Origin of the sequence: Burkholderia stagnalis (assembly GCF_902830275.1) — a bacterium.
Taxonomy (GTDB): Bacteria; Pseudomonadota; Gammaproteobacteria; order Burkholderiales; family Burkholderiaceae; genus Burkholderia; species Burkholderia stagnalis.
Genome location: NZ_CADESW010000005.1, coordinates 170,831 through 226,868, shown reverse-complemented (window position 1 = coordinate 226,868; position 56,038 = coordinate 170,831). Strand labels below are relative to the sequence as shown.

Sequence of the window (56,038 nt, the reverse complement as noted above, 5' to 3'; positions counted from 1 at the left end):
TTCCTTGTCGCCGATCGGCTCGCCGCCCGTCGTCACGACGAGCGCGTCGAGCCCGACGCTGCCCGCGCTCCGCTTGATGAGCACGCACGTGTGCTGGCCGTACGCGTTCGTCGAGCGGAGTGCGGCGGGCAGATCGTTCGTCGTCTGCAAATCGGTCAGCTTCATCACGATGGGCGTCAACTTGTTCGCGCGCTGCCACCAAGCATCGTAATCGCGCTTCAACGCACGCGTGGCCGCCGCCGTCACCTGCGACTGGTATTGCGCGGCCTGCTGCGCGCGCACGTCGTCGAGCGACGTGTCGACCAACATCGCGATGCCGGCGAGCATCACTGCGGCGATCGCCAGCGCGCCGAGCACCTCGATCAGCGAGAAGCCGCGCGCGCGGCGGCGGGAAGACATGAAACGCATCAGTATGCTTGCCCCATCCAGACCGGCAGGCCGTTCGCGATCGTCAGCCCGGCGGGCAGCGGCACGCCGTCCGCCGGCGCGTTCGGATTCGCGTTGCCGGGGCGCACGACCGCGTTTCGGTATGCGACGCCCGCGAACAGCGAACCGTCGGCAAGCGTCGCGATCTCGCCCGTGACATTGACGGACGGTGCCGCCGACGCATACGCGACAACGGTGCCGTCCCTGACGAAGTTGCGCCATAGCGGGTTCGGTCCCGGGTACCACGCGGGAAGCGGAAGCTTCGTGTCAGGCACCGCGCCACGCGTGCCGGGATGCGTGCGCGCGTAGTCGAGCGTCGCCTGCCGGTAGATCGCGAGGTTTTCGGCAAGCGCTTGCGCGGTGCGCTCCGGCTGCAGCGCGGGCACGGCGGACGAGCCTTGCAGCGTCGCGTAGATGGCGGCGATCGATGCAATGGCCAGTGCTGCGGCGAGGGCGTACATGGGCTAGGCGGAAATGGCGAAAGAGTCGGTGGCGTCAGTTCGACGTCCAGGTGATCGTGGTGTTGTCCGCGCAGGCCGCCGTCGCGTCGGTCGGAGAAACCGGATATGGGATTGCTCGGCCGTTCTGGCCAATCGCCACCGTCCGCCAGTTGCCGCCCGCCGTCAGCGTGTTAATGCAGATGTCGCGCGGGACGTTCGTGTACGCCACGGTGAAAGTCTGCCCTTGCCCCGTCACCGCCACATTCCCGCCCCATGCGTTCGATACGACTGCACCGTTAACAGGCAGCGTGCTCGGAAAGACTCGCGCCGCAACCAGGTTCGCATTGAGGTCAGCACCATTCCCATAGTTATTCACCTGCCCCATATAAAGCTTCTTCGTCCCCGTCTGAATCGCATTCAGCTCCTCCGCGAGCCGATTCGTATTCGCGCTGGAAAACGCCGACCCGAGCAGCGCGATCGCGCCGACGATCACGATCGCGGCAACGCCGAGATACGCGATGCTCTCGAGCAGCGATGCACCGCGCTCCTTGCGATGCCGCCGGCAAAACGCCGGTTCATGTCGATAAGCGGGATGATTAGCGAGTGGTTTCATCTGGTCTTCTCCTGAATTGAAAGTGCGCGACGTCAATGCATCGCGCGCGTCATCGCGGCGATTTCCTGCTGGATACCGAAGAAGCCCGTCACGAGCCAGCCGATCAGCATCGCGAGCACGACGATCGCAATGCCGTTCAGCACGCGCATCTGCGCGGCGATCCGCGTGACGCCCTCTTCGAGCCATTCGTCGGCGAGCATCTTGAGCGCCGCGTCGAAGCCGCCGTACTCGGCGTAGATGCACAGATCCTCGACGATCTCGCGCGACGGAAAGTGATAGCCGGCGTTGAGCAGCGCCTCGCCGGCGTTGAGGCCCGACTTCACGCCGACCAGCGTGTCGTCGATCCGCTCGCGCAGCCACGGCCCCGCGACCGCGCCGATCTTGAGCAGCGCCTTCTCGACCGTGACGCCCGACGCCTGCAGCGCCGAGAACGCGATCAGGAAGCCGCTGCCCGTGACGAGCCGGTAGATCGAATAAGGCGGCACGCGGTCCGCCACGATGCGCAGCGGGCCGCGCCAGCGCGGCAGCGACCACGCGAGCGCGGCGAACACCGCGACGAGCAGCACGACCACCACAGGCATCCACCCCTGCACGAACTCCGACATCACGTACAGCGAGCGCGCGGCGCCATGCCAGTGCGTCGGATCGGCGATCATCGCGAACTTGGGGATCACGTGCGTGCCGAACAGGTACAGGTAGCCGATCACCATCACGACCAGCCCGACCGGATACGCGACGCCGCCCGTCACCGCGCGGCGGATCTTGCGGCCCGACTGCACGATGTCGGCCACCGACGCGAGCGCGTCCTCGATGCGTCCCGCCTGCTCGCCGGCCGCGATGATCATCTGCTCGGTCGCGGGCACCCACGTTTCCATCGCCTCGGACAGCATCCGGCCGTTCTGCACCGCAAGCCGCCAGTCGGACAGCACGATCGCGAGCGGCTCGCGCGGCTTGCGGCCCTCGCGCGACGCGCGCCATTCGAGCTCCTCGAGCACCTTGAGCAGCGGCAGCCCGTTGCCGAGCATCTTCGCGACCTTGCGGTACACGCGCAGCCGCTCGTCGGCGTTCAGGCTGAGCTTCGCCCAGCGGCGATTCAACTCAAGTGCCATAACTCAGCCCGACGAGCGACAGCTGCTGCCGCGCCTCGCCCGCCACCGGCGCGAGCGTGCCGACGATGCGCTCGACGCCGCGCGGATCGACGAGCCCCGCCGCGACCTTGCGCAGCGCGTGCTCGGCAAGCGTCATCCCGCCTAGCGTGCGAGTCCAGTATTCGAGCGCGCCGACCTTGTCGCCGTCGCGCAGGTATTCGAACAGCCGCGCATCGGGCAGGATCACTTCGGCCACCACCGTGCGGCCGATCGTGCCGACCGAACGGCAATGCTCGCAGCCGTCGCCCGCGATGCACACGTCGTGCAGCCTTCCATCGAGCGCGAGCCGCAGCCGCGCGAACAGGCCCGGCTCGATCCGCTCCGGATGATCGACGAGCCGCAGCTTGCAATCCGGGCACAACAGCTTCACGAGACGCTGGCTGATGAGCCCGGAGACCACCGTGTGATCGGTAACCATCCGCGCGTGCAGGCCGAGATCGATCAGGCGGTCGGCGATCGCGAGCGCGCTGTTCGCATGCACCGTCGTCCACACCTGGTGGCCCGTCATCGATGCGCGCAGCGCCGTCTGCCCGGACGCGCGGTCGCGGATCTCGCCGATCATGATCGTGTCGGGATCGAGCCGCATCGCGTTCGTGATCGCCGCCGCGAACGCGAGCGCGCGCGCGTCCTCCGTCTGCGCATTCGCCACCGGCGTCTGCACCGCGCCGTCGATCGGATACTCGATCGGATCCTCGACCGTGATCACGTGCAGGCTGCCGCGCGACTCGTCGATCTGCGCGGCGAGCATGCGCTGCAGCGTCGTCGATTTGCCGGAGCCGGTCGGGCCGCTGATGATGTTCATCCCGTGCGGCTGCGCGCGCAGCGCGCGGAACGCAGCCACGTGCTCGGGCGCGAAGCCGAGCGCCGCGAGATCGGTCGAGTCGCCCGCATCGTTGTACAGCAGCCGCAGCACCATCAGGCTGCCGTCGCTCGTCGGCGTCGTCGCGATCCGCACGCCGTACAGGTCGTCCGGCAGCTTGTCGCGATCGCCGATGCTCGCGTCCTGCCGCTCGCTCGGCCGGTAGCTGTTGTCGGACACGGTCGTCATCGCGCCGTACAGCGTCGCGAGCAGCCGCTCGCCGTGCTCGCGCGTGTGCTCGTTCACGCGCGCGAGCTCGTTGTGAATCCGGAAGTAGACCTCGGTGCTGAAGCGGCGCACGCGGATATGGATGTCCGACGCGCGCTCGCGGCACGCGCGGCCGATCAGCTCCTTCGCGAGCACCTGCATCACCGTGTGATCGAGCCGCTCGCCGCCGCCCGCGACATGCTGCCGGTACGCCTCGCGCACCTGCGTCAGCGTCGCGGCCGTCGGCCGGTACGGCCGGCCCATCCGGTCGAGCCGCGCGCGATACGACAGCACGAACGGGTTCATCTCGTGGCCGTCGGCGATCAGCAGGCGCCCGTCGTCGAACAGGCAGACGAACTTGCGCTCCTCGACGCTCGCGGCGAAGTCGCCCGCTTCGCTGACCGCACGCGGCTGCGCGGCGGGGGCGGCGGGCGGCGTCGCATGCGCGAACGCCGGCTCGGGTCGATGCGCGCCCCGGCTCATGAACCGCTCGCCGGCAGGGTGGGCTGCGTCGGCAGCGGCGGCGCCGCGTCGGCCGGCAGCGGCGGATTGCCCGCATAGGAAGACGACGGCGACGCCGTCGACAGCCGCACCGTGCGCCCGCGATTCGACACGACGACCGCGCGCGGCTCGATCGCGACGACGCGCCCGCCGTCCGGCAGCGCGTCGCCGCGCTGCACCTCGAATTCCGCGCCGCCGTTCATCCGCAGCGTCGCGAACGCGCGCTTGCCGACGCCTTCGATCGCCGTCACCGTGAACTGCCCGGCAGGCGGCGCGCCGCCGCCGAGCACACGCGCGAGCTGCGCGGTACGCTCGATCACTTGCTGCTGTGTCTCGAGCTTCTTCAGCTGCGCCTGCAGCAGCACCGTCTCGCTTTGCAGCTGCGTGAGCCGTGCGGCGGTCGCGCCGCTGTCGTCGAGCGACGCGGGCCCCGCCGCGCGCGCGGCGCCGGCGAGCAACGCCAGGCCCAGCACGCACGTCGTTCGGACACGACTATTTCGCATAGAGCACTCCTTCGAGAGTCCACTGGTTGTTCTGGTAAGCGATGCGCTGCACGCGCAGCCCCGGCACGTCGATCGCGCGCACGAACTCGGGCGGCGCCACGCCGCCGAGGTTCGCGGTGAGCCGGTACGTGCGCCACGCGGTCGCGGCGGCCGCCTGCTGCGCGAGATTCGCGAGCTGCGCCTGCGACGCCTGGCCGGGAAGCAGCTCGTCGAGTTTAGCGGCGGCATCGAGCCATTGGAGCCGCGACAGAAGTTGCGTCCTGACAGCCGAATCGTCGACGAGCGGCGTGTCTCCCGCGGCCGGCGCGACGAGCGGCACGTCGAGCGACGCGCGTTCGCCGTCGGTGTCGACAATTGCGTCGGGCTCCACGGCGAGCAGGTAGCGCACGTTCGAGCCGTTGCGCGCCCATCCATAGTGCGCGGTGCCCGGCGTGCATTCGTAGCGGTCGAGCTGCCAGCCGCCCGGCGCGAGCCGGCCGAAGCTTGCGGCGCACGCACGCGCGAAGCCGACCGCGTCGGGCAGCGTCGCCCACGGGTGTGCGATCGGGCCGCCCTTCGCCTGCCGCGCGGCGAGCTCCGCGCGCACGCGTTCGAGCGCCGCCTCGCGTTCCTCGGCCTCGACCTTCGTGCGATGGTGCCAATACGCGAACCCCGCGCCGGCCGCGACGCACACGACCGTCGCCGCGATCAGCGCGGCGCGCGGCGACAGGCGCCGCTCGACCGGCCGCAGCGCCCACCAGCGCTCGGTGCGCGGCCGGCCGCCGCGGCGCGGCAGCAGTTCGTCGAGGCGTTTGGGCTGGAAATTCTGGAACCCCTGCTTCTCGAGCTCCGGCTCGCCGATCACGACGTTCCAGCCGCCCCACGCATAGTCGGTATGCAGCCGTTCCAGCGCTTCGTCGCGCGTGCCGACCCAGTCGCCGTTCGGCATGAACGCGTGGTCGCGCACCGCGAAGTAGGCCCAGCGCCCGTCGGGCAGCGCGAACGCGCCGAGCCAGTTCGGCGCGGGCTGGCGGCGGCCGTTGTAGAACGCGCCTTCGAGCGCGATCGCGCGCGACACCATCGCGCCGAGCGACAGATGCCCGGGCGCAAAGCCGTCGCGCGTGTTCGCATAACCGGCCGCCGCGACGCCGCGATCGATCCGCAGCACCATCAGGTCGAACTTCAGCTTCTTCGCGAGCTCGACCGCTTCGGCGCGCAGCTCGTTGCGCCTCGACAGCGACTGCCAGAACAGGCCGCCGACAAAGCGCTGGCGGCCGATTTGAATCACCTGCGCGCTCATCGCCGGCTCCGTCAGGCGCCGCCGCGCTGCGTGACGGGCGTGATCAGGATCACGATCACCTCGCGCTGGCGCTGCGCCTCGTAGCCGCCGCCGAGCGCGATCATCTTCGGCGTGCCGACGCCGCGCTCGTCGAGCGAATCGTTCGCGCCTTCGTAGCCGCTGATGACGAGCGTCTCGCCCGATTTCATCGCGACCCGCTGCAGGAAGTTGCGCATGTCGACGTTGGGCGTCTGGATGCGCGTCGCGCCGCTGCCCGTGCTGCTCGACACGTCCTTCAGCTCGAGCAGCGACGAGATGTTGGTCGAGAACTGCAGCATCACGGTGCCGTCGTCGAGCACGTGCGGCAGCAGCGTCATGTTGAAGCCGGTCGTCACGGTGCCCGGCGTGAGCGCCGTCGACGAGCCGACGTTCGCGGTGTTGGTGGTCGACACCGACGCGAGGTAGCCCGTCTGCGTCGCGACCTGCACAGGCACCGGCTGGTTGTTGAGCGTCGTGACCGACGCCGACGTCTTGCGCCGCACCGTGCCCTGCTGCGACAGCGCGCGGATCAGCAGCTTCGTGCCGTTGAAGCGGCTCGTCGGGCTGAGCACGGTCGCGGCGAGATCGGCGGGCGACGTCAGCGCCGCCGGCTTGAACGGATTGGTGATGCCGAAACTCGCCGACATCGTCTTGTAGACGAGGCTCCAGTCGATCCCGTACGCGTCGCCCGCCTTCAGCGACACGCTGAGCACGGTCACGTTCAGCATCACCTGCCGCGACAGCGAGCGGTTCTGCTGCGTCATGAACGTGGCGACGCGCTCGAGCACGTCGGGCGTATCCGTCACCGAGATCGAGCCGGTGGCCGGCGACGACACCGAGCTGCCGTAGCGCGACAGCATCGACTGGATCGCGCTCTGCAGGCCGTTGAACACCGACAGCTGCGAATTCACCGCGGTGTTCGCCGTGTTGTTCGCGGTGAGGCCCGACGTATTGCCATTCCCGCCGTTCGTGCCGCCGCCCGAGCCGCCGGACTGCGAACCGCCCGACGTGCCGTCGCTCGTCGCGCCGCTCACGACCGACGCGTTCAGCGACGAATCGCCGGGAATCGCGTTGACCTGGAACGTGCGGGTATCGGTGAAGAAGAAGCGGATCGCGCCCTGCTCGTATTTCCAGAACACGCCGAAGCGCGCGCACGCCGCGTCGAGCAGGCCGCGCAGCGTGCCGCCCGTGTACAGGATCCGCGCCGGCGCGAACGACGTGCCGCCGCCTGCGCCGCCGCCGCCCGCGTTGCCGCCGCCGGACGATGCGCCGCCCGGCATGCCGGGCGGCAGCGGCGGCACCGAGCGCCCGCCCGCCGCGTCGAGGAACGCGGGCGCGCTGCGCGCGGCGCCGTCCGCGCCGCCGCCCTGCTGCGAACGCGCGGCCGCCTGCTGGGCGCTGGCGGCGACCTGGGTCGGCACCTGCGTGAGCCGCGTGATCTGCTCGGCGAATTCGGACAACGAAGAGACCGAGCGATCAAACGACGCCGGCTCGTCGAACAGCGACGGCAGCTGTTCGCCGTGCTGCAGCTTGACGGTGCCCGCCGATACCCACAGCCCGTCGTTCACGACGACGGGCGACAGCGCATGCACGCTGTTGTCGCCGTCGAGTGCGCGCTTCACGAGCGCGCCGGATTCATTCGAATCGCGCTGCGTATCCCGTTCGATGCCGCTGCGCAGCCCGGTGCAGCCGCCCAGCAGCACGGCGGCTAATAACGAAATGGCGAGAAAGATGCGCATCAGCCCGCTCCTTGCGCGACGACGCGCAACACATGATTGCCTTGATAAAGAATCGCCTGGATCGGCGTCGACGTACGGCCGAGGCTCGCGACGAGCGCCTGCAGCGCGTCCTCGAACGAGCCGCGCAGCGTCGCCTGCGCATCGATGCTGAAATCGACCGGCGCGTCCCACACGAGCTGCCAGCCCGCCGTGCGCGCCCAGCGCGACAAAACGCCGCGAATCGTGCCGTCGGAGGCGCGCACGTCCCAGGTGGGCAGGTTCGCCACGGGCGGCGGCACGGGCCGCGTGGCCGGGGCTGGCGTGGCGCCCGCCTGCGCCTGCGCCTGCGCCTGCGCCTGCGCCTGCGCCTGCGCCTGCGCCTGCGCCTGCGCCTGCGTTTGCGTTTGCGCCTGCGTTTGCGCCTGCGTTTGCGCCTGCGCCGCCCGCGGCACGTCGCCGCGCTGCGCGGTCAGCGGCGCGTGATCGAAGCGCTCGGCAAATGGGCTGGCCGGTGCCGGCTCGGTGCCGGCGGGCGTGCCGCTCGCCGCGCAATCGGTTGCAAGAAGCGCGAACGCGATGAACGCGGCCGCGGCGACCGTAGCGCCGTGCATCATGATTGTCCTCGTTACTCGACTGCTGCCGTGCGCCGCTGGCCCCGCGCTTTGCCGCCCGATGACCCCGGATGTCGTGTCCGGCGCCTCGGGCCGCCTGCGCGGCCTCAATGGGCTTTCCGGACCCGGGATTAGCGCGGCTGTACATAATAGGTCTACGCACGCAGTCGCATTATTGAAGTGATTATTGCGCGGCAAATATACCCCGAACAGTTTGACAAAAGCTAGTTTGCGTGCAAAATTGAATAGACCATTCAAATTTCCCGCCCGCGCGTAATGCGCCGTCCTTTTCAATCACTCGAATCGCCATCAAGATGAACCAGCATGCTGCCGCCCCGCTGCGCGATCTCGCCGGCGAAGTGCTCGGCCTGATCGATCTGAAGCAGATGTTCACCGACATCCACATCGAGCAGGATCGCCCCGTCACGATCAAGACGCCGCGCGGCTGGGTCGAGACGAGCGACGAACCGGTGCTTCTCGACGACATGCGGCCGCTGCTCGACGCCATCGACGAGCACTGGGAGAGCGCGCTGCGTCAGGGCACGCTCGACCGCCCGTTCGTCCTCACGCGCTGCCGGCTGCGCTGCCACGTATATCGCGCAGGCGGCGGCCGCAAGATCGTGATCTCGATGCGCCGCCTGCCGCTCAAGCCGCTGCCCCTCGAGGAACTCGGCCTGCCCGTCTACGTGCGCTCGATGCTCGACAACACGAAGGGCATCATCCTCGTCACCGGCCCGACGGGCTCGGGCAAGACGACGACGATCGCGTCGCTGCTCGAGCACATCAACGCGACGCGCAACACCCATATCGTCACGATCGAGGAGCCGATCGAATACTATCTGGAGCGCCGCCAGTCGATCATCTCGCAACGCGAAGTGCCGACCGATACGCCGAATTTCCCGCACGGGCTGCGCGAGGCGCTGCGGCAGAAGCCGGACGTCGTGATGGTCGGCGAGGTGCGCGACGCGCAGACGGCCGACACGCTGCTGCAGGCGGGCGAATCCGGGCATCTCGTGCTCGCGACGATGCACACGGGCAGCGCGGTCAGCGCGCTCAACAAGCTGCTGTCGTTCTTTCCGGTCGAGCAGCGCGACCGGCACGCGGTCGCGCTCGCCGAATCGCTGATCGGCATCGTCTGCCAGAGCCTCGTGCCGAGCGCGGACGGCGAAAGCCTCGTGCTCGCGAGCGAGCTGCTGTTCAACAACAACAACCAGGTCGCAAAGCTGATCGCGGATCCGGCCAAGCTGCACCTCGTCAACGAGTTCCTGCGGCGCCGCGAGGACAACATGTCGCGCTCGCTGAACGACGATCTCGCCGCGCTCGCGGCCCGCAACCGGATCACGGCGAAGGACGCATTACGGGCGACTTACAATCGGCTCGAACTGAATGAAATGATGCAGTCCATTGTTAATCGATAGACGTACGCAGCCGGGCCGGCATTTTTATCGCCGATCTAAAAACGAAAAAAAATCAGATAAACACGCACGGATCGCACGTTAATTGACCGGCCGCATTAATTTAAAAAGTCGCGCTCGATCGTGCGTATAAATCGTGCGCGATCGCCGTTTTAATAATGAGCGAAATTGGCATCAATTGCCGAGCAGGCGCGTTTGCGTGCTGAGGCCGAGGCCGGCCGCCGGATGCGCGCGTGACGGCGCATGCGTGCGCGGCGCGGGCTTCGCGGTGTCCGGCGCACGGGCGACCGGGCTGGCGGGCGGCGGCGCAACGCGCGGCGTCACCAGGACGAGCCGCTGCTCGCCGCGCCCGTCGGCGGGCGGCAGCGCGAGCGCCGCGCATTCTCCTGCCGAGAGCGTCACGTCGGACACCGTGTCGCGCGACGGCGCGCCCCCGCTCGCCCAGCGCTCGACGATCCGCAGGTCGAGCGCGTAGCGGCCCGCCTGCGCGGTTTCGTGCGGCGTGATGCGCATCGCGAAGCCGTTGCGCTGCGCGTCGAGCGAGCGCGCATCGCCGTCGCCGGACGGCACGAACGCCTGCCGCAACCGGCCAAAATCGGCGCTGCCGTCGGGCAGCGTGAGCGTCGAGCCGTCGGCGTCGATCGACGCGTCGCCGCGCGCGGCCAGTTCGGCGATGCGCGCACGGGCCGGCGCGCAGCCGTCCGGTGCGGGCGCGATCGCGACGCGCGGGGCGCCGGCCGCCTGCGTGCCGTCGCGCCACCGCAGCCCGAGCGCATCGAGCCGGGCGGGCGCCAGCGTCGCGCCGAACGCATCGATCCGGATCGGTGCCGGCAGCGTATCGAGCTGCGCGACGAGTCGCGCGTCGCGGGCGAGCCGCGCGGGCACGTCGCGGATCAGCACGGTGTTCGAGCGTGCGTCCGCGTCGACGATCGGCAGCGTCGCGGTGAATTCGCGCACGCCCGGCACCGCGCGCGGCGCGAGGCCGTCCTGCTCGAACCGGCGGCGCAGCCGCGTCGCGAGGCCCGGCAGCGGCGCATCGTCACCTTCGCCGCTCACGAGCCGATCGGCCGCCGTGCGCGTGCGCAGCCGGAACGCGCGCGTCTCGGTGCGCACGCGCGCCTGCGCGGCCTCGTCCAGCGCGCGCGCGGCGGACAACACCAGCGCGACATAGCGCGGCGGGCCGGCAACCCGCACGATCCGCGCCGCGTCGTCGTAGCCGGGCTGCCAGCGCGCATCGGCGATCCGCTGCCGCGCGAGCGTCGCGCGCAGCTCGGCCAGCGTCGCGTAGTTGAGCCGCACGGCCGCGCGCTCGAACGCAGCGGGCGCGACGAGTTGCAGCACCGCGCCGTCGTAGTACGACGCGAGCCCGCACGCCTGCGCGACCCGGTCGACGAAACGCTGCGGCGGCAGCGCGTCGCGCGCGTCGAACCGGCACGGCGTGTCTGTCTTGATGTCGATGGCGACGCCCGAGCGTCGGCTCAGCTCGCTCAACGCGTCGGCGGCGTTCACCGGCCCGACGCGATAGTCGAAGCGGGCGAGCGGCCACGTGAGCGGCACCGCGTGCAGCGCGGGCGCATGGCCCGCGAGCGCCAGCGCCAGCGCGGCAGCCGATGCGGCCGCACGCCGCGTCACGATGCGCGATCCGCCGGTTCCGCGTCCGCGCCCAGGTTCAGCCGATAGCCGGTCGCGTAAGCGGCTTGCACGGCCCAGCCGAGGCCCGCCGCCTTCAGCCGGCTGCGCAGCCGGCTCACGTACATGTCGACCGAGCGGGTCTGCGCGTTCGCTTCCGCGCCCCACACGAGCCGCAGCAGGTCCTGCCGCTGCACGACGGTGCCCGGATGCTCGGCCAGATGCCACAGGATGTCGAACTCCTTCGCGCTGAACGCATGCGACGCGCTGCCGTCGGACACGCTCAGCGTCGCGCGCGACAGCGTGTAGCCGCCGAGCTGCATGCGCCCGCTGTCGACCGACAGCGCCGCGAAGCGCCGCAGCAGCGCGCGCACGCGCGCGAGCAGCGTCTGTTTTTCGAGCGGCTTGATGAGGAAATCGTCCGCGCCGGCGTCGAGGATCTTCACGATGTCCTCTTCGTCCGAATGCACGGTCTGGAAGATCACGGGGACGATCGAGCGCGCGCGGCCGCGCACCCACGCGAGCAGCCGCTCGCCCGTCATCCCGGGCAGATCCCAGTCGAGCAGCAGCAAGTCGGCCCAGCTCTCGCCGAGGAAGCGGCGCGCGTCGAGGCCGTCGTCGAACGCCTCGACGCGGTAGCCCTCGGCCTTGAGCCAGGTGACGAGCAGCGTGCGCTGCACCGGATCGTCCTCGACGACGACGATCTGCTTGGGCTGCTGCACGTTGCGCTGCATGTTCGGTTCGGACATCGTGGAAATAGGGGTCGTCAAGCGAAAAAGAAAAAACGCGCGCGCTCAGCCGTCCGGTGCGACGCTTGCGCGCCAGCGCGCGACGCCTTCCGGCACGGCCGGCGGCGCATCGTGGGCGGACGCCGGCGCAAGCATCGGCACGCGCAATACGAAGGTCGTGCCGACGCCGCGATTCGATTCGGCATACAGCGTGCCCGCATGCGCGGCCGCCACCTGCGCGGCGAGCTGCAGCCCGAGGCCGAAGCCCATCGAGCCGCGCTTCGCGAGCGGCGCGAAATCGGTCATGCGCGCATCCGGCACGAGGCCCGGCAGGCCGCCGGCCCAGTCGCGGATCGTCACTTCCGCGTGCGCGTCGCGCACGTGCAGCCGGATCTCGACGCGCGCGCCCTGCCGCGACGCCTGCACCGCGTTGTCGACGAGGTTCTGCAGCGCGCGGGCGACGAACACGCGCGCGCCGCGCAGCCACAGCGGCGTGGCGTCGTCGAGCCACAGCTGCAGCGCGACGCCGCGATAGACGGCGCCCACTTCGAGCTTCGGCACGAGCTCGCGCAGCATCGTGCGCAGGTCGAAGCGCACGAAATGCCGTTGCCGGAGATCGTCCGCCGCCGACGCGACGAGGTAGTCCTGGCCGAGCAGCAGCGCGTGCCGCGCGAGCTGCTCGATCCGCCCGAGGCCGCCGCACGCGGCGAACGCGTCCGGATCGGCGTCGTGGAGCTGGGTCAGCGCGAGGATCGAATTCTGCGGCGAACGCAGGTCGTGCGCAAGAAAGCGCAGCGACGCGACGCGCTCGTCGAGCGCGCGCCGCAGCGGCGTGACATCGGCCACCGTGACCGTCGCGGCGATCTCCGGATCGTGCTCGACCCGCTGCAGCGTCAACCACAGGATCGCATCGTCGGTTTCGAATTCGAATCCTTGTTCGAGTGCGTCGAACAGCGCGGCGGCATCCGCGAGCGCCGCGCTCGCCGCATCGCCGAGCATCGCGCGCAGCGGCAGCCCGGCGGGCAGCGTGCGGCCGAACAGCGCGTGCGCACGCGCGGTGGCCGCGAGAATCGCGCCGTCATGGTCGAGCGCGAGCGTGCCCCATGCCTGCCTGGCCTGCATCACGTCGAAGATCCGGGCATCGGCCCGTGGCGGCACGCTCACGTTCTGCTCCGGCGGACGTCATGGTCCGCGAATGATTGGACGGGCCGCGGCGCGGCGGCGCAAGCGCGCAGTGTGACCCGATTCGAAAGCGCTTGTCCAGTGCCGCCGTGCCGCGTCGCCCGCACGATCAGAAGTCGGCCTTCTGGTCGATGTCGCCCGCGCTCACCGTCACTTCGTCCTGCGTGAACTCCATGTTGCCGCCCGCGCCGCGCTTGCCGACGTTCGCGTTCATCAACGGGTTGCCGCCGGTCTCGAGACGCTCCAGTTCCTTCGTCGCGCCGGAGTTCAGCTTCACGGTGCCGTCCTTGTCGACGACGCCGACCGAATTGCCGCTGCCGTTGTACAGGTTGCCCTGCGAGTCCATCTTCAGGTGCAGCGCCTCGCCGCCTGCCTTCGTGTTCAGCTTCACGTCGCGCATGTCCTCGCCGGGCTTGCCGCCCGTCGTCGTGTGGTTCGTCGGGCTGTGGCCCCCCGTCGGCGTGTTGCCGCCCGTCGGCGTGTTGCCGGACGAATCGTCGCCGACGCTCGTGTCGTCGCCGTCGCCCGAATCGTCCTGCATCAGCAGCTCCTCGATTTCGTGGAGCAGTTCGTCGATCTTCTGATCGCGGCTGCTCGTCGGCTTCGACGACTGGTACTGCGCCGGATTGAGGGCATGGTTCGAAATGCCGTTAACGCTCATGACCGTCTCGCTATGAATGTGCATCGATTGAGGGAAAGGGAAAGGAACGCGCGCGGCCTTCGTGTGCCCGCGGTTCGACGACAAGCTTAGGCAGCATGTGCGCGGACGCCGCGCCGCGCGCGAAGCGGCGTCGCGGCGTCCGAAACGATCGGCCGTGGCGCGCTTGCCGCGGCGGCGCGCCACGCCGCGCTTCGTCACGGATGACGCCGCTTCGCACGCGCCGGCCGCGCGCGCGCGCATGGCGGCGATCATCGTCGACGGATCATCTCTACTCGACGCATCGCACCGACATGGCGATCAAACCGTGCAACAAGGCCGCCTTGCGCGCGCTGCTCTCGGTCTATTCGGCCGGGCTGCGCGCCAGCGCGCACGCCGACCTCGACGAATTGCTGCTCGCGCTGCGTGTGCTGCAGCCGCGCAACGCCGCGATCGACCTGTGCGACGTGCGGCTGCGGATCAGCCGGCGCGACTGGATCGGCGCGCTGCACATCCTGCGCACGCTCGAAGACCAGGAGCGCGGCACGCCGCTGTGCGCGGCGCTGCAGAGCTGGTGCCTGTATGCATTGCAGGACGACGACTGGCGGCGCTATGCGCAGACGGTGGTGCTGTCGGGGGATCGGGCGTCGACGGTGCTCGTCGGCCGGTTCCTGAAAGTGGACGCGCTCGCGGAAGGCGCCCGCATGCACGACGACGACGTCGCCGCGCGCATCTCGCTACTGCTGCGGCTCGATCGCTACCAGTGGGCGCGGCATGTGCACGCGAGCGGGATGGAGTGAAGCGGATGCATCGAAACGGGCGGGATCGTTCGACATCGGCGGCGCACGGTGCCGGCGCACGCGCGGATGCTCGCGGTCACGCCCCGTTCGAGGGTGCCCGCCCGAGCCGCCGGCTGCTCACGCCGCACGCTTCTCCGACGCCTGCGCGTCGTGCGCCGCCGCGCCCTCGCCCAACGGCATCGGCGCCTTCGTGATCGCGAACAGGTAGCTGTCGCCCGCGCTCATCCCGAGATTCGGACGCGCCTCATAGTTCCGCACGACGCCCTCGCGAACGAAGCCGAGCTTCGGCATGAACGGCGCGGCGCGGCCCGTCACCGAGCAGAACGCCTCGATCCGGTAAACGCCGGGTTGCGCGATCAGCCAGTCGAGGAAGCTGCGCAGCATCTCCGACCATGCCCGCGTACGCACCCGCCCCGGCGCGAAGCTCGTCACGAGGCCGATTTCCATGCGCGGCAAACGGCCGTGCAGTTCGAGCGTGCCGATCAGGCGGCCGTCGCGCTTCTCGAACAGCCCCCAGCAGAAAAACGCGCCGCTGCGCCAGCCGTCGGCGAGACGGGCGATGCTTGCCCGGGTTTCATCGACGCTGCGATGCGTCGGCCAGGGCAGATCGAGCGTCGTCGCCGGATCGCCGAACAGCGCGTCGAAGGCTTCGGGGGCGTCGTCGTCGGTGAGCGGGCGCAGGTGAAGGCGATCGGTTTCGATCAGCTCGGGCGGACGGATGGCGTTCATCGGGGGCTCCGGTTCAGGGAAGGGACGCGTCGATTGTCGGGTGCCGGCGCGCGGGTGCGCCGCGTGTATGCGAAGACGCGGTGACGGGCGCGAATCGCGATCGTGCGCGCCGCGCCGACGACGTTCGCGATGTCCGCGACGTTCGCGCGCGGGTGCGCCGCTTCGCGCCGCGGCCGCCCGCGGCGCACCGACCCCGTACAGTGCCACCGTGCGCCGACCCTGCCCGTCGCTCGACGGGACATGCGGCACACGCATTTCTACAGGAGCCGTATCGTGATTCGAACCGACGCCCGGTCCGTACCGACCACCACGGACGCGGGTCAAGCCGACCGCGTCGGCCTGTCCGGAGGCGCGAACAGCGCGGTCACGCTCAAGCGGAGCAACGCGATCCGCGCCAAGCCGCCGGGGCTGACGTCGTCGGGCAATCCGGTGCAGCGGGCGCGCATGTCGCACAAGCGCGGCGCCGTGCCGTCCAGCCAGTCGTCATCGGCGGCGGTCCGTTCCGATGCGTCAAAAACCCAATCGCCGCCGAAGCCCGCCGACAAGCAGGCGTCGCTGCTCGAAGCCACGCCCGCCGAATTGCAGGCGGTCGCACATATTCCGGTTCTGCAGCCGGCCGTGCTTCATTCGGCGCCCTCGCACGAAGGCAACCTTATCGACCTGAGCGATCCGCCGGCGACGCCCAAGCCCACCGGAACGCCGCCGTCGTTGCTCGAAGCAACACCCGATGAATTGCGGGCGGTCGCGCATCATCCGGTTCTACAACCGACCGTGCTGCATGCCACCCACGCGCACGAAGGCAACCTCATCGACCTGAGCGATCCGCCTTCGACGCCGAAGCCCGTCGGAACACCGCCGTCACTGCTCGAAGCGACACCCGATGAATTGCAGGCGGTCGCGCATCATCCGGTTCTGCAGCCGACCGCGCTTCATTCGGCGCCCACACACGAAGGCAACCTCATCTACCTGAGCGACGCGCCTTCGACGCCCAAGCCCGCCGGAACGCCGCCGTCACTGCTCGAAGCCACACCCGACGAATTGCAGGCAGTCGCACATCATCCGGTTCTGCAACCGACCGTGCTGCATCCCACCCACGCGCAGGAAGGCCATCTCATCGATCTGAGCGACGCGCCGCAGGCAACCGGCCCCGCACACGCGCAACCGGCGCCGTTCGGGGCCGCGCACGGATCGCACGGCGCCCCTGGTACGCCGGCATTCGCCGCATCCGGCATGCCGAGCCCCCAGCAGATCGAGCACGAGACCCGGCAGGCGATCGAGATGCAGCGCGCAGTCGGCTTCGCGAAACAGCTGCTGGCGGTGGCGGAGATGGTCAACAGCTTCAGGATGAAGCTGATCGACATGATCAGGAAGGCGGTGTCGTCGTAATGCGTGCCCGCGACACCGAAGCGATGCGGCGACGCGCCAGGCATCGCCGCCTGCATCCTCAACGGCCGGCCGTCTGCGACGGCGCTTCGTCGAACATGCGCCGATAGCCGTTGACGAGCGTCGACCGATGCTGGATACCCCAGCGGCTCGCGACCTCCAGCACGCTCGCCGCGCCCGGCGCATCGGACAGCAGCTCGCCACGAATCCGCTCCATCCGCTGGCGCCGGATCAGCTCGCTCGGCGACAGCCCGAGATAGGTCTTGAATGCCGCCTGCAGCGCGCGCTCGGTCACGTCGATGTGCGCGGCGATCTCCCGCACCGACAGGTCGCGCTGGTCGAGCCGCTCCATCAGGTAGCGATACGCGCGCCGGTACTTGCCGGGCAGCCGCGCGCTGACGTCGTCGCTCGGCGCGGCCGCCTGCGTGCCGCAGCGCGCGATTGCGAGCGCGGGCGCCAGCGCCGCGCCGTCCGAGCGCACGTGCCGCACCGATGCGAGCGCATAACGCGCATACAGCGACGACGATTCGCGAATCCGCCCCTGCTGCTCGCGCACCTTCGCCGCGCAATACAGGTAGTCGAGCGTCCAGCGCACGTGCGAGCCGCAGCGCCCGGCCGCGTCGCGATACGGCGCGATCATCGTGTCCGCGAGATTCGGCGCCTGGCCGGCGAGCGCCGCGAGCGCGACTTCCAGGCGCACGCTGCGCTGGTAATCGACGAGCCCGGCCTTCGCGCACCAGCTCACGTGCGCGTCGATCTGCGCGAGCGCCGCGTGGTCGCCGGATGCGAGCGCGCACGCCTGCCGCAGGTAGTCGACGCGCATCCGCAGCAGCGGCAGCGCATCGGCGCCCGCCGCCGGCGCAGCGGTTTCCGCGAACGCCGACAACGGCATATCGGCGAGCGCGGAGCGCCAGTAGACATGGTCGCCGAGCGCATCGGCGCGGCCGATCCGGTATTGCAGCAGCAAGTCCGCGCGCAGCGCGCCCGCGAGCGGCTGCCAGCGCGGATCGGCGTCGCGGGCGGCGGCGTCGAGCACGTCGAGCGCCGCCATCGCGTCCTCGGCGCGGCCGAGATGATGCATGACGACGCACTCGCCGACGAGGCTCTCGAGCTTCTGCGCGGCGCTCGCCGCGCGATCGTCGGCGATCCGCCGGAAGCCCGCCTGCGCGACGCCGAAGCGGTTCTGGAAGAACGCCTGCCAGCTCGCGTTGCGGCAGGTCATCACGCGCGTCTGGTCGCGCGAATCGCGCAGCAGCTTCTGCGCGCGGCGGAACGTTTCCTCGGCTTCCTCGAATCGGCCGAGCACGAGCTGGATGTCCGCGTACGCGTGAACATCGCGCACGTCGGCGGCCGCATCGCCCGGCTCGGCTTCGCAGCGCGCGGCGACGAGCGCGGCCGCGTCGGCGAAGCGGCCGTCGAGCACGCGCGCCGGATAGGCGTCGGTCGACGACGGATTGGCGAGCGCGGCGGCGGCGGCGAAATAGAGTGTCGAAAACATGGCGGATCCTCTCGGCAAGCGGGTTCGAATACGAAGGGTTCGGGCTCGATCCGCGCGCCGTGCCGCCGCTTGGTACGGGGCGCAGCGCGTGGATGCGTGCCGCTATCGTCTCGTTCGCGCCGGATCCGCGCAGCAGTTTGTGACGTTCCGTTACGATTGGGCTACCCGCAGGGATCGCCAGTCGCGTCTCCTCATCGAGCGCGCCGGCCGCCACGCGCTTGCCGCTACACCCGCAGCCAGAAGTATTCGCCGGACGCGATGCCGCCGAACATCTCGTCGCCCGATTCGATGATGTTCTGCCGCCAGTAGCGGCCGTGCTCCGCGTAGTGCGCGAACAGGTTGGCGACCGTCTCGCCCGTCACGTCCGGCGTGAGCGGCAGCCGCATCAGCAGCACGATGCTGCCCGTATCCGCGTCGATCCCGAGCTGCGCCTGGTCCTGCGCGTAGATCAACAGGTTCGCCTCGAGCAGCAGCCGGTACACCGCGAGCGTGCGGCCCGCGCTGACGATCCCGAAATGGAAGTTCACGTACATCGACTCGGGATCCTCGTCGAAATACTCGATGCGCACATCGAAGCCCTCGACGTCGATCGTGCGCGTCTCGAGCACGTATTCGACGTCCGGCAGATCGACGATCGCGCACACCTCCGTGATGACCTGCACATAACGTTCCCAACTCATGACCGTTCCACCCCGGTATCCGGCTGCCGAAAAGAAACCAGCCGGCGCTCGCGCGCCGGCCGGACAACACGATGCCGAACGGCAACCGGCTTACTGCGCCGGCTTCGACGCGTCGGAGACCATCTTCGTCGCCTGTTTCTTCACGTCGTTTTCCGCCTTCGTCATTTCCTGCATCTGCTGCAGCTTCGTCGCCGCTTTCGAAAACGCGATGCCTGCCATCGTGTCCTTGGTCATTTCGCCCAGTGCACCGCCTACCAATGCCGACATGATTACTCTCCTGAATGTGCGTGATTCGTTCACGCGTTGACAAAGATCCGGCCCGCCGCCCGACCGGGCGACTCGCCGCTTTTTTGCCGCGCAGCGCGCGGCGAAACCGTGGCCGCTATGCGGCCGTCATGTTCGCGTCGTGCAGCGTCGCGACGATCCGCTGCGCCGCCAGCAGCCCGCGATAGATCTTCTGCATCGCATCGCGATCGAAATCGCTCGCCGCCTGCGCGGTGGCCGCGCTCACCCGCTCGGCCGTCTCGCCGAGCGCCTGGCGCAGCGTGCCGATCCGCATCGCCCCGTCGGGCGCGCCAAGCGCCTGCTCGAGCGGCCCGCATGCGTCCGCTGCCTGTTCCAATGCTTCGTACATGCTGCTTCTCCTGTCAGTTGAGGTCCGGCGCGCCGTCAGCCGGCGCGCCCGCAAACACATGCTTCACGCCGTCCGGCGTCTCGATGTAGCGCACGTCGCCGATCTCGAGCATCCCCGAGTAAGCGACCGGCACCGGCGCATCGCCGGACTGGTGCGCATCGACGTCGATCGCCCGCACGTTCGGCCCGACGTCCGCGCGCACCCGCTCGACCGCCGCGCGCAGCCGCGCGACGTCCGGCACGACGCCCGACACCCGGAAGCGCCCCTGCCCCGCATACGCGACCGTCGCGCCCGACACGCCAAGCGATTCGCCGATGCTCTGCGCATCGTCCTGCGCGACGTCGTACTGGCGCTCGACGCGGTGCGCGGCGAGCCGGTCGAGCAGCTTGCGCGCGGCCAGATCGTCGGCGGGCGTCGCGACCATCCCGGTGACGGCGACCATCGCGCCGCGCGGCGCGGCATGCAGCTCCGCGTAGCCCGCGCCTTTGAGCGCCGCGCCCAGGCGATTCGCGAGCGCGTCGGCGGTCTCGACCGGCGGCGGCGCACCCGGATGCGCGCTCGCCAGCATCGCGCCCATCGCGAGCAGCCCGGCGACGAGCGCGCCGCCTGCCGCCGCGCACGCCGCGAGCTTGCGCTGCGCGCCGCGCCGCGCCGCATCGGCGCCGGGCGGCGGCGCCCACAGCGTCGCGAGCAGTTCGAGATCGCCCGGCCACGCGCCGTCGGCCGGCCCGACGCAAAGCGCGGTCTCGCCGAACGGCACCGGCACGAAGTCGAGCATCAGCAGCGGCGAGCCGTCCGCGTCGAACGGATCGGCGGCCGTCTCCGGCGGCACCGGCGTCGCGCGCCGCGCGCACGTCACGCCCTGCGCATCGATCGACAGCAGCAGATCGCCGTCGCGCCAGTCGGTGATGCGAATCTCCGCGTCCTCGCCCGCGCCGATCCGGTGCTCGCCCGCGTCGAGCGCGATTTCCGCGCCGGCGTGCAGCCCGGTCAGGATTCGCAGCAGCTTCATCGGTGGCTCCTTTACGTTGCGTGGTGCGGTTCACTTGCGTCGGCCGAATCGATCGCACTGCATCGTTCGTCCATGTAGCCAGAATAGTTCGATGCGGCCTCGCAGTTGCTTCGTCATGCGAATTCATCGCCGCATTTGCGAAGCGCCGCGACGCTCACGCATTCGGCCGCTGCGCGACCGACACGCCGCCGCGCAGCGTCTCGACGCCCGCGATCGCGCGTGCGAGCTGCGGGCTCGTCGACGGACGCTCCGCGTTGAACACGAGCAGCGGCAGCAACAGATAGTGCGTGCGCGCGCGCTCGCTGCGCGCGATCGACGCATCGCGCGGCGCGCCGCCCGCGCTTTGCATCGCGTCGAGCAGCACCTGCTTGACGCCGCTCCAGCCGATCGGCGTCAACGGGCCGCTGCGCAGGCGCGCGGCGAGCAGATCCGCCTGGTGATTCAGCAGCGCGGCCGTGACGTGCGCGCCGGGCTGCGCATCGACGCGCCGGCCGAGCTGGAGCAGCGTGTCGGCCCACAGGTGCCGCAGCGCATGCTCGCGCTGCGCCGCATCGGCGAGCGTGCGGGCGATGTCGCTCAGCGCGCGCTGCGCGGGTGCAGGCGCGGAAGCCGGCCGCGCCCGCGCCATGCGCACGCGCGGCAGCACAGCGACCGTCCCCTGTTCGCCGTCGCGCTCGTCCTGATCGCGCTGCTGCCGGCCGCCGCCCTGCCCGCCCGAATGCCGGTCGTGCTCGTCATGCGGCGCGACGTGCGCATGCGGCAGCGTCGATTCGTCGCCGCCGTCGAACGATTCGTCCTGGCTCTCGGCGCGGCGACGCCGGCGCGAGCCCGCCGCGGCCGTCTTCGGGCGCGGCTTGAGCTTCGCGAGCATCTGGTTGCGCGCGGCGAGCGCGATCGCCTGATAGCCGTTCGAATAAGTGAAGCGCGTGCCGTACTTGCCATAGGTGGTCGCGGTGCGCGCGCGCACCGGCCGGCGTCGCCGCGGATCGGGCTTCGGCGCGTGAATCGCCTGCGCACTCGCATGCGTCACGCGGCTCACGACGGCACCGCCGCGGAAAGAAGCTGCTGCGCGAAATGCAGGATCTCGGCGGCCGCCCACGGCCCGGCGACCGCGACGGTCACCGTCACCGCGACGAGCTTCACGCCGTACGAGATGCTCTGCTCCTGCAGCGACGTGATCGCCTGCAGGAACGAGATCGCGAGCCCGGATGCGGCCGCGACGAGCACGACGGGCAGCGAGATGTATAGGCATAGCATCATGCCTTGCGACGTGAGCCGGATCAGGTCGTCGATGTCCATCGATGAATCTCCTCGGGATCGGGAAACGGAAATGGCGATTCAGGCATAGGTCAGCACGAGGCCGTGCACGAGCGTCGACCAGCCGTCCATCACGACGAACAGCATCAGCTTGAACGGAATCGCGACGTTGGTCGGCTGCACCTGGTTCATCCCCATCGACATCAGCACGTTCGCGATCACGAGATCGACGATGATGAACGCGATGTACAGGATGAAGCCGATGCGGAACGCGTCGGTCATCTGCGCGAGCGTGAACGCGGGCGCGAGCACGATCAGGTCGTCCTCGCGCAGCTGCGCGGCCGCGGCCTTCGGCCAGACCACCGACGCGGAGCGCAGGAAGAAGCGCTTCTCGCGCTCGCGCGAGTGCGCGGCGAGGAACTGGCGGAACGGCTCCTTCGCCGCGCCGAACGCCTGCAGCATCGCCTGCGTCGGCTGCGGCGACAGCGCCTGCCCCTGCAGCTGCTGCTGCGCGGCGAAGCCGATCGGCGCCATGATGTACAGCGACACGAGGATCGCGATGCCGTTCAGCACCATGTTCGGCGGCACCTGCTGCACGCCGAGCGCGTTGCGCAGCAGGCCGAGCACGACGACGATCTTCGCGTACGACGTGACCACCATCGCGATGAACGGCACCATGCTCATCACGAGCACGGCGATCAGCAGGCCGGTGATGTCGTTAAACTGAACCATCGTCGCCTGCCATCCGGTCGATCCGCACGCCGAGATGCGCGCCCACCGCGACGAGCCGGCCGCCGCCGATCGCCTGGCCGTATGCGACGAGCCGCACCGGCACGTCGCGCGCGGCGAGCGGCAGTTCGAGCACGTAGCCCGGCCGCAGCGCGGCCAGCTCGGCGATCGACAGCGACAGCGTGTCGATCTCGACGTGCACGGGCAGGTCGACGTCGCCGAGGCTCGCCCGCTCGGGCGCGGCGCCCGGCGTATCGGCGTCCGGCGTATCGGCCTGTGAATCGGCTCGTGAATCTGCGGGCGAATCCGCCGGCAGGTCGCCCGCGACGATCGGCTCGTCGAGATCGTCGGCGGTATCGGGTGTATCGATCATCGTCATCGTGGTTCCCTCGATCAGAACGGTTGCATGCCATTGCGTCGCGCGACGCGCGCCCCACCATGCGTGCAGCGGGCCCGCCCGCGCGGCGCCGAGCGCGGCCGGCGCCAGATCCAGCAGCACGTCGCCCGGCCGCAGGCTGCGCAGCACCGCGAGCGGCAGCCTGCGCGAGCCGAGCCGCACCCGGCCGGGCAGGCGCACGCGCGCGAGCAGGCCCGCGGCGTCATGTGTCCGCTCGCCGCGCAGCCGGGCCGCGAGCGCGTCGAACCACGGCATCTGTGCGTCGAGCAGCGCGCAGCGCATCGGCGCGCCGTCGAGCGCGAACGACAGCACGCAGCGGGCCGCGTCGAGCGCCGCCGCATTCACGGCGCGCAGCCCGCCGATCGTCACGCCGTCGAGCCCCGCCGCCGCGAACGCGGCGACGAGCGGCGCGAGCAAGGCCGACGCGAGCGCCGTGCGCAGCGACACGCTGGCATCGCCGCGCGCGTCGAGCGCCGGCGCGGCCACGACGTCGAGCGCCGGAAACGCCGCGAGATCGATCGCGACGCGCGCGGTCGCGCCGTTCAGCCGCAGCTCCAGCACGCCGGGGCGCTCGAAGCGCGGCCGCTCGTCCAGCGCCGCGCGCCAGCCGGACATCGCCGGGAAGCGCGCGAGCCACGCGGCGAGCCGCGCGTCGGCGACGATGCGCGCGAGCGCCGCGTCGAACGCGCTGCATGCGGGCAGCGGCAGTGCGGCATCGATATCGCGCGGCGCTGCGGTGTCGGGTTCCAGTTCGATCGGCTCGGTATCCATCGTCGCGATTGGTCGGGTTCGGTTGCGCGCGCTCAGTCGACGTCGATCTCGATCGTGCGCGGCGTGCCGTGATGCGCGAGCAGCGTGTCGAGTCGCGCATGCAGCGTCGCGCCATGCGTGCAGAGTAAGTGCCGCGTCGCCGCGTCCGGCGTCTCGAACCGAAGCCGCAAGTCGAAACGCGAAAGAACCAGATGCAGCAGCGTGTCCGGCAGCAGCGCCGCATCGAGCGGCAGGCTGATGTCCCACTGTCCCGCCGTGTCGTCGCCGCACAGGGCGGCGATCTCGGCCGCGAGCGTCTCGGCCACGCGCACCATCCGCTCGCGCTGCGCGAACACCTGATTGACGAACGCATCGGAACCCGCGCACGCGCGCGCCATCGCTTCGCGCCCGAGCGCGTCCGGCAATGCGTCCGGGTTCCGCTCGAACGACGGCGGCGGGCCGTCGCGCCACGGCGTCGATGCATCGCGCCACCGCTCGTCGCCGGCCGATGCGCGTTCGCCGGCCGGCGCGACGCGCGAGCGCCGCAGCAGTTGCGCATAGTCGAAGCCGCGCCGGGCCGCGCGCGCAGCCGTCGGCGATCCGCCCGCTTCGGCCACCGGCTCGCCCGCGATGATCCGCACGGGCCTCAGGTCGGCGGCGCTCATGCCGGCGCCGCCGACGGCATCGTCACGCGGCCGACCGGCTGCAGCTCGACCTGGTCGCCGAGCTCCTGGTACGAATAGACCGGCAGCCAGCCGAGCCGCGCCTCGATCATCCGCCGCGTGTAGCGGCGCACGTCCATCGACGTGACGAGCGCGACGTCGTGGCGCGGCGTCTCGCCGACGAACGACGCGACGCTGTCGACCAGATAGCGGACCTGCTCGGGCGGCAGCGCGAGGAAGTTGCCGGCGGGCGTCTGCTTGATCGACTGGCGGATATGCTGTTCGACCGGCAGGTCGAGCAGCACGGCCGGCAGTTGCCGCGTGCCGCGCGACGCGCGATACGCGAGGTAGCGCGACAGGTCGCCGCGCACGTATTCGGCGAGCATCAGCATGTCCTTCTCCTTCGGCCCCCACGCGACGAGGCTCTCCATGATGTCGCGCGCGTTGCGGATCGGGATGTGCTCTTCGAGCAGGCGGCGCAGCACGTCGGCGATCCGCTGCGTCGGCAGCGCCTTCTGCACTTCGGCGACGAGCCCCGGATAGTCGATGCCGAGCTGGTCGAGAATCCACTGGGTTTCCTGGATGCCGAGGAACAGGTGCGCGTTGCGCCGCAGCAGCGCGATCGTCTCGTGCGCGATCACCTGCTCCGCGCGCCACGCGCGCGCGCCGGCCGGCACCGCCTTGTCGTCGATCCAATAGCTCTCGGCGAGGCCACCCGCGGGCCCGCGCTTCGTGCAGCGGCCGGCGAGCGCCGGGTCCGACGCCGCGTCGGGCAGCATCGTCTGGTCGGCGGGCAGTTCGAACCGCGCCTGCGGCACGTCGCGCATCAGGATCTCGCAGGTCGCGTCGGGCAGCGCGTCGCTGGTCCACAGCGTGATGCCCGGAAACGGCAGCCCCTGCTCCTCCTGCAGCTTCGCGCGCTCCTCGTCGAACGCGCGATCGAGCGCGGCGGGCGCGAGCCGCGCGACCAGATCCGGCGACACCCGCACGCCGATCGCGCAGGTGAACAGCGGCGCGCGCGGCAGGATCGACGGCGTGCTGCTCTTCGCGCCCGCGCGCTGCAGCGCGATCACCGGCTCGCCGCGCGCGGTCGTGCGGCGCGCGCCCTTCTGCAGCCGGTAGCCGGCGAACGCCAGCATCGCCGACAGCAGCACGAACAGCATCGCCGGAAAACCCGGCACCGCCGCGAAGCCGACCAGCAGCACCGCCGCGAAATACAGCGCGCGATGGCTGCCGCCGAGCTGCTTCGCGATCTCCGAGCCGAGCGACGCGCCGTCGCCTTCGTCGTGATCGTCGGCGACGCGCGTGATCATCACGCCGGCCGCCACCGAGATCAGCAGCGACGGAATCTGCGACACCATCGCGTCGCCCACCGACAGGATCGAGAAGCGGTTCGCCGCGTCGCCGGCCGTCATCCCGTGGTACATCACGCCGATCGCGATGCCCGCGACGATGTTGACGAGCGTGATGATGAGCCCCGCGATCGCGTCGCCCTTCACGAACTTCATCGCGCCGTCCATCCCGCCGTGCAGCTGGCTCTCCTTCGCGAGCGTCGCGCGCTTGCGGCGCGCCTCGTCGGGCGTCAGGATGTTCGCGCGCAAGTCCGCGTCGATGCTCATCTGCTTGCCGGGCATCGCGTCGAGCGTGAAGCGCGCGCCGACTTCGGCCACCCGCTCCGAGCCCTTCGCGATCACGATGAACTGCACGGTCGTGATGATCAGGAACACGACGAGGCCCACCACCAGATTGCCGCCGACGACGAGCTCGCCGAAGCTTTCGATGATGTCGCCCGCGTTCGCGTGCAGCAGGATCGACTTCGTCGACGCGATGTTCAGCGACAGCCGGAACAGCGTCGTGAACAGCAGGACCGACGGAAACACCGACAGCGACACGATGCTGCCGACATACATCGTCACCATCAGCAGCGTGACGCTGATCGCGATGTTGATGCCGAGCAGCACGTCGATCACTTCGGGCGGCAGCGGCAGGATCATCAGCGAGACGATCGCGACGATCAGCATCGTGATGCCGACCTCGCCGCCGGCGGGAAGTTTGAGGGTTTTCAGCGTCATGACGACCTCGCGATGGGAGCGACGGCGGCATCGGCGCGCGTGCCCGCGACCGATTCGACCCAGCGCAGGATCGTGGCCACCGTCTCGAACAGTTCTTCGGGAATCGCCGCGTCGCGCTCGACGCGGTACAGCGCGCGCGCAACGGGCGGGTTGCCGACGATCGGCACGCCTTGCGCATGCGCGTGGCGGCGCAGCGCGAGCGCGCCGTCGTCGACGGCCTTCTCGATCACCCGCGGCAGCGGATGCTCGTCGGGCGCGTAGCGGATCGCGACCGCGTAGTGCGTCGGGTTGACGACCAGCACGTTCGCCTGCCCGACCTTCTGCCGCGCCGGCGCGCTGGTCGCGATCTCGCGCGCGAGCCGGCGGCGCTCGCCCTTCGTGTGCGGATCGCCTTCGCTCTCCTTGTGCTCGCGCTTCGTCTCTTCCTTCGTCATCCGGTTGTCGCGGATGAACATCACGCGCGCGAGCTTGTAGTCGGCCGCCGCGAACACCGTGACGACCAGCGCGACCACGCCCAGCAGCTTCATCAGCACGGTCCACAGCACGCGCGACAGTTGCGGCGTCGCCTCGTACACGCTCGCGACGACCAGCGGGAACAGCGACGTCATCAGCTTCCAGATCACGCACGCGAGCACGATCGCCTTGACGATCATCTTGACGAGCTCGATCAGCGACTTCATCGAGAAGATCTTCTTGATCCCCGCCATCGGGTTGATCGCGTCGAACTTCGGCATCACGGGTTCGAGCGTGATCATGAAACCCGCCTGCGGCGCCTGCGACACGATGCCCGCGACGATCGCGGCGGCGACGAACGGCAGCATCGTCAGCGCGGCGCTCGCGGCAAGGTCGTGCAGCGCCGAGAACGTTGCCTGCGGCGTGCGATCGCCATTCACGAAATCGAGCGCCGTGCGGATCGTGCGCGTCAGGCCGCCCAACAGCAACGATTCGCCCGCGCTCAGCACGCCGATCACGGCCGCGAGCGTCACCGCGTCGGCGACGTCCTTGCTCTTCGCGACCTGGCCCTTCTCGCGAACTTTCTTCAGCTTCCGCTCGGAAGGCTCTTCGGTTTTCTCTTCGGCCATCGCCGCCGTTCCTGTCGAGAGTCGGACATGACGCGTACGTTAGCGGCGCACGAACGCGCAGGCGCTTGCCGACCCGAAGCGGCGCCGTCGGGCGCGAAGCGCACGACGCCGCTTCGCGCCGCGCGCGCACGCTTCGCATCGGCGCCCGGCCGGCCGCGGCGCGCTGCTACCTTGCGCCTCATACGCCTTTCCCTCAACGACATGCGCCGCTCGCGCGGCGCCACGGAGCGCACACCATGGACGAATCCCGGCCGACTTACCTGCGATGCAGCCAAGCGGCGCTGAACGAACTGATCGACGCCGCGAGCCTTGCGCTCGGCGGCGCGCTCGACGGCCCGGCCGCCGATCCGTACGACATCGGCCTGCTGATCGACGCGCTGCGCGTGCTCGCGCCGCAGCTGCCGGCCGCCGACATGTTCGACGGCATGCTGCACGTCGCGCTCGGCAACTGGGACGACGCGGTGCGCGTGTTCGCAGAAATAGCGAACGGCACGACCAACGCGATCTACGGCAAGGCGCTGCTCGCGTTCGCGCTGCAACTGAAGCGCGACCCCGAATGGCGGATCGCCGCCGACGAAGTGCTGGCGGCCGGCAGCCCCGCTCAGGCGGTCGCGCTGGTGCGTGCGCTCGAACGGCAGCACGACGTGATGCTCGCGAAGGAACATGCGGACCGCACGGGCGTCTGGGAATTGCCCGAATCGGCCGCCGCGGCGAACGGCGATGCGACCGGCGCCGCACCCGCGAACCCGGCCGGCGGCTTCGACGCGCAGGCCGCGTTCGCGCATCAGCAATATCTGCGTCTTTGACGAGGAGGCCGACATGACCGCCCCGCTTTCCCCGACCGACCTGACTCGTGCGCTCGACGTCGCCTTCTCCGACGCGGCGGCGGCGCCCGCCGGCGCCACGAGCCACGTCCCGCCCGAGGTTTCGCCCGACGTCGCCGGCCGTTTCCAGGCGCTGATGTCGAACGCAACGCCGACGCCGCCCGTCTCGCACGCGCAGGAAGGCAGCGCGATCTCGAAGCTCGTCGAGACGTCGGACGCCGCGATCAGGCAGACGCTCGACAACGCCGCGTACCTGAGCCAGCACGCGGACGAGCTGTCGATGAACCAGATGTTCGCGGCGTCGATCCAGGCGTCGGCCGAGGCGACCGCGATGCAGATCGACCTGCAGGCGAAGATGGGCGTCGTCACGTCGACGAAAGATGCGATCGGCTCGCTGATGAAGAACCAATAGCCATGAACCGACTCCATCCCCCGATCTCCGCGCGCGGCCGCCGCCGCATGGCCCGGCTCGCCGCGCTGCTCGCGAGCGCCGTGCTCGTCGCCGGCTGCCAGCAGGAGCTGTACGGCGGCCTCGCCGAGCGCGACTGCAACGAGATGATGGCCGCGCTGCTGCAGAACGGCGTCGACGCGCAGAAGAAGTCGCCCGACGGCGGCAAGACCTGGACGCTCGCCGTCGACGACAAGCAGATCGTCAAGGCGATGGAAGTGCTGCGCGCGCGCGGGCTGCCCGCGACGCGTTACGACGATCTCGGCGCGCTGTTCAAGAAGGACGGCCTCGTGTCGACGCCGACCGAGGAGCGCGTGCGGTTCATCTACGGCGTGTCGCAGGAGCTGTCGGACACGCTGTCGAAAATCGACGGCGTCGTGGTCGCGCGCGTGCACATCGTGCTGCCGAACAACGATCCGCTCGCGCAGGTCGCGAAGCCGTCGTCGGCGTCGGTGTTCATCAAGTACCGGCCGAACGCGAACCTCGCGACGCTCACGCCGCAGATCAAGAACCTCGTCGTCCATAGCGTCGAGGGGCTGAAATACGACGAGGTGAGCGTCACGTCGGTCGCCGCCGAGCCGATCGATCTCGTGTCGGCCGCGCAGCCGTCCGCGCAGAAATCCGGCGGCGTCGCGCTCGTCGGCGTGCTGATCGCCGTCGTCGTGTGCGTGTTGCTCGCGGCCGGCGGCGGCGTGCTGTGGTGGCGCGCGCGCAAGCAGGGCGGCGCGGGCGCGGGCGGCCTCGCCGCGCGGCTGCGCGGCGGTGGCGGCGGCGATGCGAACGCGGCTGCTTCTCAGCAGGCCGCCGCGCGATGAGCGGCGGCGCGACGGTCGCGAGCGTCGCGACGCGGGCCGCGTGGCTCGCCGGCTACGACACGAACGCGCGACGCGCGGCCGACTGGGTGCACGCGAGCTGGCACGGCGCGCTCGCGCCGCTCGTCGCGACGATGCATGCCCATGCGCCCGCGCTGCGCGCCGCGTGCTCGCTGCGGCTGCTGCGCACGCTCGGCATTGCGTCGCCGTCGCTCGACGGCTTCGATGCGCCCGCGAACCGGCTCGCCGCGCTGCCCGTCGCCGACGCGCTGCGGCTGTTGCGCGTGCGCGCGCTGCTGCGGCGGCGCACCGAGCTGCGCCACTGGATCGACCGGGCGAGCCGCGAACGGCTTGCCGGCTGGGTCGGCGCCGACGGCTGCCGCGCGCTGGCCGCGCTGCCGGATGCGCCGCGCGCGCGCGATCTCGACCGGCGCGAGCCGGCCGCGCCGCTCGCGCAACTGTCCGGCGACGACGTCGCCTGGGAAGGCTGGTGCCTGTTCGAGCACGAACGGGCGTGGTCGGCGGCGGGGCCGATGCGCATCGTGCGCCTCGCGCTGCCGCGCGACGCCGTGCGCCCGCCGTGGATCGAACACGCTGGCGCGAGCGCCGACGGCGCGACGCTGCTCGCGCGCCTGCCGTCGCTGTTTCCGGAGTGGTCATGGCTTTTTGGCTGAAGAACCGACAGATCCCGCTCGCCGACGATCTCTGCATCGACGCGCCGCACGGCGTGCTGCGCCGCGACGCGTACGAGACGGTCGAGGCGCTCGACGCCGCGCTCGACGCGCTCGCGGCGGAACGCGACGCCGTGCTGCGCACGGCCCGCGACGACGCCGCGCGGATCGCCGCCGACGCGCGTGCGCAGGCCGACGCGCTCGTCGCAGCAGCGCAGCGCGAGCACGACAGCGCCTATGCGCGCGGCTACGACGCGGGCCGCGCGCAGGCGATCGCCGACTGGCACGCGAAAGCGGCCGATTCGTTCGAGCAGGAGCGCAACGTGCGCGACCGGATGCGCGAACGGCTCGCGGAGCTCGTCGCCGCGGCCGTGCAGCAGATGGTGCGCACGGAAGACGCGCGCGGCCTGTTCGCGCGCGCGGCGGAGACGGTGGAGCGCGTCGTCGCCGGCGCGAGCTACCTGACGGTGCGCGTGTGCGACGCCGATTACGACGCCGCGCGCGAGCAGTTCGGCTTGCTCGCCGACGCGTGGCGCCGGCAGGGGCGCAACGTGCCCGTCGACGTCGTGGTCGAGGCGCGCGTCGCGCGCGGCACCTGCGTGTGCGAATCCGACTTCGGCACCGTCGACGCGAGCCTCGACACGCAGCTGAATGCGATCCGCGCGGCGCTCGCCCGCGCACTCGACGACGCGGGGCGCGCATGAACGCGCTGACCGACCTGTCCCGCGTCGCCGACGCGATGGCCGCGCGGCTCGCGATCGAGCCCGCCGTCGGCATGACCGGCAAGGTGCTCGAGGTGATCGGCACGATCGTGCGCGTCGTCGGCCTCGAGGCGACGCTCGGCGAGCTGTGCGAGCTGCGCAGTGCGTCGGGCGTGCTGATCCAGCATGCGGAAGTGGTCGGCTTCACGCGCAACGTCGCGCTGCTGTCGCCGTTCGGCACGCTCGGCGAGGTCAATCGCGGCACGCGCGTGATCGGCCTGCGACGGCCGCTGTCGGTGAAGGTCGGCCACGGCATTCTCGGGCGCGTGATCGACAGCTTCGGCGAGCCGATCGACGGGCGCGGCCCGCTCGACTACGACGCGCTGCGCCCGGTGCTCGCGCCGCCGCCGAACCCGATGTCGCGGCGCATGGTGGACGCGTCGCTCGCGACCGGCGTGCGCATCGTCGACGGCCTGATCACGCTCGGCGAAGGCCAGCGGATGGGGATCTTCGCGCCCGCGGGCGTCGGCAAGAGCACGCTGCTCGGGATGTTCGCGCGCGGCGCGTCGTGCGACATCAACGTGATCGCGTTGATCGGCGAGCGCGGCCGCGAAGTGCGCGAGTTCGTCGAGCTGATCATGGGCGAGGACGGCATGGCGCGCTCGGTGGTCGTGTGCGCGACCTCCGACCGCTCGTCGATCGAGCGCGCGAAGGCCGCGTATGCCGCCACCGCGATCGCCGAGTATTTCCGCGACCAGGGCAAGCGCGTCCTGCTGATGATGGATTCGCTGACGCGCTTCGCGCGCGCCGGCCGCGAGATCGGCCTCGCGGCCGGCGAGCCGCCCGCGCGGCGCGGCTTCCCGCCTTCGGTGTTCGCCGAGCTGCCGCGCCTGCTCGAACGCACCGGGATGGGCGAGCAAGGCTCGATCACCGCGCTGTATACGGTGCTCGCGGAGGACGATTCCGGCAGCGACCCGATCGCCGAGGAAGTGCGCGGCATTCTCGACGGCCACATCATCCTGTCGCGCGACATCGCCGCGCGCAACCAGTATCCGGCGATCGACGTGCTCGGCAGCCTGTCGCGGATCATGCCGCAGGTCACGACGCGCGAGCACGTCGGCGCGGCCGGCCGGCTGCGCCAGCTGCTCGCGAAGCATCGCGAGATCGAGACGCTGCTGCAGCTCGGCGAATACCAGGCCGGCAGCGACCCGGCGGCCGACGAGGCCGTCGCGAAGATCGACCGGATCCGCGCGTTCCTCAACCAGCGCACCGACGAGTACATGGCGCCCGAAGCGACGCTCGCCGCGCTGCACGCGCTCGTCCAACAATGAAGCACCGCACGCAACGCGCGTTCGAGACGCTGCTCGCGCGGCGCGAGCAGCGCGGCGCGAAGCTGCGCGACGCGCAGGCCGCGCAGCGCGCCGAACGCGACGCGGCGGCGGCCGAGCTCGCGCAGGGCGAAGCGCACGCGCACGCGAAGCTCGACGCGGCGAATCGCTATGCGGCGCGCGTCGACGCGATGGCCGCCGGCCACGCGCCGTTCACGATCGGCGATTACGCGGCATGCCGCCGCTATCGCGACGTGCTGCTCGACGAGCACGCGCTTGCGAGCGCACAGTGCGCACGGCTGCGTGCGGCCTTGCAGGCGAAGCTCGACCAGCTCGCCGCGACCGCGCGCCAGATCGCGCGCAACGACGCGCAGATCGACGTCGTGCGCGAGCGGATCCGCCGGCTCGCGCGCGCGGCCGACGCAGCCGCCGAGGACGTGCAGGACGAGGAGATCGAGGAAGGCGTGCTCGCGCGCCGGCTCGCGGCCGCGCGGGCATCCAACGAGACGGACGCATGACGACCTACGACATCTTTCCGCTGCAGCACCTGGGCGACGAATTCATCAGCTTCATCGTGCTGCTTGCGCTGTCGAGCGAGCGGCTGCTCGTGATCATGACGATCCTGCCCGCGACCGCCGACAACGTGATGAAAGGCCCGATGCGCAGCGGCGCGGCCGCGGTCTGGTGCCTGTTCGTCGCGTGCGGGCAACAGGCGCTGCTGCCGCAGCTTCACGGCGCGTTCCTCGTGATCGCTTGCGCGAAGGAGGCCGTGATCGGGCTCGTGCTCGGCATCGCGGCGTCCACCGTGTTCTGGGCCGCCGAGGCGATCGGCACCTACGTCGACGATCTCGCCGGCTTCAACAACGTGCAGATGCAGAACCCGAGCTCGGGCGCGCAGACGTCGCTGATGGCCACGCTGTTCGGGCAACTGACGATCGCGTCGTTCTGGCTGCTGGGCGGCATGACGTTCCTGCTCGGCGCGCTGTATGAATCGTATGCGTGGTGGCCGCTCGGCTCGTTCGATCCGGTGCCCGCGCCGCTGCTCGAAATGTTCGCGCAGGCGCGCATCGACATGCTGATGAACATGGTCGCGCGGATCGCCACGCCGATGATGGCGATGCTGCTGCTCGTCGACCTGGGCCTGGCGTTCGTGTCGCGGTCTGCGCAGAAGCTCGACCTGATGAACGTCAGCCAGCCGCTCAAGGGCGCGATCGCGGTGCTGATCGTCGCGGTGCTGGCGGGGAGTTTCGTCAGCGAGATGCGCGGGCAGATTTCGCTGGCGGGGCTCGCGCAGCAGGTGAAGCAGCTCGCCGGTCACTAGCGGGAAATCTGCAGGAAGCGCGCATCGGCGCTCATGTCGTTTGCCGGGGGGTATCGATCCATACAGGAGGCACGTCGTCATGTTGAAGTCGGTTCAGCAGTCAACGCAGTCGTCCACCGTCGCCGATCCGGACCGGAACGCGCCGGGTTCCTCGTCGAGCCCGTCAAGCGACCGGCCGAGGCGCTCGCTCGGCGCGTTCTCGCACGGGCAGTTGCGCAGCGCGCGTGAAGCGGGCCATCAAGGCCGAAACGAAGCGCCGCCGCAGCTGCCGCCGCTGTCGCTCGGCGAGCCGCTTTCTTTTGGCGCCATCATCGGCCAGACGAACGGCAGCACGTCGCCGACCACCGCGCCGCCGCCTCCACCGCCCCCGCCCACTACACAGCAGGCTGCTCCGCCGCCCGCCGACGCATTCCACGCCCCGCATCCCGAACGCCAGCCCGGCCAGGCCTACGACCGCAGCAAGCCGGGCTTCACGCTCGTCGAGGCGAACGGCATCCGCCCGCTCGCGCCGCTGTTCAACGCCGCCGCCGCCAATCATCACGGCGCGGACGCAACCGGCCTCGCGATCGGCGGGCTCGGCGCCGGCCTCGCGCACGAGACGGTCGGCGCGGGCATGAACGGCCATGCGCTGTTCGCGTCGTGGCGCAAGCGCCGGCGCTACGACCACCAGTTGTCGGCGATGCGCGACCGCGACGTCGCGGCGTTCAGCGGCGCGGCCGCCGGCAGCGATGCGCGCCGGCTCGACCGGCTGATGCTCACGCGCGACCGCAAGGGCAGGCTCGACTACGACCTCGACAAGGTGATGACGCTCGCGGCGAGCGACGATCCGCAGCTTGCGGCCGAAAGCGCGCGTGCGAAGGACGTGCTGCTGACGCTCTACATCCGCCACGAAGTCGCCGGCAAGCGGATGAGCCGCGCCGCCTACGAGCTCGGCCGCAACGCGCTCGGCATCGCGTCGGGCGCGGCGCTGATCGCCGGCACGCATGGGCTTGCGGCCGCGCCGGCCAGCGCGGCCGCGATCGCGACGAAACAGGCGGGCTTCGCGCTCGGGCTGATGAACGCACTCGACATCGGCAAGGGCGTGCGCGGCGTGAAGCAGCGGATGCGCAACGACAAGGCGCGCGAGATCGACCGCAACGCGCTGCGCGATCGCATGTCGCTCGATCCGCGCGGCATCAGCGACGAGACGCCCGACGAAGCGATCAAGGGGATCCATGCGGTGCTGAAGGACAACGGGCGGATCGAGGCCGATCGCAAGCGCTTCGGCAAGGTCTTTCCGGGGCGCTGGATCGACGAGAAGAAATCGACGACGAACAAGAACGACATGGCCGACCTGACGGCCAAGCACGCGATGACGATCGTCGACCGCAGCATCGATCGCTTCGCGGGCGAAGGTCACGCGAAGCTGCATGCGTTCTACCGGGGCATACACGCGAAGGATGCGTCGACGTCGCAGCAGAAGCGCGCGCTGCGCGATGCGATCGACAAGGATGCCGATCTCATGAACGCATTCAACCTGATGCGCGATCTCGGCATGCGCAGCGGCGAGGCGCGCGTCGCGATCGAAAGCCTGATCGTGCGGCGCATCGAGATCAGTCTCGCGAACGATGCGGCGACGTCGCATGCCCGCGCGACGGATGCGGGGCGCACGTATGCGGAGCAGGCGGCATCGGGTGAGCGCGCGCCTGATGACGTGACGGCGATGCGGACGGTGTTGCAGCGGCGGTGAGTGAGCGATGCGCGGCGACACCCGATGCCTGCCCATGCATTCGACGTTTCGCTTTCGCGTCGCGCGCTTCGCATGTCACGCCGCCCCCTTCGCCGCGACGCGCATCATGCCTCCATCGATCGACGGTCGCCGACATCCGGTTTCGACGAACACACTGCCAGTCGATCGTTCCGTCGAGCGCCGCGGCGCCCGGCGGCCCTTTCATCTCTTGAGCAAAGGTCTCGACCATGCCCGATAAAATCAACGGCGGCCACGCCGCGCCGCTGCAGAACTACACCACGCCTGCTCCGTCGAGCGGCGATTCCCAGCCGACCCGGCGCCCGAACGAGCGTTCGACCGGTGGCGCATCGCTGACGGGCCTGCAGAACCTGTCGACGCCGCATACGCTCCGCCAGGAGGTGACGGAGCAATCCGCCGCCTACATGGGACAATCGAACGCAACCTACTATTCGGCGGCCGTGCATCACGTCAGCTCGACGCTGCAGAGCAATGGGTTCGGCATTACGCCGGGTTCGCGCGACAGCGTGCTCGGCAACCTCCACGGCATCTCCCAGGGCACGCAGACGCACACCGGTGCGCACATGACCGAAAGCAAGTCGTTCGGCACTGACGCACTCGGGCATTTGCAACGCGGCGAATACAGCGACGGCGCAGTCACCGCGTTCGGTTCGGCGCTCAATGCCGCGGCGTCGATGACCGTCGGGCCCGCGCGCGATTTCGAGGCGGCGCGTCATAGTTCGAATGCGTGGGACGCCTCGCGCGCGACGGCGAGCCTGCACCAGGATTTCGAAACGCTGCCTTCCCCGAAGCACGAGTGAGGGATTCGAGCGTCACGTGGCGCGCCGACCGCTTCCGTTCATTCGGAAGGGGTCGCGCGCGTCACGCCGCTTCTTGCAGCACCGGCACGGATGCGCGTCAGCGCATATCTACAGCCCCATAAATCGCATGTTCGCGCCGCGTAACCACAGCCCAATATCGGTCGCCGTAGGACCAATGCCACCATTCGAACGGGTAGTTGACGAAGCCTGCTTCGCCCAGAACGGTAAAGAGGATCCGGCGATGCGCCGCGGCTTGCGGCTCCAGCGTGTCGCACGCGGAGCGGCACGCGCCGTTGGACGAGGCCTCATCGGCGTCGTACGGGCATCCGAGATTCAGTTCCCTGCCTTCGCCATCGCACAGCGTGACGTCGATCGCCCCGCCGGTCGGATGCCCGGCGACCGAAGGCGGCGCGACGTACCGGGAAGCCAACACGTTCGCGTCGTCTTCCGCGATGCCCGGATGGTGGGCCAGGATCTTGTGCCGATACTCCCGAAACCACTTGTCCTGCAGCGTCGACGGACGTAAGGACTCTTTCACCAGCAACGTAAAACCATCCGGAAGCTGTATCGACGCTTTCGCCAGTTTCACGCCGACCGTCTCGCGCGCGCGAAAATCGAGGTCATAACCGAGGTTGGCGCGGTGTTCCGTCGAATGATCCATTCGCAGCCGCGTGCTCAGCCCATCGAGCGCGACCAGCGGCTCGCCGGTGTCGACGACCGGAATCTGCGCGACGCGGGGATCGGAAAGACCAAGCAAGGTCATGTCCACTCTCGTTGGTCAAAACATTCGGCGCACCCACGCGAACCCTTCGCGGTAAAGATCGGCCAGTTCCCTCGCCTTGCCTTCGAGCGTCGCCGCATCCGCATGCAGTGCGTCGCCGATCGCATCGCCGACATCATCCACGCCGACGACGCCCGGCACCCCCGCCGCCTCCCACGCCGCCACATACGCACCCGCCTTCGTCATCCGCGCGCCGTCGCCCGGATGACGGACGTTGACGCGCGGCCGCGCGAACGACATCGCGACGATCCGGCCATGCAGGCTGCTGCCGCAATACACGCGGCTGCCGGCAATCAGCGCGCCAATATCCCACAGATCCAGCGACGAAAAGAGCCTGACCGACGCGCCCCGCATCCGGCCGGCGATGCGCTCGTAGCACGCGAGATCGTCATGCCATGGCGCCGCGCCCGCGCGGAACAGCACGATGCCGAGCCGATGCGACTCCGCCGCGCGCGTCAGCGCATGCGCGAGCAGGTCCAGCGTGGCATCGTCGCCGAAATCGGCACTGAACTGCACGGCCGCATAGCCGCCGGGAAACGCGCGCAACACCTCCCGCATCGCGCGCTCGCCGGCGTGGCGGCGAATCCGCGCGCCGAACAGCGCGCAGGTCATGGCTGCCGGATCGGGCACGAGCCGCGCGCGAATGCCCGCCGCGCTCAGCAGCGCATGCGTGTGCGCGTCGCGCACGCTGACGTCGTCCGCCGCCGCGAGCGCGGCGAGCACCTCGTCGCGCAGCGCCGCATCGACTGCGTCGAGCGCGACGCCGCCGACCGCATTGAACGCGACGCGGCGCATCGGCGCGTCCGGATACGCATGCCGCGACAGCACGTACGGCGCCAGCGACGCCGTGCCGAACCGCGCATGCGCCCACGCGGGCCCGTTTTGCGCCCACGTGTCGGCATGCGCGAGGTCGTCCCGGGTCTCGCCCGGGCGCGACAGCATGACGGCCGCTTCCCATGCATTGCAGGTCAGCAGTTCGCCGCCGACATGCACGACGTTCAGCGCGTGCCCGCGCGAATCCGCCGCGATCCGGGCGAACGCGTCGACGCGATGGCCGCCGTAGCGGCGCAGGTCGCGCGTGGCCAGGCCGGCGAAACGCAGGTCGCCGCCGTCGAGCATGCGCTCGGCGACGTGCGGGAACAGCAGGTCGCCGAAATTGTGCCGATCGAACGCGCCGAACAGGACGGTCGGCGTGTCGTGCTGCGCGTGTCTTCGCATCGCGGGAAGTCCGGTGGGCGCATGACCGGCGTCATGCGCGAATGAGCGTACGTAACAGAGAGTCTATCGGCATCCGCTCGCAAACGCCCCGGCCCTTCGTCCCGTGACCTCGCGCGGCACGTTCGGCCCATGGGCCGTCGCCGCGCGCACGCCTATCGTTCACGCATGCCCGCTCGCGGGCCTTCACCCGTCCACGCAAGCACTGGAGAGCCAACCATGCCGATCTACGAAGCAGGACAACACGTGCGCCTGAAAGATGGCCGCAGCGGCGTCATCGAAGGCGTCGATACCGAAACGACGCCCGGCGGCACGACGCTGCATTACCGCATCGCCCCGACGGGCACGCCGCCGAGCCCGGCGGTGCGCGTGAGCGCCGGCGACATCGCCGGGATCGAGTCGTACACGAGCGCCGCGCAAAAATTCCGTTCGGTCTCCGGCGACAAGCGCACGACGGGCCTCTGGTATTCGTGGGGGCCCGCCGCGTACAACGTGCAGTGGATCGATGCGTGCACGCACGGGCGGCTCGCACAGCATGCGGCCGGCATCCCGAAGGCGGCCGACAATCTCGTCGGCGCAGGGCTGTACCTGGCGCGCGAGATGTGGCGCTCGTCGGTGTATGCGACCGAGGACGCGACGCTGCTGATCGCGTCGCTGCGCGACGTGCCGACCGTCGACGATCAGGACACCGCACAATGGGCCGATCTCACTGCCAACAATCCGGCCATCACGCGCCAGAATCTGATCACCGAAAAATCCGTGCTGGCGCCGGATCACATCCCGCCGTACCTGTGGATCTACACGACCAACGGCAACTTCGCGTGCCTGACGGCCAGCGACAACGTCAGGCTGACCACCGATCTCGGGGCGATTCCCGAAACCGTCCTGCTCGCGCAGTTGAACAAGCTCGCGGCGGTCGCCTACGCGCCGCTCATCAAGCAGATCGCGATCAGCCCCACGCTGTCGGCGCATGCGCGGGACGCGCTGATGAAGAAGGCGGGCACGCATTGATGACGTCGATGCGTCGGCTGACCTGCATCGACGCATCGAATCACCAAACAATGACGCCGACTCTTGCAGCGCAGTCATCAATTCCCCATACAACCGCCTCGTCATCGATCCAGCTTCCAACACAATCAAACTTTTTTTGATTCAAGCTAAAAATGTTTGACATGACGATTTCAGTCGGATAAGTTTTGTGCAAGCTTCCGGAAAGAAAAACGGGCCTCTGCGGCGCACGCATCGCGTAACGAACACGGGCACCGTTTCGCAACAGTCAGTTCCCGTCACACAACTCCGGCGGACGACGCATCGTCCGGCCCCGCGCGGCCGGATGAATCGATCGGCCGCAACCGTTTTGCCGGCAACACGCCGCCCGATCGATTCCTGGTCGTTCGCATCGGCGCGGCGTGTTCTTTCTCGCCGGCATCGCAGCAAAGATCCAGCTACACCTACAACATCGTCGACTCGTGCCGTTCAATGCCATCCTGGGGGGTGTATGGGCATGTCCAGATTGATTCGCACTGCTTCGCTTAAATCGACCGTCGTCGGCGCGGCGCTGGCCGGGCTCGCGTCGGCCGCCTGGGCGCAAGCGGCCGCCGCGCCGTCCGGCCCCGGGCCGGCCGATGCGGTCAACCAGCTCATCATCAAGTTGCGCGCCGCGAAGGCCTCGCCCGGCGCGTCGATCGCGCGCGCCGAGCCCACGGACGTGCAGGCGGTGATCGATCGCGTGCTCGCCGCGCGCAAGGCCCGCGCCGGCGCGCGCGCGTTCGGCGCGTCCGCCGCCACCGCGCCCGGCAACGCGGGCGACCCCGCCGCCGGCCTGCGCGTGAAGCGCGACATGTCGGGCGGCGCGACCGTGCTGTCGCTGCAGCGCCATGTGTCGGTGGCCGAAGCCGAAGCGCTCGCGCGCGATTTCGCGGCGGACGGCGCGATCGAGTATGCGGAGCCGGACGCGCGGATGCGCGCGTTCCTCGTGCCGAACGACACGCGCTACTCCGAGCAGTGGGGTTACTTCAATCCGGCCGGCGGCGCGAACCTGCCGAAGGCATGGGATCGCACGACGGGCTCGGCGAGCGTCGTCGTCGGCGTGATCGATACGGGCTATCGTCCGCACGCGGACCTCGCGGCCAACCTGCTGCCCGGCTACGACTTCGTGTCGGATCCGGCCGGCGCGAACGACGGCGGCGGCCGCGACAACAGCGCACTGGATCCGGGCGACTGGGTGACCGCGCAGGAAGACGCCGATCCGAACGGCCCGTTCTACGACTGCGGCGCGAGCAACAGCTCGTGGCACGGCACGCACGTCGCCGGCACGATCGGCGCGGTGTCGAACAACGGCAACGGCGTCGCGGGCATCTCGTGGGCCGGCAAGGTGCTGCCGGTGCGCGTGCTCGGCAAGTGCGGCGGAACGCTGAGCGACATCGCCGACGGCATGCGCTGGGCCGCGGGGCTCGCGGTGCCGGGCGCGCCGGCGAACCCGAACCCGGCGAAGGTGCTGAACCTGAGCCTCGGCGGCTACGGCCGCACCTGCAGCACGACCTACCAGAACGCGATCAACGCGATCACGGCGCGCGGCACGAACGTCGTCGTCGCGGCCGGCAACAGCGGCGGCCCCGTCGCGCAGAGCCAGCCCGCGAACTGCCAGGGCGTGATCGCCGTCGCCGCGATCGACAGCCGCGGCGTGCGCGCGAGCTTCAGCAACACCGGCCCGGCCGTGAAGATCGCCGCACCGGGCGTCGGCATCCTGTCGACGCTCAACGCCGGCCAGACGTCGCCGGGCGCGGACAGCTACGCGAGCTACAACGGCACGAGCATGGCGACGCCGCACGTCGCGGGCACGGTCGCGCTGATGCTCGCGGTCAATCCGTCGCTGTCGCCGGCGCGCGTGCTGCAGATCCTGCAATCGACCGCGCGGCCGTTCGCGAGCGGCTCGAACTGCTCGACGAGCACCTGCGGCGCGGGCCTGCTCGACGCGGGCAACGCCGTCGCCGCCGCCGCGCAGTAAGCGAACACGGGCGTTGCCGCGAGCAGGCGGCGCGTTCGCGCGCGGCATGCGGCGCGCGCCGCCTGCTCCCGGTTGCAACGCCCGTCTCGCGGCGCCGCCGGCCGGCCTTGCCGTGCCGGCGGCGCCGAAGCATCGCGTCGCGAACGCGCCCGGCCGAGTCCGGGCGATGCCGCGTGCGATGCGGCCGGCAGCGTCAGCCGGCTTCGTTCCACACGACGCCATCCATCACGGGATGACCGTTTCCCGATCCGTATCGATACAAGGACAACAATGAGACATCATCGAACCGAACCGCGACGCGCCTGGCTCGTCGCGCTCGCGGCCGCCGCCACGCTCGCCGCATGCGGCGGCGAAGACGGCGCCGGCGTGCCCGGCGCTTCCGCGCTCGCGCAGGGCCGGCAGGACGAAGCCGCGGCGCCCGCGGCCGACGCGAAGCAGCTCGCCGCGCGCTTCTCGCCGTCCGGCGTGCCGTATGCGAGCCTGACGAGCGGCCGCTATCGGCCCGTCATCCAGGACGGCCAGGTCCAGCCGTCGCTGTCGGGCGGCACGATCGCCGAGGAAGCATGGGTCGACACGCCGGTCGATTCCGACGGCGACGGCACGCAGGACCGGATTCACGTGCGCATCGTGCGCCCGGCCGAAACCGCGACCGGCGCGCGCACGCCGGTGATCGTGCTGGCGAGCCCGTACTACAACAACCTCGCCGACAGCCCGAACCACAACGTCGACGTCGAGCTCGACGGCACGCCGCACCCCACCACGTCGGCGCGCATCATGGCCGCCGCGCCGCAGACCCGCATCCTGCAGCAGCTCGAGGCGGCCGCGGCCGGGCGTTCGTGGATCGAAGGCTACTTCGTGCAGCGCGGCTTCACGATCGTCTATGCGGATTCGCTCGGCACCGCGGGCTCGGACGGCTGCCCGACGATCCTGACGCGAGACGAATCGGTCGCGATGGCGTCGGTGATCCACTGGCTCGGGCGCGGCGCCGCCGCGAAGGACGTGAACGGCAAGCCGGTGGTCGCGAACTGGTCGACGGGCCACGTCGGCATGTACGGCGTGTCGTACGACGGCACGCTGCCGAAGATGGTCGCGAGCCTGCGCACGCGCGGGCTCGACGCGATCGTGCCGGTGGCCGGGCTGTCGAACATGTACGGCTACTACCGCTCGGGCGGGCTCGTGCGCGCGCCGGACGGCTACCAGGGCGAGGACGTCGACGTCTACATCAAGGCGCTGCTGACGAACCCGCATCCGGAACGCTGCACGCACCTCGTCGACGAGGCGCTGCAGCGGGAGGATCGCAAGACGGGCGACTACTCGGCGTTCTGGGCGGCGCGCGAGATTCCGACCGCGCTCGCGGTCGCACCGGCGCTCGTCGCGCAGGGGCTCACCGACGACAACGTGCGCACCGACCAGTCGACGTCGTGGTATCTCGCGATGCGGCGCCAGGGCGTGCCGGCGCAATTGTGGCTGCACCGCGCGCGTCACACCGATCCGACCCGCGTGCCGGCGATGGCCACCGAATGGACCGCGCAGGTGAATCGCTGGTTCACGCGCTATCTGCTCGGCTTCGACAACGGCGTCGAGCGCAGCCCGGGCGCGGTGATCGAGCAGGCGGACGGCACGCTGCTGAAGGAAGCGAGCTGGCCGGCGCGCGGCGCGGCACCGGTCGCGTATTTCGCGGGCGGCGACGGCACGGGCACCGGCTCGCTGCTGCGCGAGCCGACCGGCGGCCCGCTCGTGAAGTTCACCGACGACGCGCGGCTCACCGCGCTCACGCTGGCGAACGCGAACACGGGCGAGCACCGCTCCCGCTTCGAGACGGCGCCGCTCGCGAGCGCGACGCGGATCTCGGGCAGCGTGACCGCGCGCGTGCGGCTGACGTTCTCGGCCACCGCGAACGTGACCGCGCTGCTCGTCGATCGCGCGCCGGACGGCAGCGCGACGATCGTCACCCGCGCGTGGACCGACCCGCGCAACCGCCTGTCGAGCTGGCTCTCCGAGCCGGTGCTGCCCGGCATGCCGTACGACCTGCGCCTGACGTTCATGCCGCGCGACTACAAGCTCGCGGCGGGCCATCGGCTCGGGCTCGTCGTGCTGTCGAGCGACAACGAGGCGACGCTGCGGCCGACGCCCGGCACCGAGCTGACGCTCGATCCGGCCGGCACGTCGGTGACGGTGCCGCAGCTTCCGGCGTAACGTAACGGCGCGCGCGCCGGCGCACGGTCAGTGGTCCGTGCGCCGGTGCGCGCAAGCGCGGTCGATCCAACTTGCTACGCGGCGCGCCGTCATGCGGTGCGCCGCCTGCGCAGCGCCCGCTCGAACGGCGCGATCTCTCATTGGTCGACCTTGGCTTTGGCTTTGGCTTTGGCTTTGGCTTTGGCTTTGGCTTTGGCTTTGGCTTTGGCTTTGGCCTTGGCCTTGGCAGCGCGGATCGCGCCGTCGAAGCCCGGCTCGGTGGCGACGTGAAGGTTGTCGACGCTGACGTACCACCTATCCGTCGCAAGGCACCAGCGTATGCGGCGCGCCTCCCTCAACCACGAGAACCAGCGCCACACGTCGGCATTGGCGGCACGCGCCGCTCGCCTCACCCGGCAGATCCCCGGTACTCGTCGAAGTCGATGCTGTCCTCATCGGGTCTCCCCGCCCGTCACCGGGATGCCCCGCAGCGCGCGCATCCGCCTGCCGATGCCGCCGAACCGCCCCGCCGACGTCTTAGAATAGCGGGGCGCGCGGGCCCGGCGCCGCGCGAATCACCAGACGACCCATGACCCACATCGATCCTTCGTACGATCAATCCGTATCGTCCATCCATAACCGCCTGTTCTTCCGGCTGTTCCAGGCCGGCAATACCCTCGACCGGCAGACGATCAAGGCGCTGGGCATCACGACGGTGCAGTGGTCCGTGCTGGGCGCGCTGTCGCGCCAGCAGGTGGCCGACGGGATGTCGTTTTCCGAGCTGGCCGACTATCTCGTCGTCAGCCGGCAGAGCCTCGATGGCGTACTCAAGCGCCTGGAGCGCGAGGAGCACGTGCGGCGCGTGGCCGACACCGTCGACCGGCGCGCGAAGATCGTCGTGATGACCCCGCAGGGGCGGGCCTTCTGGGACAGCCTGCAGCCGAAGATCTACGAGTTCTATCGGCAGGCGCTCGCGAGTTTCCGCTTCGACGACAAGGTGTCGCTCGTGCACTTCCTGAACCAGCTCAACAAGGGCATGGGCGACGTGAATCTCGGCGAGACGGCGGCGGGCGATGCGCGCGACGCCGCCGTGTCCGAGCATGAGGACGAGTGATTGCCGTCGGTGCGTTTGCAGCGCGGCGAGTACGGAATCCAGCGACGGATTCGCGTTTCCATGTGATTGACGACGCGGCGGCCGTCCCGCGCATCCCGCTCACCGCCCTTCGAACCGGGGCTTCCGCTTGTCGACGAACGCGCACGCTGTGTTCGAAATCGACATCCGCCGTGCACTCGGCGAAGCGTTCCTGCTCGGCAAGCCGCTGTTCGGGCAGGGTGCGGGACAGCGACGCGTTGAGCAACTGCTTGGTCCGGCCGCGCGCATGTCCCGCTCGCGCCGCGGCGTCGAGCATCGTCACTGCGCGTCAGTGCAGCGACACCTGACACCACTGATACGCGCGCTTTCCGGTTCCGACTCCACCCGAGTATCGGATACAGGACGGCAATTGCAAGTCGAAACCATTGCGCTGAAACATCTCTGCCGCGCGCACCAGGTTCTCGTGGTTTTTCGCGTCGTTTTCCTGGATGTCGGCAGGCAGCGGTTGCAGTTCGCATAAGCGCCCCGCAGTGGACGCCGCCGCTACGGATACGTGAAGACGCAAGCGATGCGCGGCCCAGCGCAGTGCCGCACACCCTCGCTCGCCGCGCGTCAAGCCCAGGGTATCGACGATACGATCGGCGCGCGCGGTGGAATCGGCACGGCCGTTGTATTCACCGTCGACGATCGCATAGACGGGCCCGCCCCTCGTGCGCGCGGTCTCGCGCATCCGCTCACGGAACAGGTCGGTACCCGGGAAGCTGCTGTCGACCTGCATGAATGCCACTTGCGGCGAAAACAGCGTCGCCAGCCATGTCAATGCGTTGCCGCGCGTGGTGCCGATGATCACGGTCGTCCGCTCCGGCTGGGCGATCGTCGGCAGTTGCGCGTGGTAGAGCGGATCGCTCCATCCCTCGTGCCCCCACGTTCGCGCCCCACCCGTCACCACGATCGCCGTGGCGCCGACCAGCGCCCACTTCGCGGCGCGCCGGGCGCTGTCGGCCGGCAACAACCGGTTCAGCACGATCCAGACCAGCAGCGGCGCCAGCATCTCGATGCCGACGATGTACCGGTAGATGCTGAACAGCCGCATCCAGACGACGAAGCCGATCACGACGAACAGCACGATCAGTCGCGCGCGCGCGCCGAGCGGCCGCGCGATCGATGCCGCCTTGCTGCGCAGCAGCCCGCGAACGGCCCAGGCCAGCAGCAGCACGTAGACGAGCGACCAGATCACCTGCCTGATCGGCGTTTCTCCCACCCGCCTGGAATCGAGCGTAATGAGGATCGGCCACAACACGTTTTCCCAGAAGCCGTGCGGGCGCCAGCGGATGTCGCCCGCGACGTCCGGGGTCGCCATCGGGTTCGGAAAGAACATGCCGAACTGCGGATACAGCGGATTGCCGAACCGTTCCCACATGTGGAAATGCCAGTAGCCGCCGGTCACGGCCATGCCGGCCAGCACGCCGACCCCGAACAGCACGCCGATGCGCAGCTTCGCCGCGATGCCCGCCGGATAACTCAGCAGCCCCGCGCAGAGGGCGATCGCAAAGACCGCATTGGTCAGCTTCAGCCCCACGCCCAGCCCGACCACGATGCCGGCCGCCACGGCGGCGCCGATGGCGCGCAGCGTCAGCGTACCCAGCCTGTCCCAGCCCGACAGCAGCAGCAGCAGGCCCGCCAGCGTGAACAGCACGGTCGTGTCATCGCCCATCGAATTGCCGAGGCCCGACAGGAAGTTGCCGGTCAGGCAACCGGCCAGCGCGAGCAACAGCGGCACGCGATACCGGTCCTTCTCGGGCAGGTCGGTCAGCACGCGCTGCGCGATCCCGAGAATCAGCACGAAACTCAGCCCATGCAGCCACCCCAACGCGAATCCGACCACCCGAGACGGCAAATGCGTGTTCGCCCAGTAGAGCACGACGTCGAGCAGCGGATTGAAATACGACTGGATACCCGCGGGCGCCAGATCCAGCGACAGCTTGTCGTTCAACCACGCGAACGGGTTGTACAGGTGATAGTTCAGCAAGTCCCAGTTCGTATCCGCGCCGAGCCAGAGCGAATAGAGACCGAAGAAGACCGGAACCAGGATGCGCGCGACGCGCAATGCGTCGGGCGTATTGAGATCGATGAGCCGCAGGCGCGCGAGGCGGCCTTGCTGCTCATAGCGGTTGTATGCCATCGTCCATTAACGTGATTGTTGACCGAACACCCACCAGCGGGCCGATACGAAATTCGCCGCCAGGCCCGCGATGGAGCCGAGCGCGACGCCCCACAGCGGCAGATACGGGCCTTTCGGCAGCGTCAGGATCGCGACGCTGTACGCGCCGTAGTTGATCGCGCCGCCGAGCGACATGGCCAGCAGGTAGCGCCACCATTCCTTCCATGCCGACTGCGGCTGCCGCCGCTCGAACGTGTAGCGCCGGTTGATCCGCCAGGTCGTCCACACGGCGGCGAGGAACGAGATCGCGCGGCCCTCGAAATAGCCGACGCCCATCCGCACGAGGAGCGACAGCACGCCGGCGTCTACGGCGAATCCGACGGTGCCGGCGATCAGGAAGCGAAGAAACTGCGATTTCATGCGGGCTTCACGCCTTCGGCGACGGCGGGCCGCCAACGGCCAGATAGGCCATCCGCTTGACCTCGGCGCGGCCGTGCGACACGGTGTCGAGCACGATGCCGCATACGAGCAGGATCGCGCCGAGCAGAACCAGCGCCGCACAGAGCAGCGCGGTCGGCAGGCGCGGCACGAGGCCGGTCCGCGCGTATTCCTCCAGCACCGGAATGGCGAGCCAGAAGGAGAACAGCGTGGACACGACGCAGCCCGCCGAGAAGAACATCAGCGGCTTTTCCGTCTTGAGCAGCTTCATGATCGTCAGCAGGATCCGGAAGCCGTCCTTCCAGGTGCTCAGCTTGCTCACCGAGCCTTCGGGCCGGCTGCCGTAGCGGGTCGGGAATTCGGCGACCGGCATGCGCAGTTCGAGCGCATGCACGGTCAGCTCCGTCTCGGTCTCGAATCCGGTCGAATGCGCCGGAAACGATTTGATGAACCGCCGCGAAAACACCCGGTAGCCCGACAGCATGTCGGTAAACGTGCGTCCGAACAGCGTCGCGACGCAATGCGTCAGCATGCGATTGCCGAACCGGTGCCCTGCCCGGTACGCCTCGCTTTCCTCCGCGACGCGCGTGCCGACGACCATATCGAGCCCGTCCCGCGCGAGCATTTCGATCATCTCCGGGGCCGCGGACGCGTCGTACGTCGCATCGCCGTCGGCGAGCACGTAGACATCCGCCTCGATGTCGGCGAACATCCGGCGGATCACGTTGCCTTTGCCGCGGTCGGCGACCGACCGGACGATCGCGCCGGCGGCGCGCGCCGCCGAGATGGTGTCGTCCTGCGAATGGTTGTCGAACACGTAGACGGATGCCGTCGGCAGTGCCTGCCTGAAGTCGGCGACCACCCGGGATATGGTCATTCCCTCGTTGTAGCAAGGCACGAGCACGGCAATCCGGACATCGTTTTCACTGGTCATTGCGGTCAAAATCGTCAAAATCGACATGTTGTTGCTTTGAATTACCCCGAGACATTATCTGTGGCTTCCTTCAGTGGCACGAATACCCGAAATCGCGCCGTCAATCGAAGAGACCGGGAGCGTAACACGCGCGGCACCGAATCCCGGGCACGCGCCGATGCCCCGCCACACGCGCTCCCCGCCGCACGGCCATGCCGACCTGTCGATCGACGCGATCCTCGCGGACGACGACAGCGTCGGCGCGCTGCGCGTCGAGGACGGCAGCCGGGTGCTGCGGATCGAGCGGCTCATGCACGACGAAGCCGGCACGCCGAGCCGCACCCCGCGATGCCGGACACGCGACCGTACGCCGGTCGCGCGTCCCGCTCGCTCAGCGCGGCGTCGAGCGCAGCGACGACGGCCCGCCCGTCAGCGCGATCCGCTTGCCGGTGTCGCGCAGCCTGCCGCCGTCGACGGCATAGAGCGCGAGCTGCCGCTCGACGTTGAACTGCACGATCACGTGGCGGCTGTCGGCCGTAAACACGATCCCTTGCGCCGCCTCGCCGCCCGGCGCCTCGCCGGCCTTGACGGCCTGGCCGTCGCGGATCGCGAACAGCAGCACCTTGCCGCGCGCGCGGCGGCCGGCGTTGTCGGTCGTCAGGTTCGAACCGTCCATCGTCTGCACGGCGATCCACTTGCCGTCCGGCGAAATCGCGACGCCTTCCGGCAGCGACGGCACGCTCAGGTACTGGACCGTGCGGAACGGCTCGCGCGACACGTCGATCAGCGCGACCGTATCGGCATCGCCCGCGAGCTTGCCCGCATAGCCCGGCAGGCCCGCGAGCCCGACGTTGCTGACCACGGCCCAGCGGTTGTCGCTCGACACGTCGATCGTGTACGGCGCCACCCCGCTGGACAGGCGCGTGCCGCCGTCGGTCACCTTGTCGCCGTCCACGTTCAGCACCGCCACGCCCTGCTCGTCGCGCAGCGCGACGAGCGCATGCCGGCCGTCGTGCGTGAAGCTCACGCCGCCGAGCCGCTTCTTGCCGATCTTCAGGCTGCCGTCGAGCGCGACACGCGTGCCGCCCTCGGTGCCGTCGATGCGCAGCACCGACACGCCGCCGTCGACGTCCGTGACCAGCGCGAGCCGCCCCGAGCGGTCGATCGCGATGCCCTGCGGATGCGCGGCCAGATCGATGCGCGTGACGGCGGGCGGCGCCGCCTTCAGGTCCACGACCTGCAGGAACGTGTCGAACACGAGCCGCTTCGCGGCCTGGTCGTAGCGGGTGGGCGCGGCGACGAGCGCGACGCTCGCGTCGGGCGTGACGGCAACCGCCTGCGGCGGCCCCTGGATCCCGTTCTCGACGTCCACCTGCAGCGCGACCTTCGGCGGGAACGTGGCGGCGTCGAGCAGCGTCAGCGTGTCGGACGGCGGCGCGGCCAGGTAGGTGTCGCGGCCCTCGACACGCTGGTACTTGCCGTCGTTGGCGGACACGATCCAGTCGGCGGCATGGGCGGTGAGCGCGGCGGCGGCAAACGCCAGCCCCGCGATCACGCGGGTCGGCCGGACGGAGGGTTGGTTCGCTTGCATTTCTCTCGGTTTCTCCTTGTTGTATGACGCCGGGCGTGCCGGGCGCACGCCGGGCCGCTCGATACTACCCCGGCCGCCGAAAACCGGCCTTCCCGCCCATCCGCCGCCCCACAGGCGCCCGTCCGTTCCGGCACCAATTAAAAATCAGAACCGGAATCGTTTGCGCGCCAGGGCGTGGCGTTCAGTTTGTTTAGTCCTTGCCGTTATCTTTTTTAGGCGTTTCGTCGCGAAATGCGGCAACCCGAGTGCGCGACCGGCCGCCGACGGCAGGCGCAGCGGGAAGTTCAAGGAAAGGATGGGGTGTGGCGACAGTTCTCGGGTGCATCGTTTATGAGCACAATCTCTGGCTCGTGCTGCTGGCCGCGCTGCTGTGCGGGGTCGGCTCGTGGGTGACCGCGCGGCTGTTCCAGCGCTCGGCGAGCACGGTCGGCACGCAGCGGCTCGGCTGGCAGGTGCTGACGGCGATCTCGGCCGGCGTGGCGATCTGGTGCACGCACTTCATCGCGATGCTCGGCTTCGACGCCGGCGCGCCCGTGCACTTCGATCCGTCGCTGACGGTGCTGTCGCTGCTGATCGCGGTGGGCGGCAGCACGATCGGCTTCGCGCTGACCACCTTCCGCGCGACCCGCGCCGCGCCCGCGCTCGGCGGCGCAGCGGTCGGCACGGCGATCGCGCTGATGCATTACACCGGCATGCTCGCGTGGCGGGTCGAGGGCATCCTGTCGTGGGACGTCCGCTACCTGGTGGCGTCGGTGGCGCTGTCGGTCGCGCTGTCCGCGCTTGCGCTGCACTGCGCGATGCGGCGCGTGCCGCACGCGGTCAACCACATGGCCGGCCTGCTGTCGCTCGCGATCCTCGCGCTGCACTTCACCGGCATGACCGCGCTGCGCGTGACGCCGCTCACGCTCGAAGGCGCGCTGACCGACGCGGGCGCGCTGCGCACGCTGGCGCTCGCGATCGCGGGCATGTCGCTCGTGATCGTCTGCACGGGGCTCGTGAGCTACGTGATCGATGGCAACGTGCGCGCCGAATCGCTCGAACACCTGCGCCGGATGGCGCTGAGCGACATGCTGACCGGCCTGCCGAACCGCGCCAGCTTCAATGAACGGCTCGACCTCGAACTCGCGCTGGCGCACGAGCGCGGCGCGAAGCTCGCGCTGATCGGCATCGACCTGAACCGCTTCAAGGAGATCAACGACCTGCGCGGCCACCACGCCGGCGACGAGGTGTTGCGCATCCTCGCGCGGCGCATGACGAACCTGCTGCGCGACGGCGAATTCGTCGCCCGCGTCGGCGGCGACGAGTTCGCCGCGATCTGCCGGATGAGCAGCGACGGCCACCTGACCGACTTCCTCGAACGGCTCGAACCCGCGCTCTACAAGACGATCCGGCTCGACGACTACGAGATCGTGCCGGGCGCGAGCTTCGGCGTCGCGATCTACCCCGACGACGCGGCCACCAAGGGCGTGCTCGTCAACAACGCAGACCTCGCGATGTACCGCGCCAAGGGCAGCATCACCCGGCCCGTCTGCTTCTACGAACCGGCGATGGACCAGCTCGTGCGCGCGCGGCGCAGCCTCGCGGCCGACCTGCGGCGCGCGGTGGCCGACAGGCAGCTGAGCATCCACTACCAGGTGCAGACGTCGCTCACGACCGGCGAAGTCCGCGGCTACGAGGCGCTGCTGCGCTGGCGCCATGCGACGCTCGGCGCCATTTCGCCATCCGAATTCATCCCGCTCGCCGAGGAAAACGGGATGATCCTCGACATCGGCGAATGGGTGCTGCGCGAGGCGTGCGCGAGCGCGGCCGGCTGGGAGCCGCCGTACATCGTCGCGGTGAACGTGTCGGCCGTGCAGTTCATGCACACCGACCTGACGAAGCTCGTCGCGGACGTGCTGGCGGAAACCCGCCTGCCGCCGGCGCGCCTGCAGCTCGAGCTGACCGAATCGACGATCTTCGCCGGCCGCGAGCGCGCGCTGCGCACGCTGCGCGAGATCAAGGCGCTGGGCGTCACCATCGCGCTCGACGATTTCGGCACCGGGTACTCGTCGCTCGACACGCTGCGCTCGTTCCCGTTCGACCGGATCAAGCTCGACCGCTCGTTCGTGACGGACGCGGAAACCAACCCGCCCGATCGCGCGATCGTCCGGGCCGTGCTCGCGCTCGGCAAGAGCCTCGGGATTCCGATCCTGGCCGAAGGCATCGAAACGCCCGACCAGCTGTCGCTGCTGACCGAGGAAGGCTGCGACGAGGCGCAGGGCTTCCTGCTCGGCCGGCCCGTGCCGCTCGACGAGATCGTCGGCAGCGGGCAGCTCGCGCTGGCCGGCGATGCGCGCGCCCACCCGGCGTTCCCGGCCGCGGAAGCGGCAGGCCTTGCGATGGTGCAGTCATGAGCGCGCGGCCGCCGGCCAGGCCGGGCCCGACACCCCGAACCGGTGTTGCAACAGGCAGGTTCGCATGAAGATCTTCAAGGCATTGACGGCATCGCTGCGCCGCATGACGACGCCCGCGCAGAACCCGGACCTGCTCACGGCGCAATACCGCGTGTTCGCCAGCCAGCTCCCGGTGATGTATCTGATCCTCATCACGAGCACCTGGAGCCTCGCGCTCACGCATCTCGGCGATGCGCCGTTCTGGCTGACCGTCACGATACCGGCGCTGATGTCGCTCGCCTCGTTCGTGCGCGTGCTGCACTGGCGCCGCGCCCGGTTCGTGGAGCCGACCCCGGAGATCGTGCGGCGCGCGCTCACGCACACGAACTGGCTGATCGTGCCGATGGCCCTGACCTTCGCGACCTGGGCGCTGCTGCTGTTCCAGTACGGCGACGCGTGGCAGAAGGCGCAGGTCGCGTTCTACATGGCGATCACCGTGATCGGCTGCATCTTCAGCCTGATGTACCTGCGCTCGGCCGCGCTGATCGTCGCCGTGATCGTCAACGTCGCGTTCATCGCGTTCTTCGGCTCGACGCACCAGCCCACGCTCGTCGCGACGGCGATCAACATGGCGTTCGTGTCGGCCGCGCTGATCGCCGTCATCACGGTCAACTACCGCGGCTTCGTGCGCACCGTCGAGGCCCAGGCCGAATCGCGCATCCGCGAGCAGGCGCAGACGCGGCTGCTGCGCATGATCGACGACATGCCGGTCGCCGTGATGACCGCCGACCCGGACACGTTCGCCATCAACTACCTGAACGAGACGTCGAAGGCGCTGCTGCGCGAGATCGAGCACCTGCTGCCGATCCGGGCCGACGACGCGCTCGGCGCGTCGCTCGATTTCTTCCACCGGCAACCGCAGCGCCAGCGCCGCATGCTCGCCGATCCCGCGAACCTGCCGCATCGCACCCGCATCCGGCTCGGGCCGGAAGTGCTCGACATCCAGGTGTCGGCCGTGCGCGACACCGACGGCCATTACATCTGCCCGATGCTATCGTGGTCGATCGTCACGCAGCAGGCCGAGGCGGAGGCGCGCATCCACGAGCTCGCGCATCACGATTCGCTCACCGGCCTGCCGAACCGCGCGACGTTCCTCGCCGAATTCGACGCGAGCCTGCGCCAGGCCGGCCAGGTGATCGCGCTGCTCTACATCGACCTCGACGGCTTCAAGCTCGTCAACGACGCGCGCGGGCATTCGGCCGGCGACGCGCTGCTGCGGCAGGTCGCCGAGCGCCTGCGCGTGCAATGCCCGGGCCCGGGCATGATGCTCGGGCGCATCGGCGGCGACGAATTCGCGGTGCTGCTGCGCGACACCGATGCGGACGCCGCGCGGGCCGCCGCCGCCCGGCTGGTGGCTGCGCTCGTCGCGCCGTATGCGCCGTCGCCCGGCCGGCTGATCCATATTGGCGCATCGATCGGCTGCGTGCTCGCGCCGCACCACGGCGACACCGCCGGCGTGCTGCTGTCGCGCGCGGACATGGCGCTCTACGCGGCCAAGACGGCCGGCCGGGGCACCTTCCGGATCTTCGCGCCGGACATGGAGACGCGCGCGCTGGAACGGGTCGCGCTCGAATCGAAGCTGCGCGCCGCGCTCGACGGCAACCGCGAGCTGTTCGTGTTCTACCAGCCGATCGTCGACGTCCACACCAAGCGTGTGACCACGCGCGAAGCGCTGCTGCGCTGGCACCACCCGCGCATGGGCTGGGTCTCGCCGGGCAAGTTCATTCCGGTGGCGGAAGGCAGCGGGCTGATCGACCGGCTCGGCACCTTCGTGCTCGAGCAGGCGTGCCGCAACGCGGTGCGCTGGCAGGACGGCGCGCGGGTGGCCGTCAACGTGTCGGCCGCGCAGCTCGGCCACGGCACGATCGCGCCGGCCGTCGCGGCGGCGCTGGCCGGCTCGGGCCTCGCGCCCGACCGGCTGGAGATCGAGGTGACCGAAACCGCGCTGCTGCACGACGAGGGCAAGGCGATCGCCGACCTGCGCGCGCTGCGCGCGATGGGGGTGCGCGTCGCGCTCGACGATTTCGGCACGGGCTTCTCGTCGCTCGCGCATCTGCGCGCGTTTCCGTTCGACAAGATCAAGATCGACGGCACCTTCGTGCGCGACGCGGTCACGCGGCCCGACTGCGCGGCCGTGGTGCGGGCGGTGGCGGATCTCGGCAAGCGCCTCGGCGTGACGACCGTCGCCGAAGGCGTCGAGACCGAGGAACAGCTCGCGTGCATCACGCAGGAAGGCTGCCGCGAGGTGCAGGGTTTCCTGTTCGGCCGGCCCGTGCCGGGCGAGCAGGATGCCGCGCGCGTCGAACAGCTCGACCGGCAGGCGGCGGCGCAGGCGTGACGGCGCCGCGGCCGGGCCGCCGTTCGGCCCGTCAGTGCGCGCCCGCCGCCGCCGCGGAATCCGCGCCGCCGCCCGCCTTCGCGGGGCGGGTGATCCAGATCAGCGGGATGATCGCGATGAAGATGAACGCGGAAATGTAGAAGATGTCGTTCAGCCCCATCACCGCGGCCTGCGCGTCGACCGACGCGTTGAACATCGCGTGCGCCGCGTCGGGGCCCAGATGGAGCAGCGAGCGGGCCGTGTCGATCTGCTGCGTGAAATCCGGGTTGGTTGGGCTCGCCTGCTCGGTGAGCCGCGCGTGGTGCAGGATCGTGCGGTTGTTCCATGCATTGCCGATCAGCGACGTGCCGACCGCGCCGCAGAACGTGCGCCCGAAATTCGACAGGCCCGCGGCGGCCGGAATCTTCTCGGGCGGCAGGCCCGACAGGATGATCGACGTGAGCGGCACGAAGAACATCGCCATCGGGATGCCCTGCAGCAGCGTCGGCAACACGAGATCCCGGTTCGACACGTCGGCGTAGAAGCGCGTGCGCATCATGAATACGGCCGCGAAGCCGACGAACGCGAGCGTCGCGATGTAGCGCGGGTCGCTGCGCGGCAGGATGCGGCCCATCACCGGCGTCAGCAGGACCGCGAAGATGCCGAGCGGCGCGGTCGTGAGCCCCGAATCGATGGCGCGGTAGCCGAGGTTGCTCTGCATCCATTGCGGCAGCAGCACCAGCGTGCCGAAGAACATCCCGTACGCGACCGAGATCGCGATCGTGCCGCCTGCGAAGTTGCGCTGCGTGAACAGGCGGATGTCGACGACCGGGTTCGGCTCGGTCAGCTCCCAGATCAGGAACAGCACGAAGCCGATCAGCGCGACGATGCCGAGCGTGACGATCACGGGCGAGTCGAACCAGTCGAGGTCGCGGCCCTTGTCCAGCATGATCTGCAGCGACGCCACCCACAGCACCAGCAGCCCGAGCCCGACCGTGTCGATCGGCAGGCGGCGCACCGGCGATTCGCGATCGCGGAACACCATCCAGGTGACGGCCGCCGCGAAGAAGCCCACCGGAACGTTGATGTAGAAGATCCACGACCAGTTGTAGTCGTACGTGATCCAGCCGCCGAGCGACGGGCCTGCGATCGGCCCGACGAGCGCCGTCATCGACCACAGCGCGAGCGCGGTCGCCGATTTCTGCCGCGGCCACGCGCCGAGCAGCAGCGCCTGCGACAGCGGCGCGAGCGGCCCGGCCACCGCGCCCTGCAGGATCCGCGCGCCGAGCAGCGTCGGCAGGTTCGGCGCGACGCCGCACAGCCACGACGCGAGCACGAACAGCAGGATCGACGTCACGAACAGCCGCACCTGGCCGAAGCGCTGCGTGAGCCAGCCCGTGAGCGGAATCGACACCGCGTTGGCGGCCGCGAAGATCGTGATCACCCAGGTGCCTTCGTCGATGGACACGCCGAGGTCGCCCGAGATCGTCGGGATCGCGACGTTCGCGATCGACGAGTCGAGCACGTTCATGAACATCGCGAGCGATACCGCGAGCGTGCCGAGCGCGAGCTTCCCGCCCGACAGCGGCGGGATGGGAGAAGAGGAAGCCATGTGGTCTGCGGTCCCGGAATGAGAGGAATCGGGCGCGCGCCGCGTGAAGCGG

The 56,038-nt window shown here is 69.9% G+C and carries 52 protein-coding genes and 2 pseudogenes (1 of these 54 only partly in view); 20 read left to right on the top strand and 34 right to left on the bottom strand.

Going from position 1 to position 56,038, the window contains the following annotated elements; translation table 11 throughout:
* The 9 genes in view from HWY45_RS12055 to HWY45_RS12015 are tightly spaced (at most 34 nt apart) and all read right to left on the bottom strand, a layout consistent with a single transcriptional unit that may run on beyond the window.
* On the bottom strand, positions 1–408 hold the 5' portion of the coding sequence (locus tag HWY45_RS12055; RefSeq protein ID WP_059881485.1) for a type II secretion system protein. The gene continues 1,299 nt to the left of window position 1, outside the view; the window shows 408 of its 1,707 coding nt (coding positions 1–408); it begins with the start codon at positions 406–408; its stop codon lies beyond the left edge, outside the window.
* Complete coding sequence (pilM, locus tag HWY45_RS12050; RefSeq protein ID WP_059881483.1) at positions 408–887, bottom strand: type IV pilus biogenesis protein PilM; 480 nt, start codon at positions 885–887, stop codon at positions 408–410. The genes HWY45_RS12055 and pilM overlap by 1 nt, the downstream gene beginning before the upstream one ends.
* Before the next feature lie 34 nt (positions 888–921).
* On the bottom strand, positions 922–1,479 hold the full coding sequence (locus tag HWY45_RS12045; RefSeq protein ID WP_059881481.1) for a type 4 pilus major pilin: 558 nt from the start codon (positions 1,477–1,479) through the stop codon (positions 922–924).
* 32 nt (positions 1,480–1,511) lie between these two features.
* On the bottom strand, positions 1,512–2,588 hold the full coding sequence (locus HWY45_RS12040; RefSeq protein ID WP_059557821.1) for a type II secretion system F family protein: 1,077 nt from the start codon (positions 2,586–2,588) through the stop codon (positions 1,512–1,514).
* Positions 2,578–4,176, bottom strand: a complete 1,599-nt coding sequence (locus HWY45_RS12035) for a GspE/PulE family protein (RefSeq protein ID WP_059881479.1) — start codon at positions 4,174–4,176, stop codon at positions 2,578–2,580. The genes HWY45_RS12040 and HWY45_RS12035 overlap by 11 nt, the downstream gene beginning before the upstream one ends.
* Complete coding sequence (pilP, locus tag HWY45_RS12030) at positions 4,173–4,697, bottom strand: type IV pilus biogenesis protein PilP (protein ID WP_059881477.1); 525 nt, start codon at positions 4,695–4,697, stop codon at positions 4,173–4,175. Before pilP ends, HWY45_RS12035 begins: the two co-directional genes overlap by 4 nt.
* On the bottom strand, positions 4,687–5,976 hold the full coding sequence (pilO2, locus tag HWY45_RS12025; protein WP_059881475.1) for a type 4b pilus protein PilO2: 1,290 nt from the start codon (positions 5,974–5,976) through the stop codon (positions 4,687–4,689). The genes pilP and pilO2 overlap by 11 nt, the downstream gene beginning before the upstream one ends.
* 11 nt (positions 5,977–5,987) lie before the next feature.
* The gene (gene pilN, locus HWY45_RS12020; protein WP_059881473.1) at positions 5,988–7,733 is read right to left on the bottom strand and encodes a PilN family type IVB pilus formation outer membrane protein; all 1,746 of its coding nucleotides are present in this window, start codon (positions 7,731–7,733) and stop codon (positions 5,988–5,990) included.
* Positions 7,733–8,326 carry a toxin co-regulated pilus biosynthesis Q family protein gene (locus HWY45_RS12015; RefSeq protein WP_059881470.1) on the bottom strand — a complete coding sequence of 198 codons (594 nt, stop codon included), beginning with the start codon at positions 8,324–8,326 and terminating at the stop codon, positions 7,733–7,735. Before HWY45_RS12015 ends, pilN begins: the two co-directional genes overlap by 1 nt.
* 311 nt (positions 8,327–8,637) lie before the next feature.
* Here HWY45_RS12015 and HWY45_RS12010 point away from each other — a divergent pair, with 311 nt between their 5' ends.
* Positions 8,638–9,741 (top strand): type IV pilus twitching motility protein PilT, encoded by a 1,104-nt coding sequence (locus HWY45_RS12010; protein ID WP_059557833.1) that lies wholly within the window; start codon positions 8,638–8,640, stop codon positions 9,739–9,741.
* Positions 9,742–9,912: 171 nt separating this feature from the next.
* Here the strand turns inward: HWY45_RS12010 and HWY45_RS12005 are convergent, their stop codons facing one another.
* The 4 genes from HWY45_RS12005 to HWY45_RS11990 all read right to left on the bottom strand — a co-directional run bounded on the left by HWY45_RS12005 (position 9,913) and on the right by HWY45_RS11990 (position 13,938).
* Positions 9,913–11,370 carry a secretion protein gene (locus HWY45_RS12005; protein ID WP_059881468.1) on the bottom strand — a complete coding sequence of 486 codons (1,458 nt, stop codon included), beginning with the start codon at positions 11,368–11,370 and terminating at the stop codon, positions 9,913–9,915.
* On the bottom strand, positions 11,367–12,116 hold the full coding sequence (locus HWY45_RS12000; protein WP_059810028.1) for a response regulator transcription factor: 750 nt from the start codon (positions 12,114–12,116) through the stop codon (positions 11,367–11,369). Before HWY45_RS12000 ends, HWY45_RS12005 begins: the two co-directional genes overlap by 4 nt.
* A 45-nt stretch (positions 12,117–12,161) precedes the next feature.
* Positions 12,162–13,253: a sensor histidine kinase gene (locus HWY45_RS11995; RefSeq protein WP_059881614.1), complete on the bottom strand. Its 1,092-nt coding sequence runs from the start codon at positions 13,251–13,253 to the stop codon at positions 12,162–12,164.
* A gap of 133 nt (positions 13,254–13,386) precedes the next feature.
* Positions 13,387–13,938, bottom strand: coding sequence for a hypothetical protein (locus tag HWY45_RS11990; protein WP_059881612.1), 552 nt, complete (start codon positions 13,936–13,938; stop codon positions 13,387–13,389).
* A 290-nt stretch (positions 13,939–14,228) separates the two neighbouring features.
* Here HWY45_RS11990 and HWY45_RS11985 point away from each other — a divergent pair, with 290 nt between their 5' ends.
* A complete protein-coding gene (locus HWY45_RS11985) occupies positions 14,229–14,714 on the top strand; it encodes an HrpB1 family type III secretion system apparatus protein (protein ID WP_059557840.1) in 486 nt (161 codons plus the stop codon).
* Between the two features lie 117 nt (positions 14,715–14,831).
* Here the strand turns inward: HWY45_RS11985 and HWY45_RS11980 are convergent, their stop codons facing one another.
* On the bottom strand, positions 14,832–15,443 hold the full coding sequence (locus tag HWY45_RS11980) for a GNAT family N-acetyltransferase (protein WP_059810026.1): 612 nt from the start codon (positions 15,441–15,443) through the stop codon (positions 14,832–14,834).
* Between the two features lie 273 nt (positions 15,444–15,716).
* Between HWY45_RS11980 and HWY45_RS37410 the strand changes: the two genes are divergently transcribed.
* Positions 15,717–16,829 carry a hypothetical protein gene (locus HWY45_RS37410; protein ID WP_230946938.1) on the top strand — a complete coding sequence of 371 codons (1,113 nt, stop codon included), beginning with the start codon at positions 15,717–15,719 and terminating at the stop codon, positions 16,827–16,829.
* A gap of 58 nt (positions 16,830–16,887) precedes the next feature.
* Here the strand turns inward: HWY45_RS37410 and HWY45_RS11970 are convergent, their stop codons facing one another.
* From HWY45_RS11970 to sctU, 12 genes are all read right to left on the bottom strand, one after another.
* Entirely contained in the window at positions 16,888–18,324 is a 1,437-nt protein-coding gene (locus HWY45_RS11970; protein ID WP_059881466.1) for a helix-turn-helix transcriptional regulator, read from the bottom strand.
* 224 nt (positions 18,325–18,548) lie between these two features.
* On the bottom strand, positions 18,549–19,004 hold the full coding sequence (locus HWY45_RS11965; RefSeq protein WP_059810021.1) for a CesT family type III secretion system chaperone: 456 nt from the start codon (positions 19,002–19,004) through the stop codon (positions 18,549–18,551).
* Between the two features lie 90 nt (positions 19,005–19,094).
* On the bottom strand, positions 19,095–19,271 hold the full coding sequence (locus tag HWY45_RS11960; protein WP_006762820.1) for a hypothetical protein: 177 nt from the start codon (positions 19,269–19,271) through the stop codon (positions 19,095–19,097).
* A gap of 115 nt (positions 19,272–19,386) precedes the next feature.
* Positions 19,387–19,638, bottom strand: coding sequence for a hypothetical protein (locus tag HWY45_RS11955; protein ID WP_059881464.1), 252 nt, complete (start codon positions 19,636–19,638; stop codon positions 19,387–19,389).
* 13 nt (positions 19,639–19,651) lie between these two features.
* Entirely contained in the window at positions 19,652–20,650 is a 999-nt protein-coding gene (hrpD5, locus tag HWY45_RS11950; RefSeq protein WP_059881462.1) for an HrpD5 family protein, read from the bottom strand.
* A 154-nt stretch (positions 20,651–20,804) separates the two neighbouring features.
* Positions 20,805–21,689 (bottom strand): hypothetical protein, encoded by an 885-nt coding sequence (locus HWY45_RS11945; protein ID WP_059881460.1) that lies wholly within the window; start codon positions 21,687–21,689, stop codon positions 20,805–20,807.
* The gene (sctS, locus tag HWY45_RS11940; RefSeq protein WP_059557854.1) at positions 21,686–21,949 is read right to left on the bottom strand and encodes a type III secretion system export apparatus subunit SctS; all 264 of its coding nucleotides are present in this window, start codon (positions 21,947–21,949) and stop codon (positions 21,686–21,688) included. Before sctS ends, HWY45_RS11945 begins: the two co-directional genes overlap by 4 nt.
* Before the next feature lie 39 nt (positions 21,950–21,988).
* The gene (gene sctR / locus HWY45_RS11935) at positions 21,989–22,639 is read right to left on the bottom strand and encodes a type III secretion system export apparatus subunit SctR (protein WP_059557856.1); all 651 of its coding nucleotides are present in this window, start codon (positions 22,637–22,639) and stop codon (positions 21,989–21,991) included.
* Positions 22,626–23,804 carry a type III secretion system cytoplasmic ring protein SctQ gene (gene sctQ, locus HWY45_RS11930; RefSeq protein ID WP_059881458.1) on the bottom strand — a complete coding sequence of 393 codons (1,179 nt, stop codon included), beginning with the start codon at positions 23,802–23,804 and terminating at the stop codon, positions 22,626–22,628. The genes sctR and sctQ overlap by 14 nt, the downstream gene beginning before the upstream one ends.
* 32 nt (positions 23,805–23,836) lie before the next feature.
* Entirely contained in the window at positions 23,837–24,448 is a 612-nt protein-coding gene (gene sctP / locus HWY45_RS11925) for a type III secretion system protein SctP (protein ID WP_059881456.1), read from the bottom strand.
* Entirely contained in the window at positions 24,445–26,517 is a 2,073-nt protein-coding gene (gene sctV / locus HWY45_RS11920) for a type III secretion system export apparatus subunit SctV (RefSeq protein WP_059557862.1), read from the bottom strand. The genes sctP and sctV overlap by 4 nt, the downstream gene beginning before the upstream one ends.
* Positions 26,514–27,599: a type III secretion system export apparatus subunit SctU gene (sctU, locus tag HWY45_RS11915; RefSeq protein ID WP_059881454.1), complete on the bottom strand. Its 1,086-nt coding sequence runs from the start codon at positions 27,597–27,599 to the stop codon at positions 26,514–26,516. The genes sctV and sctU overlap by 4 nt, the downstream gene beginning before the upstream one ends.
* A gap of 236 nt (positions 27,600–27,835) precedes the next feature.
* On the opposite strand from sctU, the gene HWY45_RS11910 reads away from it, so the two are divergent.
* The 10 genes and pseudogenes from HWY45_RS11910 (at position 27,836) to HWY45_RS11865 (ending at position 36,251) form a co-directional block, all read left to right on the top strand.
* Positions 27,836–28,405: an HrpB1 family type III secretion system apparatus protein gene (locus tag HWY45_RS11910; RefSeq protein WP_059557866.1), complete on the top strand. Its 570-nt coding sequence runs from the start codon at positions 27,836–27,838 to the stop codon at positions 28,403–28,405.
* Between the two features lie 13 nt (positions 28,406–28,418).
* Positions 28,419–28,835, top strand: a complete 417-nt coding sequence (locus HWY45_RS11905; RefSeq protein ID WP_059881452.1) for a type III secretion protein HrpB2 — start codon at positions 28,419–28,421, stop codon at positions 28,833–28,835.
* A gap of 2 nt (positions 28,836–28,837) precedes the next feature.
* Complete coding sequence (sctJ, locus tag HWY45_RS11900; protein WP_059881450.1) at positions 28,838–29,686, top strand: type III secretion system inner membrane ring lipoprotein SctJ; 849 nt, start codon at positions 28,838–28,840, stop codon at positions 29,684–29,686.
* Positions 29,683–30,357 carry a type III secretion protein HrpB4 gene (locus HWY45_RS11895; RefSeq protein WP_059881448.1) on the top strand — a complete coding sequence of 225 codons (675 nt, stop codon included), beginning with the start codon at positions 29,683–29,685 and terminating at the stop codon, positions 30,355–30,357. Before sctJ ends, HWY45_RS11895 begins: the two co-directional genes overlap by 4 nt.
* Positions 30,342–31,058, top strand: coding sequence for a type III secretion system stator protein SctL (gene sctL / locus HWY45_RS11890; RefSeq protein WP_059881446.1), 717 nt, complete (start codon positions 30,342–30,344; stop codon positions 31,056–31,058). The genes HWY45_RS11895 and sctL overlap by 16 nt, the downstream gene beginning before the upstream one ends.
* Positions 31,055–32,386, top strand: coding sequence for a type III secretion system ATPase SctN (gene sctN, locus HWY45_RS11885; protein WP_059557876.1), 1,332 nt, complete (start codon positions 31,055–31,057; stop codon positions 32,384–32,386). The genes sctL and sctN overlap by 4 nt, the downstream gene beginning before the upstream one ends.
* Positions 32,383–32,901, top strand: coding sequence for a type III secretion protein HrpB7 (locus tag HWY45_RS11880; protein WP_059557878.1), 519 nt, complete (start codon positions 32,383–32,385; stop codon positions 32,899–32,901). The genes sctN and HWY45_RS11880 overlap by 4 nt, the downstream gene beginning before the upstream one ends.
* Positions 32,898–33,695 (top strand): annotated as a pseudogene (sctT, locus tag HWY45_RS11875) (type III secretion system export apparatus subunit SctT); the annotation flags it as partial. The gene HWY45_RS11880 and the pseudogene sctT, both read left to right, overlap by 4 nt.
* Positions 33,696–33,783: 88 nt before the next feature.
* Positions 33,784–35,433 (top strand): hypothetical protein, encoded by a 1,650-nt coding sequence (locus HWY45_RS11870; RefSeq protein WP_059881441.1) that lies wholly within the window; start codon positions 33,784–33,786, stop codon positions 35,431–35,433.
* A gap of 227 nt (positions 35,434–35,660) precedes the next feature.
* On the top strand, positions 35,661–36,251 hold the full coding sequence (locus HWY45_RS11865) for a hypothetical protein (RefSeq protein ID WP_230946937.1): 591 nt from the start codon (positions 35,661–35,663) through the stop codon (positions 36,249–36,251).
* Positions 36,252–36,348: 97 nt separating this feature from the next.
* Here the strand turns inward: HWY45_RS11865 and HWY45_RS11860 are convergent, their stop codons facing one another.
* Both HWY45_RS11860 and HWY45_RS11855 read right to left on the bottom strand, forming a co-directional pair.
* On the bottom strand, positions 36,349–37,014 hold the full coding sequence (locus tag HWY45_RS11860) for a M15 family metallopeptidase (protein WP_059881439.1): 666 nt from the start codon (positions 37,012–37,014) through the stop codon (positions 36,349–36,351).
* Between the two features lie 15 nt (positions 37,015–37,029).
* Positions 37,030–38,250, bottom strand: a complete 1,221-nt coding sequence (locus HWY45_RS11855; RefSeq protein WP_059881437.1) for a polysaccharide pyruvyl transferase family protein — start codon at positions 38,248–38,250, stop codon at positions 37,030–37,032.
* A gap of 216 nt (positions 38,251–38,466) precedes the next feature.
* Between HWY45_RS11855 and HWY45_RS11850 the strand changes: the two genes are divergently transcribed.
* From HWY45_RS11850 to HWY45_RS11840, 3 genes are all read left to right on the top strand, one after another.
* Positions 38,467–39,258 (top strand): hypothetical protein, encoded by a 792-nt coding sequence (locus tag HWY45_RS11850; RefSeq protein ID WP_059881435.1) that lies wholly within the window; start codon positions 38,467–38,469, stop codon positions 39,256–39,258.
* Positions 39,259–39,745: 487 nt separating this feature from the next.
* A complete protein-coding gene (locus tag HWY45_RS11845) occupies positions 39,746–41,254 on the top strand; it encodes a S8 family peptidase (protein WP_059881433.1) in 1,509 nt (502 codons plus the stop codon).
* A gap of 270 nt (positions 41,255–41,524) precedes the next feature.
* Positions 41,525–43,450: a Xaa-Pro dipeptidyl-peptidase gene (locus HWY45_RS11840; protein ID WP_059881431.1), complete on the top strand. Its 1,926-nt coding sequence runs from the start codon at positions 41,525–41,527 to the stop codon at positions 43,448–43,450.
* 137 nt (positions 43,451–43,587) lie between these two features.
* Here the strand turns inward: HWY45_RS11840 and HWY45_RS36800 are convergent, their stop codons facing one another.
* Positions 43,588–43,809 carry a hypothetical protein gene (locus HWY45_RS36800; RefSeq protein ID WP_230946936.1) on the bottom strand — a complete coding sequence of 74 codons (222 nt, stop codon included), beginning with the start codon at positions 43,807–43,809 and terminating at the stop codon, positions 43,588–43,590.
* Positions 43,810–44,018: 209 nt separating this feature from the next.
* Between HWY45_RS36800 and HWY45_RS11830 the strand changes: the two genes are divergently transcribed.
* The gene (locus tag HWY45_RS11830; protein WP_059881428.1) at positions 44,019–44,543 is read left to right on the top strand and encodes a MarR family winged helix-turn-helix transcriptional regulator; all 525 of its coding nucleotides are present in this window, start codon (positions 44,019–44,021) and stop codon (positions 44,541–44,543) included.
* 307 nt (positions 44,544–44,850) lie between these two features.
* On the opposite strand, the gene HWY45_RS11825 is transcribed toward HWY45_RS11830, so the two are convergent.
* From HWY45_RS11825 to HWY45_RS11815, 3 genes are read right to left on the bottom strand one after another with little or no spacing between them, the layout of a single operon-like run.
* Positions 44,851–46,704 carry a hypothetical protein gene (locus HWY45_RS11825; RefSeq protein WP_059881427.1) on the bottom strand — a complete coding sequence of 618 codons (1,854 nt, stop codon included), beginning with the start codon at positions 46,702–46,704 and terminating at the stop codon, positions 44,851–44,853.
* A gap of 6 nt (positions 46,705–46,710) precedes the next feature.
* Positions 46,711–47,103: a GtrA family protein gene (locus tag HWY45_RS11820; protein WP_059881425.1), complete on the bottom strand. Its 393-nt coding sequence runs from the start codon at positions 47,101–47,103 to the stop codon at positions 46,711–46,713.
* A 7-nt stretch (positions 47,104–47,110) separates the two neighbouring features.
* Positions 47,111–48,055, bottom strand: a complete 945-nt coding sequence (locus HWY45_RS11815; protein ID WP_059881423.1) for a glycosyltransferase family 2 protein — start codon at positions 48,053–48,055, stop codon at positions 47,111–47,113.
* A 181-nt stretch (positions 48,056–48,236) separates the two neighbouring features.
* Between HWY45_RS11815 and HWY45_RS36795 the strand changes: the two are divergent.
* Positions 48,237–48,368 (top strand): annotated as a pseudogene (locus HWY45_RS36795) (UTRA domain-containing protein); the annotation flags it as partial.
* A 57-nt stretch (positions 48,369–48,425) separates the two neighbouring features.
* Here HWY45_RS36795 and HWY45_RS11810 read toward each other — a convergent pair.
* Entirely contained in the window at positions 48,426–49,625 is a 1,200-nt protein-coding gene (locus HWY45_RS11810) for a YncE family protein (protein ID WP_059881421.1), read from the bottom strand.
* Between the two features lie 302 nt (positions 49,626–49,927).
* On the opposite strand from HWY45_RS11810, the gene HWY45_RS11805 reads away from it, so the two are divergent.
* Both HWY45_RS11805 and HWY45_RS11800 read left to right on the top strand, forming a co-directional pair.
* Entirely contained in the window at positions 49,928–52,018 is a 2,091-nt protein-coding gene (locus HWY45_RS11805; RefSeq protein WP_059881419.1) for a putative bifunctional diguanylate cyclase/phosphodiesterase, read from the top strand.
* 64 nt (positions 52,019–52,082) lie between these two features.
* Positions 52,083–54,395: a putative bifunctional diguanylate cyclase/phosphodiesterase gene (locus HWY45_RS11800; RefSeq protein ID WP_059881417.1), complete on the top strand. Its 2,313-nt coding sequence runs from the start codon at positions 52,083–52,085 to the stop codon at positions 54,393–54,395.
* A 31-nt stretch (positions 54,396–54,426) separates the two neighbouring features.
* Here the strand turns inward: HWY45_RS11800 and HWY45_RS11795 are convergent, their stop codons facing one another.
* Positions 54,427–55,986, bottom strand: coding sequence for a DHA2 family efflux MFS transporter permease subunit (locus HWY45_RS11795; RefSeq protein WP_059557907.1), 1,560 nt, complete (start codon positions 55,984–55,986; stop codon positions 54,427–54,429).
* Between the last annotated feature and the right edge of the window lie 52 nt (positions 55,987–56,038).

What these genes read in the sequence shown, in the direction of transcription:
- pilM (WP_059881483.1), bottom strand. Translation starts at nt 887, where the DNA reads ATGTACGCCCTCGCCGCAGCACTGGCCATTGCATCGATCGCCGCCATC.
- HWY45_RS12045 (WP_059881481.1), bottom strand. Translation starts at nt 1,479, where the DNA reads ATGAAACCACTCGCTAATCATCCCGCTTATCGACATGAACCGGCGTTT.
- HWY45_RS12040 (WP_059557821.1), bottom strand. Translation starts at nt 2,588, where the DNA reads ATGGCACTTGAGTTGAATCGCCGCTGGGCGAAGCTCAGCCTGAACGCC.
- HWY45_RS12035 (WP_059881479.1), bottom strand. Translation starts at nt 4,176, where the DNA reads ATGAGCCGGGGCGCGCATCGACCCGAGCCGGCGTTCGCGCATGCGACG.
- pilP (WP_059881477.1), bottom strand. Translation starts at nt 4,697, where the DNA reads ATGCGAAATAGTCGTGTCCGAACGACGTGCGTGCTGGGCCTGGCGTTG.
- pilO2 (WP_059881475.1), bottom strand. Translation starts at nt 5,976, where the DNA reads ATGAGCGCGCAGGTGATTCAAATCGGCCGCCAGCGCTTTGTCGGCGGC.
- pilN (WP_059881473.1), bottom strand. Translation starts at nt 7,733, where the DNA reads ATGCGCATCTTTCTCGCCATTTCGTTATTAGCCGCCGTGCTGCTGGGC.
- HWY45_RS12015 (WP_059881470.1), bottom strand. Translation starts at nt 8,326, where the DNA reads ATGATGCACGGCGCTACGGTCGCCGCGGCCGCGTTCATCGCGTTCGCG.
- HWY45_RS12010 (WP_059557833.1), top strand. Translation starts at nt 8,638, where the DNA reads ATGAACCAGCATGCTGCCGCCCCGCTGCGCGATCTCGCCGGCGAAGTG.
- HWY45_RS12000 (WP_059810028.1), bottom strand. Translation starts at nt 12,116, where the DNA reads ATGTCCGAACCGAACATGCAGCGCAACGTGCAGCAGCCCAAGCAGATC.
- HWY45_RS11990 (WP_059881612.1), bottom strand. Translation starts at nt 13,938, where the DNA reads ATGAGCGTTAACGGCATTTCGAACCATGCCCTCAATCCGGCGCAGTAC.
- HWY45_RS11985 (WP_059557840.1), top strand. Translation starts at nt 14,229, where the DNA reads ATGGCGATCAAACCGTGCAACAAGGCCGCCTTGCGCGCGCTGCTCTCG.
- HWY45_RS11980 (WP_059810026.1), bottom strand. Translation starts at nt 15,443, where the DNA reads ATGAACGCCATCCGTCCGCCCGAGCTGATCGAAACCGATCGCCTTCAC.
- HWY45_RS11970 (WP_059881466.1), bottom strand. Translation starts at nt 18,324, where the DNA reads ATGTTTTCGACACTCTATTTCGCCGCCGCCGCCGCGCTCGCCAATCCG.
- HWY45_RS11965 (WP_059810021.1), bottom strand. Translation starts at nt 19,004, where the DNA reads ATGAGTTGGGAACGTTATGTGCAGGTCATCACGGAGGTGTGCGCGATC.
- HWY45_RS11960 (WP_006762820.1), bottom strand. Translation starts at nt 19,271, where the DNA reads ATGTCGGCATTGGTAGGCGGTGCACTGGGCGAAATGACCAAGGACACG.
- HWY45_RS11955 (WP_059881464.1), bottom strand. Translation starts at nt 19,638, where the DNA reads ATGTACGAAGCATTGGAACAGGCAGCGGACGCATGCGGGCCGCTCGAG.
- hrpD5 (WP_059881462.1), bottom strand. Translation starts at nt 20,650, where the DNA reads ATGAAGCTGCTGCGAATCCTGACCGGGCTGCACGCCGGCGCGGAAATC.
- sctS (WP_059557854.1), bottom strand. Translation starts at nt 21,949, where the DNA reads ATGGACATCGACGACCTGATCCGGCTCACGTCGCAAGGCATGATGCTA.
- sctR (WP_059557856.1), bottom strand. Translation starts at nt 22,639, where the DNA reads ATGGTTCAGTTTAACGACATCACCGGCCTGCTGATCGCCGTGCTCGTG.
- sctQ (WP_059881458.1), bottom strand. Translation starts at nt 23,804, where the DNA reads ATGGATACCGAGCCGATCGAACTGGAACCCGACACCGCAGCGCCGCGC.
- sctP (WP_059881456.1), bottom strand. Translation starts at nt 24,448, where the DNA reads ATGAGCGCCGCCGACCTGAGGCCCGTGCGGATCATCGCGGGCGAGCCG.
- sctV (WP_059557862.1), bottom strand. Translation starts at nt 26,517, where the DNA reads ATGACGCTGAAAACCCTCAAACTTCCCGCCGGCGGCGAGGTCGGCATC.
- sctU (WP_059881454.1), bottom strand. Translation starts at nt 27,599, where the DNA reads ATGGCCGAAGAGAAAACCGAAGAGCCTTCCGAGCGGAAGCTGAAGAAA.
- HWY45_RS11910 (WP_059557866.1), top strand. Translation starts at nt 27,836, where the DNA reads ATGGACGAATCCCGGCCGACTTACCTGCGATGCAGCCAAGCGGCGCTG.
- HWY45_RS11905 (WP_059881452.1), top strand. Translation starts at nt 28,419, where the DNA reads ATGACCGCCCCGCTTTCCCCGACCGACCTGACTCGTGCGCTCGACGTC.
- sctJ (WP_059881450.1), top strand. Translation starts at nt 28,838, where the DNA reads ATGAACCGACTCCATCCCCCGATCTCCGCGCGCGGCCGCCGCCGCATG.
- HWY45_RS11895 (WP_059881448.1), top strand. Translation starts at nt 29,683, where the DNA reads ATGAGCGGCGGCGCGACGGTCGCGAGCGTCGCGACGCGGGCCGCGTGG.
- sctL (WP_059881446.1), top strand. Translation starts at nt 30,342, where the DNA reads ATGGCTTTTTGGCTGAAGAACCGACAGATCCCGCTCGCCGACGATCTC.
- sctN (WP_059557876.1), top strand. Translation starts at nt 31,055, where the DNA reads ATGAACGCGCTGACCGACCTGTCCCGCGTCGCCGACGCGATGGCCGCG.
- HWY45_RS11880 (WP_059557878.1), top strand. Translation starts at nt 32,383, where the DNA reads ATGAAGCACCGCACGCAACGCGCGTTCGAGACGCTGCTCGCGCGGCGC.
- HWY45_RS11870 (WP_059881441.1), top strand. Translation starts at nt 33,784, where the DNA reads ATGTTGAAGTCGGTTCAGCAGTCAACGCAGTCGTCCACCGTCGCCGAT.
- HWY45_RS11865 (WP_230946937.1), top strand. Translation starts at nt 35,661, where the DNA reads ATGCCCGATAAAATCAACGGCGGCCACGCCGCGCCGCTGCAGAACTAC.
- HWY45_RS11860 (WP_059881439.1), bottom strand. Translation starts at nt 37,014, where the DNA reads ATGACCTTGCTTGGTCTTTCCGATCCCCGCGTCGCGCAGATTCCGGTC.
- HWY45_RS11855 (WP_059881437.1), bottom strand. Translation starts at nt 38,250, where the DNA reads ATGCGAAGACACGCGCAGCACGACACGCCGACCGTCCTGTTCGGCGCG.
- HWY45_RS11850 (WP_059881435.1), top strand. Translation starts at nt 38,467, where the DNA reads ATGCCGATCTACGAAGCAGGACAACACGTGCGCCTGAAAGATGGCCGC.
- HWY45_RS11845 (WP_059881433.1), top strand. Translation starts at nt 39,746, where the DNA reads ATGGGCATGTCCAGATTGATTCGCACTGCTTCGCTTAAATCGACCGTC.
- HWY45_RS11840 (WP_059881431.1), top strand. Translation starts at nt 41,525, where the DNA reads ATGAGACATCATCGAACCGAACCGCGACGCGCCTGGCTCGTCGCGCTC.
- HWY45_RS11830 (WP_059881428.1), top strand. Translation starts at nt 44,019, where the DNA reads ATGACCCACATCGATCCTTCGTACGATCAATCCGTATCGTCCATCCAT.
- HWY45_RS11825 (WP_059881427.1), bottom strand. Translation starts at nt 46,704, where the DNA reads ATGGCATACAACCGCTATGAGCAGCAAGGCCGCCTCGCGCGCCTGCGG.
- HWY45_RS11820 (WP_059881425.1), bottom strand. Translation starts at nt 47,103, where the DNA reads ATGAAATCGCAGTTTCTTCGCTTCCTGATCGCCGGCACCGTCGGATTC.
- HWY45_RS11815 (WP_059881423.1), bottom strand. Translation starts at nt 48,055, where the DNA reads ATGACCAGTGAAAACGATGTCCGGATTGCCGTGCTCGTGCCTTGCTAC.
- HWY45_RS11810 (WP_059881421.1), bottom strand. Translation starts at nt 49,625, where the DNA reads ATGCAAGCGAACCAACCCTCCGTCCGGCCGACCCGCGTGATCGCGGGG.
- HWY45_RS11800 (WP_059881417.1), top strand. Translation starts at nt 52,083, where the DNA reads ATGAAGATCTTCAAGGCATTGACGGCATCGCTGCGCCGCATGACGACG.
- HWY45_RS11795 (WP_059557907.1), bottom strand. Translation starts at nt 55,986, where the DNA reads ATGGCTTCCTCTTCTCCCATCCCGCCGCTGTCGGGCGGGAAGCTCGCG.